This is a genomic window from Plantibacter sp. ME-Dv--P-095, assembly GCF_030209365.1.
Taxonomy (GTDB): domain Bacteria; phylum Actinomycetota; class Actinomycetes; order Actinomycetales; family Microbacteriaceae; genus Plantibacter.
In genome coordinates, this window is record NZ_JARVSB010000003.1 from 110,452 (window position 1) to 168,122 (window position 57,671).

Annotated in this window: 50 protein-coding genes (1 of these 50 running past the window's edge); 24 read left to right on the forward strand and 26 right to left on the reverse strand. The window is 68.6% G+C overall.

All coding sequences use genetic code 11. The features are described 5' to 3' along the window. Together QRN26_RS03065 and QRN26_RS03070 are read left to right on the forward strand one after the other, a co-directional pair. Positions 1–312, forward strand: the end of a protein-coding gene (locus tag QRN26_RS03065) for a SulP family inorganic anion transporter (protein ID WP_056780580.1). Its footprint begins 1,167 nt before the window's first position; the window shows 312 of its 1,479 coding nt (coding positions 1,168–1,479); the start codon falls outside the window, past its left edge; its stop codon occupies positions 310–312. Positions 313–378: 66 nt separating this feature from the next. Further along, positions 379–1,479, forward strand: a complete 1,101-nt coding sequence (locus tag QRN26_RS03070) for an NYN domain-containing protein (protein WP_285035206.1) — start codon at positions 379–381, stop codon at positions 1,477–1,479. 91 nt (positions 1,480–1,570) lie between these two features. On the opposite strand, the gene QRN26_RS03075 is transcribed toward QRN26_RS03070, so the two are convergent. Further along, positions 1,571–2,854 (reverse strand): M18 family aminopeptidase, encoded by a 1,284-nt coding sequence (locus QRN26_RS03075; protein ID WP_285035207.1) that lies wholly within the window; start codon positions 2,852–2,854, stop codon positions 1,571–1,573. Positions 2,855–2,918: 64 nt separating this feature from the next. On the opposite strand from QRN26_RS03075, the gene QRN26_RS03080 reads away from it, so the two are divergent. Both QRN26_RS03080 and QRN26_RS03085 read left to right on the forward strand, forming a co-directional pair. Continuing rightward, positions 2,919–4,280, forward strand: a complete 1,362-nt coding sequence (locus QRN26_RS03080; protein WP_285035208.1) for an LssY C-terminal domain-containing protein — start codon at positions 2,919–2,921, stop codon at positions 4,278–4,280. Continuing rightward, positions 4,277–4,771: a DUF2809 domain-containing protein gene (locus QRN26_RS03085; RefSeq protein ID WP_056010281.1), complete on the forward strand. Its 495-nt coding sequence runs from the start codon at positions 4,277–4,279 to the stop codon at positions 4,769–4,771. The genes QRN26_RS03080 and QRN26_RS03085 overlap by 4 nt, the downstream gene beginning before the upstream one ends. Positions 4,772–4,778: 7 nt before the next feature. On the opposite strand, the gene QRN26_RS03090 is transcribed toward QRN26_RS03085, so the two are convergent. The 3 genes from QRN26_RS03090 to QRN26_RS03100 form a co-directional block, all read right to left on the reverse strand. Beyond that, the gene (locus QRN26_RS03090) at positions 4,779–6,002 is read right to left on the reverse strand and encodes a DUF429 domain-containing protein (RefSeq protein ID WP_285035209.1); all 1,224 of its coding nucleotides are present in this window, start codon (positions 6,000–6,002) and stop codon (positions 4,779–4,781) included. A gap of 122 nt (positions 6,003–6,124) precedes the next feature. Next, on the reverse strand, positions 6,125–7,585 hold the full coding sequence (locus QRN26_RS03095) for a S1C family serine protease (RefSeq protein WP_285035210.1): 1,461 nt from the start codon (positions 7,583–7,585) through the stop codon (positions 6,125–6,127). A gap of 183 nt (positions 7,586–7,768) precedes the next feature. Next, positions 7,769–8,350, reverse strand: coding sequence for a TetR/AcrR family transcriptional regulator (locus QRN26_RS03100; protein WP_285035211.1), 582 nt, complete (start codon positions 8,348–8,350; stop codon positions 7,769–7,771). A gap of 93 nt (positions 8,351–8,443) precedes the next feature. On the opposite strand from QRN26_RS03100, the gene QRN26_RS03105 reads away from it, so the two are divergent. Next, positions 8,444–9,064, forward strand: coding sequence for an NAD(P)H-dependent oxidoreductase (locus QRN26_RS03105; protein ID WP_285035212.1), 621 nt, complete (start codon positions 8,444–8,446; stop codon positions 9,062–9,064). On the opposite strand, the gene QRN26_RS03110 is transcribed toward QRN26_RS03105, so the two are convergent. Further along, entirely contained in the window at positions 9,042–12,575 is a 3,534-nt protein-coding gene (locus QRN26_RS03110) for a TM0106 family RecB-like putative nuclease (protein ID WP_285035214.1), read from the reverse strand. The genes QRN26_RS03105 and QRN26_RS03110 overlap by 23 nt on opposite strands. Positions 12,576–12,796: 221 nt before the next feature. On the opposite strand from QRN26_RS03110, the gene QRN26_RS03115 reads away from it, so the two are divergent. Further along, on the forward strand, positions 12,797–13,189 hold the full coding sequence (locus QRN26_RS03115; protein WP_056010271.1) for a (deoxy)nucleoside triphosphate pyrophosphohydrolase: 393 nt from the start codon (positions 12,797–12,799) through the stop codon (positions 13,187–13,189). A 17-nt stretch (positions 13,190–13,206) separates the two neighbouring features. Here QRN26_RS03115 and QRN26_RS03120 read toward each other — a convergent pair whose 3' ends face one another. From QRN26_RS03120 to QRN26_RS03130, 3 genes are all read right to left on the reverse strand, one after another. Next, complete coding sequence (locus QRN26_RS03120; protein WP_285035215.1) at positions 13,207–14,076, reverse strand: 2'-5' RNA ligase family protein; 870 nt, start codon at positions 14,074–14,076, stop codon at positions 13,207–13,209. Between the two features lie 101 nt (positions 14,077–14,177). Continuing rightward, entirely contained in the window at positions 14,178–15,035 is an 858-nt protein-coding gene (locus QRN26_RS03125; protein WP_285035217.1) for a siderophore-interacting protein, read from the reverse strand. Positions 15,036–15,098: 63 nt separating this feature from the next. Further along, a complete protein-coding gene (locus QRN26_RS03130; RefSeq protein WP_056780551.1) occupies positions 15,099–16,577 on the reverse strand; it encodes an MFS transporter in 1,479 nt (492 codons plus the stop codon). A 137-nt stretch (positions 16,578–16,714) separates the two neighbouring features. Here QRN26_RS03130 and QRN26_RS03135 point away from each other — a divergent pair, with 137 nt between their 5' ends. Both QRN26_RS03135 and QRN26_RS03140 read left to right on the forward strand, forming a co-directional pair. Next, a complete protein-coding gene (locus tag QRN26_RS03135; RefSeq protein WP_082456009.1) occupies positions 16,715–17,350 on the forward strand; it encodes a uracil-DNA glycosylase in 636 nt (211 codons plus the stop codon). 106 nt (positions 17,351–17,456) lie between these two features. Further along, positions 17,457–17,666: a hypothetical protein gene (locus QRN26_RS03140; protein WP_285035219.1), complete on the forward strand. Its 210-nt coding sequence runs from the start codon at positions 17,457–17,459 to the stop codon at positions 17,664–17,666. Positions 17,667–17,741: 75 nt separating this feature from the next. Here the strand turns inward: QRN26_RS03140 and QRN26_RS03145 are convergent, their stop codons facing one another. The 3 genes from QRN26_RS03145 to QRN26_RS03155 form a co-directional block, all read right to left on the reverse strand. After that, positions 17,742–19,199, reverse strand: a complete 1,458-nt coding sequence (locus QRN26_RS03145) for a catalase (RefSeq protein ID WP_056010260.1) — start codon at positions 19,197–19,199, stop codon at positions 17,742–17,744. A 116-nt stretch (positions 19,200–19,315) separates the two neighbouring features. Continuing rightward, positions 19,316–19,762 carry a Fur family transcriptional regulator gene (locus tag QRN26_RS03150; RefSeq protein WP_056010257.1) on the reverse strand — a complete coding sequence of 149 codons (447 nt, stop codon included), beginning with the start codon at positions 19,760–19,762 and terminating at the stop codon, positions 19,316–19,318. A 152-nt stretch (positions 19,763–19,914) separates the two neighbouring features. After that, complete coding sequence (locus QRN26_RS03155) at positions 19,915–20,526, reverse strand: TetR/AcrR family transcriptional regulator (RefSeq protein WP_285035221.1); 612 nt, start codon at positions 20,524–20,526, stop codon at positions 19,915–19,917. A gap of 101 nt (positions 20,527–20,627) precedes the next feature. Here QRN26_RS03155 and QRN26_RS03160 point away from each other — a divergent pair, with 101 nt between their 5' ends. Together QRN26_RS03160 and QRN26_RS03165 are read left to right on the forward strand one after the other, a co-directional pair. Next, the gene (locus QRN26_RS03160) at positions 20,628–21,401 is read left to right on the forward strand and encodes a lysophospholipid acyltransferase family protein (RefSeq protein WP_285035222.1); all 774 of its coding nucleotides are present in this window, start codon (positions 20,628–20,630) and stop codon (positions 21,399–21,401) included. A 135-nt stretch (positions 21,402–21,536) separates the two neighbouring features. Continuing rightward, positions 21,537–22,421 (forward strand): hypothetical protein, encoded by an 885-nt coding sequence (locus QRN26_RS03165; RefSeq protein WP_285035223.1) that lies wholly within the window; start codon positions 21,537–21,539, stop codon positions 22,419–22,421. A 10-nt stretch (positions 22,422–22,431) separates the two neighbouring features. Here the strand turns inward: QRN26_RS03165 and QRN26_RS03170 are convergent, their stop codons facing one another. Next, a complete protein-coding gene (locus tag QRN26_RS03170; RefSeq protein WP_056010250.1) occupies positions 22,432–23,514 on the reverse strand; it encodes an alpha/beta hydrolase in 1,083 nt (360 codons plus the stop codon). A gap of 195 nt (positions 23,515–23,709) precedes the next feature. Between QRN26_RS03170 and QRN26_RS03175 the strand changes: the two genes are divergently transcribed. Both QRN26_RS03175 and QRN26_RS03180 read left to right on the forward strand, forming a co-directional pair. Continuing rightward, on the forward strand, positions 23,710–23,883 hold the full coding sequence (locus tag QRN26_RS03175) for a CsbD family protein (protein ID WP_082456008.1): 174 nt from the start codon (positions 23,710–23,712) through the stop codon (positions 23,881–23,883). Positions 23,884–23,979: 96 nt separating this feature from the next. Continuing rightward, complete coding sequence (locus QRN26_RS03180) at positions 23,980–24,243, forward strand: GlsB/YeaQ/YmgE family stress response membrane protein (protein WP_056010248.1); 264 nt, start codon at positions 23,980–23,982, stop codon at positions 24,241–24,243. Between the two features lie 74 nt (positions 24,244–24,317). Here the strand turns inward: QRN26_RS03180 and QRN26_RS03185 are convergent, their stop codons facing one another. The 6 genes from QRN26_RS03185 to QRN26_RS03210 form a co-directional block, all read right to left on the reverse strand. After that, positions 24,318–24,869 (reverse strand): type 1 glutamine amidotransferase domain-containing protein, encoded by a 552-nt coding sequence (locus tag QRN26_RS03185; RefSeq protein ID WP_056780537.1) that lies wholly within the window; start codon positions 24,867–24,869, stop codon positions 24,318–24,320. Between the two features lie 110 nt (positions 24,870–24,979). Further along, on the reverse strand, positions 24,980–25,939 hold the full coding sequence (locus tag QRN26_RS03190) for a G5 domain-containing protein (protein ID WP_285035224.1): 960 nt from the start codon (positions 25,937–25,939) through the stop codon (positions 24,980–24,982). An 89-nt stretch (positions 25,940–26,028) separates the two neighbouring features. Next, complete coding sequence (locus QRN26_RS03195; RefSeq protein WP_285035225.1) at positions 26,029–26,973, reverse strand: DnaJ domain-containing protein; 945 nt, start codon at positions 26,971–26,973, stop codon at positions 26,029–26,031. A 116-nt stretch (positions 26,974–27,089) separates the two neighbouring features. Next, on the reverse strand, positions 27,090–28,019 hold the full coding sequence (locus QRN26_RS03200) for an NAD-dependent epimerase/dehydratase family protein (RefSeq protein ID WP_285035227.1): 930 nt from the start codon (positions 28,017–28,019) through the stop codon (positions 27,090–27,092). Positions 28,020–28,125: 106 nt separating this feature from the next. Next, positions 28,126–29,658, reverse strand: coding sequence for a DUF7059 domain-containing protein (locus tag QRN26_RS03205; RefSeq protein WP_285035229.1), 1,533 nt, complete (start codon positions 29,656–29,658; stop codon positions 28,126–28,128). A gap of 66 nt (positions 29,659–29,724) precedes the next feature. Continuing rightward, positions 29,725–33,300 carry an efflux RND transporter permease subunit gene (locus tag QRN26_RS03210; RefSeq protein ID WP_285035230.1) on the reverse strand — a complete coding sequence of 1,192 codons (3,576 nt, stop codon included), beginning with the start codon at positions 33,298–33,300 and terminating at the stop codon, positions 29,725–29,727. Between the two features lie 256 nt (positions 33,301–33,556). On the opposite strand from QRN26_RS03210, the gene QRN26_RS03215 reads away from it, so the two are divergent. The 6 genes from QRN26_RS03215 to trxA all read left to right on the forward strand — a co-directional run bounded on the left by QRN26_RS03215 (position 33,557) and on the right by trxA (position 41,324). Continuing rightward, entirely contained in the window at positions 33,557–33,937 is a 381-nt protein-coding gene (locus QRN26_RS03215) for a hypothetical protein (protein WP_285035232.1), read from the forward strand. A 127-nt stretch (positions 33,938–34,064) separates the two neighbouring features. Continuing rightward, positions 34,065–35,723 (forward strand): DHA2 family efflux MFS transporter permease subunit, encoded by a 1,659-nt coding sequence (locus QRN26_RS03220; protein ID WP_285035234.1) that lies wholly within the window; start codon positions 34,065–34,067, stop codon positions 35,721–35,723. Between the two features lie 128 nt (positions 35,724–35,851). Next, on the forward strand, positions 35,852–38,185 hold the full coding sequence (locus QRN26_RS03225; protein ID WP_285035236.1) for a DUF6049 family protein: 2,334 nt from the start codon (positions 35,852–35,854) through the stop codon (positions 38,183–38,185). Continuing rightward, positions 38,178–39,794 (forward strand): murein biosynthesis integral membrane protein MurJ, encoded by a 1,617-nt coding sequence (gene murJ, locus QRN26_RS03230; protein ID WP_285035238.1) that lies wholly within the window; start codon positions 38,178–38,180, stop codon positions 39,792–39,794. Before QRN26_RS03225 ends, murJ begins: the two co-directional genes overlap by 8 nt. 151 nt (positions 39,795–39,945) lie before the next feature. Further along, positions 39,946–40,956, forward strand: a complete 1,011-nt coding sequence (gene trxB, locus QRN26_RS03235; protein ID WP_285035239.1) for a thioredoxin-disulfide reductase — start codon at positions 39,946–39,948, stop codon at positions 40,954–40,956. Positions 40,957–41,003: 47 nt separating this feature from the next. After that, positions 41,004–41,324, forward strand: a complete 321-nt coding sequence (gene trxA, locus QRN26_RS03240; RefSeq protein WP_056010228.1) for a thioredoxin — start codon at positions 41,004–41,006, stop codon at positions 41,322–41,324. Positions 41,325–41,602: 278 nt separating this feature from the next. On the opposite strand, the gene QRN26_RS03245 is transcribed toward trxA, so the two are convergent. The 8 genes from QRN26_RS03245 to rpmH all read right to left on the reverse strand — a co-directional run bounded on the left by QRN26_RS03245 (position 41,603) and on the right by rpmH (position 49,309). After that, positions 41,603–42,649, reverse strand: a complete 1,047-nt coding sequence (locus tag QRN26_RS03245; protein WP_056780518.1) for a ParB/RepB/Spo0J family partition protein — start codon at positions 42,647–42,649, stop codon at positions 41,603–41,605. Further along, positions 42,649–43,629 carry a ParA family protein gene (locus QRN26_RS03250; RefSeq protein WP_157580433.1) on the reverse strand — a complete coding sequence of 327 codons (981 nt, stop codon included), beginning with the start codon at positions 43,627–43,629 and terminating at the stop codon, positions 42,649–42,651. Before QRN26_RS03250 ends, QRN26_RS03245 begins: the two co-directional genes overlap by 1 nt. A 2,683-nt stretch (positions 43,630–46,312) precedes the next feature. Beyond that, entirely contained in the window at positions 46,313–46,960 is a 648-nt protein-coding gene (rsmG, locus tag QRN26_RS03255) for a 16S rRNA (guanine(527)-N(7))-methyltransferase RsmG (RefSeq protein ID WP_056010224.1), read from the reverse strand. A gap of 25 nt (positions 46,961–46,985) precedes the next feature. After that, entirely contained in the window at positions 46,986–47,492 is a 507-nt protein-coding gene (locus tag QRN26_RS03260) for a Jag family protein (RefSeq protein WP_056010222.1), read from the reverse strand. Between the two features lie 8 nt (positions 47,493–47,500). After that, positions 47,501–48,484 carry a membrane protein insertase YidC gene (gene yidC, locus QRN26_RS03265; RefSeq protein WP_056010221.1) on the reverse strand — a complete coding sequence of 328 codons (984 nt, stop codon included), beginning with the start codon at positions 48,482–48,484 and terminating at the stop codon, positions 47,501–47,503. Positions 48,485–48,493: 9 nt separating this feature from the next. Continuing rightward, positions 48,494–48,805 carry a membrane protein insertion efficiency factor YidD gene (gene yidD, locus QRN26_RS03270; protein ID WP_082456005.1) on the reverse strand — a complete coding sequence of 104 codons (312 nt, stop codon included), beginning with the start codon at positions 48,803–48,805 and terminating at the stop codon, positions 48,494–48,496. Next, positions 48,805–49,233 (reverse strand): ribonuclease P protein component, encoded by a 429-nt coding sequence (gene rnpA, locus QRN26_RS03275; protein ID WP_350223903.1) that lies wholly within the window; start codon positions 49,231–49,233, stop codon positions 48,805–48,807. Before rnpA ends, yidD begins: the two co-directional genes overlap by 1 nt. After that, positions 49,172–49,309, reverse strand: a complete 138-nt coding sequence (gene rpmH, locus QRN26_RS03280; RefSeq protein ID WP_056010217.1) for a 50S ribosomal protein L34 — start codon at positions 49,307–49,309, stop codon at positions 49,172–49,174. Before rpmH ends, rnpA begins: the two co-directional genes overlap by 62 nt. A gap of 327 nt (positions 49,310–49,636) precedes the next feature. Between rpmH and dnaA the strand changes: the two genes are divergently transcribed. The 6 genes from dnaA (at position 49,637) to gyrB (ending at position 57,639) form a co-directional block, all read left to right on the forward strand. Continuing rightward, positions 49,637–51,058 carry a chromosomal replication initiator protein DnaA gene (dnaA, locus tag QRN26_RS03285; protein WP_056010215.1) on the forward strand — a complete coding sequence of 474 codons (1,422 nt, stop codon included), beginning with the start codon at positions 49,637–49,639 and terminating at the stop codon, positions 51,056–51,058. Between the two features lie 485 nt (positions 51,059–51,543). Further along, positions 51,544–52,695, forward strand: coding sequence for a DNA polymerase III subunit beta (gene dnaN / locus QRN26_RS03290; RefSeq protein ID WP_056010213.1), 1,152 nt, complete (start codon positions 51,544–51,546; stop codon positions 52,693–52,695). 17 nt (positions 52,696–52,712) lie between these two features. Further along, entirely contained in the window at positions 52,713–53,603 is an 891-nt protein-coding gene (gene gnd / locus QRN26_RS03295; protein ID WP_056010210.1) for a phosphogluconate dehydrogenase (NAD(+)-dependent, decarboxylating), read from the forward strand. Positions 53,604–53,760: 157 nt separating this feature from the next. Beyond that, positions 53,761–54,990: a DNA replication/repair protein RecF gene (recF, locus tag QRN26_RS03300; protein WP_285035247.1), complete on the forward strand. Its 1,230-nt coding sequence runs from the start codon at positions 53,761–53,763 to the stop codon at positions 54,988–54,990. Further along, positions 54,983–55,507, forward strand: a complete 525-nt coding sequence (locus QRN26_RS03305; protein WP_056010208.1) for a DciA family protein — start codon at positions 54,983–54,985, stop codon at positions 55,505–55,507. The genes recF and QRN26_RS03305 overlap by 8 nt, the downstream gene beginning before the upstream one ends. Positions 55,508–55,629: 122 nt before the next feature. Next, on the forward strand, positions 55,630–57,639 hold the full coding sequence (gyrB, locus tag QRN26_RS03310) for a DNA topoisomerase (ATP-hydrolyzing) subunit B (RefSeq protein ID WP_056010206.1): 2,010 nt from the start codon (positions 55,630–55,632) through the stop codon (positions 57,637–57,639). Positions 57,640–57,671: the final 32 nt, after the last annotated feature.

Sequence of the window (57,671 nt, forward strand, 5' to 3'; positions counted from 1 at the left end):
TTCGCCCGTCGGGTCGCCCACGTCATCCGGGTCCGGCGGGTGCCGACGGCGGACGGCGGCTCCGTGCGCTACACCGTCATCGGCCCGCTGTTCTTCGGGAGTAGCAACGACCTCGTCGAGCAGTTCGACTACGCCGCAGACCCCGCGGACGTCGTCGTCGACTTCACCGCCTCCCAGATCTGGGACGCCTCGAGCGTGGCCGTCCTCGACTCCGTGCAGGAGAAGTACGCCGAACACGGCAAACAGGTCGTGTTCACCGGCCTCGACGAGCGCAGCTCGGCCTTCCACGGGAAGCTCACCGGCCACCTCTGAGCCAGGGGGCCCGTCAGGACGGCTCCGGAGTCGCCGATTCGCAGGGCGTCGGAGGATGATGGGGGTATGGCAGAAACCGGAACGCCCAGAGTCGCGGTCTACATCGACTTCGACAACATCGTCATCTCGCGCTACAACCAGCTCTACGGGAAGGCGGCGTTCAGCCGCGATCGCGCACGCTCCCACGTGCCGTCCACCGCACCGGAGGGCGACGAGATCTCCGAGCGTCTCCAGGCGGCCCGCGTCGACGTCGGCGCGATCCTCGACTACACGTCCTCGTTCGGCAACATCGTCATCAGCCGCTCGTACGCCGACTGGTCGGAGCCCGTCAACTCGGCCTACCAGAAGGACCTCGTCGACCGCGCCGTCGACCTCACCCAGATGTTCCCGACGACCAAGGCGATGAAGAACGGCGCGGACATCCGCCTCGCGGTCGACGTCGTCGAGGACCTCTTCCGTCTGCCGGACCTCACGCACATCGTCATCGTCGCGGGTGACTCCGACTACATCTCCCTCGCCCAGCGCTGCCGCCGTCTCGGACGCCACGTGATCGGCATCGGCGTGGCCGGCGCGACGAGCCGGGCGCTCATGGCCGCGTGCGACGAGTTCTCGGACTACGACGACCTGCCAGGCATCGTCCGCCCCGTCGTCAGCAGGACACCGCGCACCCCTGCCGCCGTCGACGCCACGGCGTCCGGCGCCAAGGCGGAGACCTCCGCCGAAGAGACCCCGAAGGCAGCATCGAAGTCCGGTGGGCGTCGACGCGCCTCCTCCGCTGCGGCCACGACGCCCGACGCGCCCGCGACGCAGGCACCGCCTCGGATCGGCGGCCTGTTCACCGAGCCCGTCTTCAGCCACCGCGACGCCGACGAGCTGGACGACGCCGATGAGGAGACGGCCGACCCGTCCGGCCCCGACGCCCAGCGCGCGGCGACCGAACTGCTCGTGCGCGCGCTCCGCCTCGTGCACGCGAAGAACGACGACGAGGACTGGCTGCTGAACGCCGAGGTGAAGAACCAGATGATCCGGATGGATCCGGCGTTCAAGGAGAAGCCGCTCGGCCACCGCTCGTTCAGCGACTTCATCAACTCACGCTCGGACCTCGTCGAGGTCAACCCCGATGCGAGCCCCGACGGGCGACGTCTGCGGTTGCGCGAACTGGGCTGAGCCAGGCTCGGCCCCAGGAGATCAGCCGCGCTGGAGGACCGACCGTCGGGCGGCTTCCTGCTCCCAGGCTGATCTCCTGCGGCGGCGCGGCTCAGGCGCCCCGGAAGAACGCCTGGACCGCGGCGCTCAGCGCGGCCGGATCGTCGATGTGACACAGCTCCCGCGCGGAGTGCATCGACAGCAGCGGCGTCCCGACGTCGACCGTCCGGATGCCGAGCCTGGTCGCGGTGAGCGGGCCGATGGTCGAACCGCACGGGACCGTGTTGTTCGACACGAAGTCCTGTGAGGTCACGCCGGCGGCAGCGCAGCTGCGGGCCCAGAGCGCCGCTCCGAGGGCGTCCGTGGCGTACCGCTGGTTGGCGTTGATCTTGAGGAGCGGCCCACCGCCGGCGATCGGTCGGTTCGTCGGGTCGTGCCGCTCGGGGTAGTTGGGGTGGATCGCGTGGCCGGCGTCGGCCGACAGGCACCACGACCCCGCGTAGGCCTGCAGCCGTTCGGCGGTCGTCGCACCGAGGCCGGCGCCGATGCGGGTGAGGACGTCGTCGAGGAACGGACCGCTGGCGCCGGAGGTCGAGGACGAACCGAGCTCCTCGTGGTCGAAGGCGGCGAAGACCGAGATGTGGTCGGCTTCGTCCGTCGCTCCCCCGTCGCCGGCGGCCAGCAACGCCGCGAGTCCCGCGTGGACCGAGGTCAGGTTGTCCATGCGTCCAGCGGCGAACAGCTGACCGTCGAGACCGAACCGGCGGGGCTCCTGGGTGTCGGCGACGAGGACGTCGTACCCGGCGATCGCGGTGGGGTCGATGCCCGCGATCTTCGCCAGGTGCGCGAGGACGTCGGCGTGGGCGAGCTCTCCGACGCCGTAGACCGGCTGCAGGTGGCGCTGGCGGTCGAGGACCAGGCCGTCGTTGACCGCGCGGTCGAGGTGGACGGCGAGCTGCGGGATCCGCAGGAACGGCCCGGTGCGCACGAGGTGCACGGTCCCGTCGAGGGTGACCAGGCGACCGGCGAGTTCGAGTTCTCGGTCCAGCCATGAGTTGAGGAGCGGCCCGCCGTAGACCTCCACGCCGGCTTGCAGCCACCCGTGAGCGCCGATGGTCGGCTTCGGCTTGAGCTTGAAGCTCGGCGAGTCCGTGTGCGAGCCGAGGATCCGGAACGGGGTCGTCGGGGTGGCGCCCTCCGGCTGCACCCAGGCGATGATCGCGCCCTCGCGTTCGACGAAGAACCGGCCTCCACCGCCATCCCAGGACTCGGTCTCGAGCAGGCGCGTGAACCTGGCCGCCTCCAGCCGCCGCGCACTCTCCGCGACCGCGTGATAGGAGGTCGGCGAGGCGACGATGAAGTCGGCGAGGTCGGTGATGTGGGCGACGGAATCCATGCCCCCATCCTCCCACCAGCCGGTGTGCCGGACGCGGCGAGCCACGAGGCCCTACCCTGGACGGGTGACGAAGACCGGGACGCTCCTCGGGCCCGCCAGCGGCCTGTCCGAGGATCGACGCGGGCGCATCGCACGCATCGTCGACGGCTGGTTCTTCGCCTTCGGTACGGCCGCCGCCGTCTTCCTCGCCTACGTCCTGCTGACGGAGGCCTTCGCCCGAGGGTGGGCCCAGGCCTGGTTCATCCTCGTCATCTACCTCGTCATCGCCTATCTCATCCTGCCGCGGCTGCACACGGTGCTCTCGCGCGTCTACCTGCCCGACTACTTCATCGGACGCACGCGCACCCGAGAGGGCATCCTCGGCGACCCCGTCAACCTCGGGTTCCGCGGCAGCGAGGAGCAGGTGCACACGGCGATGCTGACGGCCGGATGGACCCTCGCCGACGACCTCGGCCTCCGCGCCGACCTGCGGATCGTGTCCTCCACGCTGACACGACGCAGCTATCCGGAGGCGCCGGTCTCCTCGCTGTACCTCTTCGGCCGCCCGCAGGCGTTCTGCTACCAGCAGGAGGTCGACGGCAGCCCGGGCAAGCGACACCACGTCCGGTTCTGGCCGACCCCCGAGGGCTGGCTGCTCCCCGGCGGGTACCAGGCCGACTGGCTGGCGGCCGGCACCTACGACCGCTCGGTCGGCATCAGCGTCTTCACGCTCCAGGTCACCCACCGCATCGCGGACGACGTGGACGACGAACGCGACCACATCGTGGGGTCGATCGAGGCCGCCGGCGTCGGTGCCTCCACCTCCGTGATCGAGAACTTCTCGACGGGGTACCACTCGCGGAACGGGGGCGGTGACGCGATCATGACGGACGGGGACCTTCCGATCGTGGACCTCACCGCCGTCGTCGTCCCGGCGACCGCGACGCTACCGCCGGCCGATGCACCGCCCACCCGATCACTCGTCCGAGCCGGTGAACCACGACCGCTCGACACCACGGTCGGTGTCCTGCTCATGGTCGTCGCGTCGTTGTCGTCCATCCTCTCCGGCGTCCTACTCGTCTCCGACTGGAAGCACGTCATGGCCGAGGTGACCGCGACCGCCACCACGGCGGACGACGCCGTCCTGGTGCCGTGGGTCGTCGGCTTCGTCGTCGGCCTGTCCGCGGCCGTGACGCTGAGCTACCTGGTCCTCGCCTGGCGGGTCCACCTCGGCGGCAACCTGGCACGACTGCTCGCCATGGCCTTCAGTTCCACCTCGATCACCACCCTGACCGCGACGTACCTCGCGGGGGCCGGTGGCCTCACCCTGCAGACCAACCTGATCGGCTTCGCCGTCGACTGCTCCATCATCCTCGCCCTCTCAGGAACCGAGGCCCGCGACTGGGCCCGTGGGCGACAACGACGCACGAGAAGGACCAGAGCATGAGCGACCTCCCGGAGCCGAACCCCGACGGGCCACGGCCGGCGACCTCACTGAAGCGGGCACTCCTGCTCGGTGCCGCCATCGTAACGATCGTCGCCGGGCTGACCGTGCACTGGTCGGTCACCGCCGTCTGGGCCAACCCCGTCACGAACGCCCTCTACACCGTGCTCGTCGCCCTGCTGCTGGCGTTCGCCGCGCCACGGCTCCCGCTCTGGCAGGTCGCCGTCGGAGCGTTCGGGTTCTCCGCGGCGATCGAGTGCTTCCAGGCGACCGGCGTCCCGGCGGCACTGGCGGATCAGTGGGCGCCGTCGGCCCTGCTGCTCGGCACGACCTTCATCCCCACGGACTTCATCTCCTACGCCCTCGGTGCGGCGGCGTTCCTGTTCCTGTCGCTCGCGATCTCCCTGGCGATCCGGTGGATCCGCACCGACCTCCTCGAACGCCGGGCGCGTGCCGAGCGCGAAGCCCGTCGATCGGACCTCGATCCGGTCTGAGGACGCGTCAGCCCCGCGTGGACTCGCCGTACTGCACGGCTTCGAGGTCGAAGACGGCCTCGGCGAGCGCCGAGCGCGCAGCCTCGAAGGCTACATCATCGGCGTCCGCGGTCACCCGGGCGTGTTCGAGGTGCCAGGTGGCGCTGCGGAGCAGTTCCACGGTGGTGGGGGCGGGGGAGGGCGCCCGGGTCGAGCCCGACGGCTGGCCCTCGACGGCCGCCGATCCGGCGGCACCGCCCTCGACGAACTCAATCGCGTCCGCGCCGTTCGTCTCGGTCTCGGTATATGCCTGCTTGTTCATGTGTCCTTCGGGTGTCGTCGGTCGGGGCGGTGGCGGGGCGGCGGTTGCCGGAGTATCCGCGGCACCACCGGGGATTGCCGCGTTCATAGCGTATGCGTCTTGCGGAATACGAGGTGGATGTCGTTGTTCCGGTCTGGCCATTGCGAGGAGTGTCGGCACGCGTCCGCGGTCGTCCGGCGTGTCCGCCGCCCCGAGCACCTGGAACCGCGCCAGACCGTGCTCGGCCCAAGAGGATGCTGTCCAGGCGCAGATCGCGGCGTCGACGAGGTCTTCTCGATGCTTGTGCGCGGTCTCCTTCGTCGGCGAGGGCTCGTCCACGAGGAGCGCCGTCACCGGATGGGAGCGAAGCTGTAACGGCGGCGTCGCGGTGCTGAGGCGATCGAGCCGGGCGATCAGCTCATCGCAGACGTCCGCGCGCCGCTGGCGCCGTTCGGTCAGCGGGAGCGAGGCGTCGAGCTTCTTGTACCGCGGACGCGCCTCGGTGTAGCCGAGTTCCTCAGCGCCGACGAGGGTCGTGTGCGGGTACGCCTCGAAGAAGACGATGTCCTCCTCGGCCGGTGTGCTCAAGCCGTCGAAGTAGTGCAGCCCGGCTGCCTCGAGCGCTCGGAACAGGGCCGCCCCACCGAGTGCCGGAAGGCGCAGATTCGACGGGTAGGCGGACACCTGCCACCGGCCGTAGCGCTGGCCGACCTCCCGCTCGCAGAGCCGCATCCCCGTCGCGTTCTGGACGAGGAGCGGCGCGTCGACCGCGATGACCGATCCGGGTTCGGCGGTCGCGAGGATCCACGAGACCACGGCGTCGATGCCGATGGCCCAGCCCGCGTCGACCACCGTCCCGGTCTCGTCGATGCAGACCACGCCCGACTCGTTCGCCACCCGTCGCTCGGTCCCCTCGCCCCAGGCGAGGTCGACTCCGAGGTAGCGGGTCACGGGTGAGTCCTTCCGGTGGAAGCGGCGGGCACCGCGGACCCGAGCCTACTGGCCGAGCGCTGTCGGCTCCTCCGATCCGACGGCGGGCCGGATCGGAGGAGCCGAGCAGCTGGACGGCCTCGTCAGGCGACGGGGCCCTCGATCAGCGCGATGTCCGCCGTCTGGCTCGTACCAGCGGATGTCGTCCACGTGATGGTGACCGTCTGACCGGGCTCGAGCGAGGCCATGGTCGCGGTGAGGGTCTGCGCGGAGTCGATGGGCGTCCCGTTCAGCCCGGTGATCACATCGCCCGCGGCGAGGCCCACCGAGGCGGCCGGCGTGTTCTCGATCACCGAACCGACGACGGCGCCCGCGCCGGTCTGCGCCGCACCGTCCGCGGCTGAACTCAGGCCGATGCCGATGAAGGCCGGGTAGCCGATCGAGACCGTCTGGGTCTCGACGCCGCTGCGGATCTGACCGACGATCGACAGCGCGTCGTCGATCGGGATCGCGAACCCGTCGATGTCGGTGCCGCCGGAGGACGCCGCGGTGTCGATCCCGATGACTTCACCCTCCGCGTCGTACAGCGGGCCGCCGGAGTCTCCGGCCTGGATGTCCGCGTCGGTCTGGATGAGGCCCGTGAGCTGCTTGCCGCCGCCCGTCGTCTCGTCCTGCACGGTGATGTCCTGGTCGAGCGCGGTGACCGATCCGTCGGCGGCGCTCGGCGTCCCACCCGTCCCGCCCGCGTTGCCGACGCCGGTGACGGCATCGCCGACGGCCGCGCCGCCGTCGTCGTCGATCGTCACGGTGTCGAGTCCCGAGGCGCCGTCGAGTTGCAGGAGCGCGACGTCGTCGGTGGCATCCGTCCCGATGACCCGCGCCGTGTACTGCTGACCCGTGCTGACGACCGTGACGACGATGCTGGTCGCTCCCGCGACGACATGGTTGTTCGTCAGGATCTGTCCGTCGGCCGTGAGGACCATCCCGGTGCCGGCGGCGGCGCCGCCCTGGTAGCCGAGCTCGGTCTCGATGTCCACGACACCGACCGATTCGGCCGCGGTCGCACTCCTGGTGTCCGCGGTGGCGGCATCCGGAGTCGTCTGCTGTTGCGGTGGCGTGAGGCCGCCCGGCGCTCGGAAGCTCTGGCCGTCCCCGTCGGGAACCGTCTCGGCCACCTGGGACGACGCTGCAACGCTGTGGAAGGCGCCCGCGGCCAGGGAGGCGATGCCCAGCCCGCCGGTGACGAGGGAGACGACGGTCGCTGCGGTCGCGGCGGCGATGATCCAGCCGATCGGCTGCTGCTTCGGTGCCGTCGGTGGCTGCGGCGGGGTCTGCGGCGCCTGCAGCGTGGGCTGAGCGACGGATGGGCCGTCGGTGTACTGATGCGGTGCCGTGGCGTAGCCGTACGGCGTCGTCGCCATCCACGGCCGGCCGGGTGCGGCGGCGTTGCCCGGATACCCGGGCGGGGGAGTGACGTCCGTGCCGGGGGCCGGCTGGTACGACCCCGTCGGCTGCTCGTAGGCGGGGGCTGCGGCGGTCGGGTCTGCGGTGGCGGGATCGGTGGCTTCGGGTTCCGGGGTGTCCGGTCCTGTGGTGTTCGTCATGAAGGTTCCTCTCGGCGGCGAGTGCTGAGATCATCTGACTCCTGCAAACCGAGGGAATCGTCACCTGGGGCCAAGAGCCGCCTTTGAGGTTCCCGACCGTTCACCGGGTGTGGTTTGTGTACAGCCTGAGAGACAGGCCCTCGCACCTCCGGAACGGGGCCGGGCGGTCGCCGCGGTGTGCCCTCAGGACCGGGACAGCAAGGCCTCGAGCGCGGGTCGGGCCTCGACCTCCGAGATGTGACCGGCGACGACGAGCTCGGCCAAGCCGTGCACCGTCGCCCACACCGCCGTGGTGAGGGCGGCGACGACCTCGGCCGGCGCATCGGGCGCGAGAGAGGCGGTGGTCTCGGCGAGGATGCCCTCGACGGCGGCGATGAGCGGCGCCATCGCCGCGCTCGGCGCGCCCGGAGCGCAGACGTCCGGGTCGTAGATGACCCGGAACCGTTCGGGATGGTGGGCCGCGTACGCCACGTAGCTCGCGCCGACCCGGATGGCGATCTCCTGCGGCGTGCGCGCGGCCGCGGCCGCCCGCTCGGTGCGCATCGACTCCAGGAGTTCCGACATCGACCGTTCACTCAAACGCTTCAGCAGCGCCGTCCGGTCGCCGAAGTGGTGGTACGGCGCGTTGTGGCTGACGCCGGCGCGGCGGGCGACCTCGCGCAGGCTCAGCGAGACGTGTCCCTGTGTCCGCATGAGGTCGAGCGCAGCGTCTTCCAGCACGGGTCCGAGGTTGCCGTGGTGATAGGCCGTCGTCGATCTTGACACAAGCAACATCGTACCCGTACGGTCGTTCCCGTACCGATGTGGGCAGTGTCTAGATTCTGGACACTGTCAAAACCTACGACCTTTGGAGCACCCATGAGCACCCTCGTCATCGACGGCCATCCCAATCCCGACTCCCTGTGCGCCGCTCTGGCGTCGGCGTATGCGGATGCCCACGGCGACGCGACGGTCCTCGCCGTCCGCGACCTCGCATTCGATCCGAACCTGCGGCTCGGCTACACCCACCGGCAGGAACTGGAGCCCGACCTCGAGCTCGCGTGGCAGCAGATCCTGGCCGCTGACCACCTCGTCGTCGTGGCCCCGGTCTGGTGGGGCTCCGTCCCGGCGCTGCTCAAGGGCTTCTTCGATCGGGTCCTGCTGCCGCGTCGCGCCTACCGGACGAAGGACAACGGGCTTCCCGAGGGACTGCTCACGGGGCGTTCGGGCCGTGTGATCGTCACGACCGACTCGCCATGGTGGTATCTCCCGCTGGTGGGGGACACGACCGTGAAGCAGCTCCGCACCACGACCCTCCGGTTCTGCGGGATCCGGTCCGTCGCAGCGAGCCGGTTCGGCCCGGTCAAGGGCTCGAGCGACGCGCAACGACAGGCGTGGATCGCGAAGGCGGCCCGGCTCGGGAGCGCGGACGCCTCGCGTCGGCCCGCGAGCGACCTGGGCTCGTCGGCAGCGTCGCTCAGTGCCCGTCCACGAGCCTGATGAAGGCACTGAGCTCGGCGACGCCCTCCGGGGTCGTCGGGAGGTACTCGGTGAGCGCGGGGGAGGAGACGAGGTAGGCCGCCCACTGCGCCCGCGAGATGCCGACGTTCAACCGGTTCTTCATCAGGAGGAACGACATCCCGCGCGGTACCTCGGCGGGCGCGGACGCGGCCAGGGTCACGATCGCGATGACCGCCTCCTGGCCTTGGAACTTGTCGACCGTTCCGACCCGGACGGTGCCGAACCCGGCCTGGTCGAGTGCCTCCCGCACCACCGCCACATGTGCGTTGTACGGGCAGACCACGATGATGTCGGCTTGCGTCAAGGGTGAGTCCGAGCGGCGGGAGTCGGGGTCGGTCCAGAGCAGGCCGATGCTCGAGCGGACGAGCTCGACGACGCGTTCGGCCTCCTCGACCGAGCTCGTGGCGTTGCCGACGTGACGGACGTCGACGATGTGGAGGCCTGGCTCGCAGCCGACGAGACGGCGGTTCGCCGTGGCGGCCGCCGACCGCAGCTCACCGCCGTACGACAGGCGCGAGACCGGCTCGGTGACCGCCGCGTCCATCCGCCAGGTCTCGTGGAGGAAGTAGCCGAGTTCCGGTGGCAGGACGTCTCGTCCATCGGCCACGAACCCGAGGGCGGAGGTGTCGATGGGCTCCGGATGCGTCCCCTGGCTCACCTGGGGGAGCTGTTGTGGATCGCCGAGGAGCAGCAGGTTCCGGGCAGCGACGCTCGCCGCGATCGTGTAGGCCAGGGAGAACTGACCCGCTTCGTCGACGACCAGCAGGTCGAGTGACCGGCGTGGGAACCGGTTGGGGTTGCTGAAGTCCCAGGCGGTCCCGCCCACGACGAACCCGCCGGCCTGCTCGTCCGCGTAGGCCGCGTGGCCGTTGGACGGCAGGATCGTGTAGCCGCGGTCGGCGTCCGGGTCGGCACCGGTCCGCAGCGTCTTCGCCACGAGGCCCGGGGCGAGGCCGGCCTTCACGATGCGTTCGAGCAGGTTCTCCACGACGTCGTGCGACTGGGCCACCACGCCGACACGCCACCCGTGCTGCTGCACCAGCGCGGTTATGACGTGCGAAGCGACGTAGGTCTTGCCCGTCCCTGGTGGACCCTGGACGGCGAGCGCTGAGTCGTCGAGGTCGAGCAGGGCGGCGGTGACGTCCGCGATCGTCTCGCGGTCGCCGTGGTGGGGGAGCGGACCACCCGAACCGGTGCGCGGCGGCCGGCGGCGGAGGATGTCGACGACACCGTCGCTCGGCCAGTCGGGCGATGCGTCGACGATGGCCTGCCCCCATTCGGCGATGGCGTCGACCTGCGTCCCAGGCCGGGGCGGGGGAGACGGCGTGAGCGCCACCGGCAGCTCGGTGTAGGGATCCCGGTCGGCCTTCAGCGTCTCCTGGATGAGCACGGAATCGTCGTCGACCTCGAGCACGGTGATCTGCCCGGCTGGACGGGAGCCGGGCTCGGCGCGGGTGACCGTGTACGGGCCCGGGTACTCGTAGACGGCGAAGGGGTCGGCGCCGACCTTCACGCTGCTGCCGGGAGCCCAGCGGCCGAAGAGGCGGACGTGCCGGCGATCGCTCCGCTGCCGCCCCTCCCGGAACCAGTCGCGCTCGACCTCGCCCGCGGTGACCGTGAAGACGTTGCGGGTGTCCTCCCAGTCGTCGCGCGCGGCGATGAGCCGTGAGAAGTGCTCCTGCCAGAACGACTTGTGTTCCCGACGGTGGTAGTCGATCGCGGCTGCAGCCAGGGCATACGCCGCCGCGTCGTCGGAACGTCCGGGGTCGAGCGGGTCGCCGGCCAGGGCAGTCAGGGCGTCGTGCAGGGGCGTCGGGTCGTCGATGAGCGGCTCCGGCGCATCGTTCACGAAGGTGCCGGGGAGCACGCCCCGCTCCTCGCCCAGGGCGAGGAGCCAGTTGCGGAGTCGGCGCGTGGACTCGCAGTCGTACTCGTTGTACTCGGCGATCTCCGCCAGTTTGCGCTCGCCCTCCGCGATGAGCGCCGGGTCGTCGCTGCGGCTGAGCTCGCGGGCGTCGGCGTACTCGGTGATCGACGCGGCCGCATTGGTGACCTCGCTGTCGCGGTGGTCGTCGCCCATGTAGAGGGGTTCGAGCTTCTTGATCGAGTACGACCGGGAGCCGACACGGACCGTCTTGCGGACGAACGGGTAGAGGTCGAAGAGCACGGCCTCCCGCAGGAGGTCGTCGATGACCTGCTCGCCGACGCCGTGTCTGGCGGCCAGGGCGAGCAGGTGCGTCCGTTCGTAGGCCGCGTAGTGGTAGACGTGCATGCCCGGGTACTCCGCCCGGCGGGCGGTGAGGTACTCGAGGAAGTGGATGAACGCGATGCGCTCCTCGTGGAAGTCGTGAGCCCACCAGGATCGGAAGACGCCGTCGGTGTCGACCAGCCCGAACAGGTAGTCGATGCCCCAGCGGGTGCGATCGCCTCGGCGGGCGTCGCCCGGCTCGCCCTCCGTGTACAGCGGGTCTCCCTCGAAGTCGAAGAAGATGTCGCCGGGATCGGGCTGCGGGAGGAGCCCGAGTGCCGCGGCGTCGTGGACGTGGAATGCCGGGACGCCGGGCTCCGAGGTGGGTTCGAGTTGCAGACGGGCTTGATCCCTCAGGGCCGCGAGCGTCGTCTCCGACACCCCGTCGACGGTGCCGCCACCGGTGGCCGGGTGCCCGTGGAACGCGCCGCCGGGGGCCGACCCGGTGAGGGCGAGGGTGGCGAGGTCGTCGATGGTGTGGATCCCGGCGGCCAACAGGCGGTCGCGCTGGGTCAGCCGGAGACCGGCCACCAGCAGGACGTCGCGTGACGCGGTGATCTCCGCGTCGCACCAGGCACAACGTCCGCAAACGCTGTACCGCTGGTCGCCCCACTGCACCGCGTCCGTGTCCTGCAGCCGCTCCGCGACGATCTGCACGAGCCGTGCGCGGCGACGCCGGTAGACCGGGAGGATGTCGGCGACGGCGTGCGTGCTGATCGTCCCGTCGCCCAGGATGAGGTCGACATCGTCGTCGACCGGCACCCCGGCAGCGCTGAGTTGTTCCACGTAGGCCGCGAGCTGCAACAGCGCCGTCACCTTCGGAGAGCGGGCCAGCTTGGTGTCTTGTACCCGGTACCGGCCGTCGGGCCTGCGGACGATGAAGTCGGCGAAGCCGATGAACGAGCCGTCGAAGAACGCGGCCTGGAAGACGATCGGTGCGCCGGCACGGAAGGCTGCGAGCGTCGACGCGACGGCTGCGGCGAGCGCCCCGGCGTCGCGGACGTCGGGGCGTTCGAGCTCGACCACGCCTTCGCCGAACTCCGCCCGGTAGGACTCGAGCACGCGGAGTTCGTGTTGATCGCCCAGCTTCGAGGTGCGCATGAGCATCTCGTCTTCGGGCTCATCGATCGGGTCGATGCGATCGAGCTTCGCGTCGATGGAGCGCAGGAAGGCGAATTCGCAATACGACGCGTTGGAGAGGTCGCTGGCACTCGTGATGGCGGAACCGTCGAGGAGGAACATCGGTGCGGTGGGTGCCTTTCGAGACGACGCTGCGGCGGGGGACCATCGCCCCCGATCGCTGTCAGTCTGGCACGCACCACCGACCCGCGGCCGCCCGTCCGCGACGCCATGAGCGGACGCCGTGCGACGCCTCCCTGGGGAGCACGGTCGCGCCGACCCGAGCGCCGGGTCCCCTACCCTGGAGTCTCCGACGACGACACGAGCGAGGGGGTCGGACCGGTATGGTCACCACGATCGAGGTCGTCGCGGGCGTCGCCTCCCAGGGTGACACCGTCTTCGCGTGCCGGCGCTCCCCTGAGCGGTCCTCGGGCGGCCGGTGGGAGTTCCCCGGAGGCAAGGTCGAGGCCGGCGAACGCCCCGAGGAGGCCCTCGCGCGGGAGCTGCAGGAGGAACTCGGAGCCGATGTCTCCGTCGGTCGTCTCCTCGACCGATCCGTCGTCGCGGTCGGCGCACTGCGGATCGATCTGGCGTGTTACGCCGTCACCTTCCGCGACGGTCCACCGGTGAGCAGCACCGATCACGATGAACTGCGGTGGGTGCCGCGGAACCGCTTGGCCGAGCTGGACTGGGCGTCGCCGGACCTCCCCATGGTCCGGCTGCTTACCGACGGCTGAGTCGACGGTCCGACGTGTCAGGCCCCAGCCCGCAACGGGATCCGGGCCAGGGTGCGGCCGCTGAGCACCAGATCGTCGTGGGTCGAGGTGACCGCCAGTTCGTCGACCGTCCACTCGAACAGGGTCGCGTCCTGCCAGCGTTCCAGGAAGGCCGCGAGCGCAGCCGTCTCCGCCGGGTCGAGCTCGTCCCGGAAGTGGTGCATGCCGACCCCCACGAGCGGGACGGCACGTCCGCCGACCGCCCGCTGGATCGGTTCGAAGGCGTGGGCGGTGGCCGGGAGGTAACAGCGGCCGCGATTGAAGCCGCCGATCACGGGTCCGGCGAGTCTGGCTCGGAACGGTGCGAACGCGCCGACCGCCGATCGGAGACCGGTGAGGAGGTCGTCGGAGGCGTCGACGGAGGCGAGCGTGGCATGCAGCCGGTGGGCGCGACGCAGCTCGATGCCTCGCGCGAGCTTCGCCGCGAACGGCGCGGAGGCGAGGTCCGCCTCGTAGCTCAGGAAGATGGGGTCGACGAACAACCGCTCCACCGGCACGGGCACGACGACGGCGACGCGTGGTTCCACGTAGCGACCGGCCCGGTAGCTGCCATCGGGACTGGCTGCGAGCGCCAGCGGATGGTCGGCGTCGATGAGCGGGAGCTGGGCGTAGCGGTACCGCTCGTCGAAGGTGAGTTCCTCGCCGGGTTGGAACCGCGAGCGGACACCGTCCCAGGTGGCGAGCGGCCCGGGCGATCGCCGTCCGTCCTCGGTGGAGACGGCATCCGTGCGGACATCCTCGACGTCGGCCGTGCTCGAGCGCATCGAGCCCGGCCGCCTGAGCCCTGCGACCGCACCGATCGGCAGCGCGCCGATGGTGTTTCCGGCTGAGCCGGCGGGAGAGGGCATGTCGTGAGGCTAGTCGAGCCTGGCTCCTCCAGCATCGGGGACACCCCGTATTCGGTCGATCAACTGAGTTTTTCCGGAACTCGGACGATCGATGCCGGTGATCAGTGCGCCTTGCCGACCTTCCAATACCCGCAGAACATGACGCGTTCCTTGGGTGTGCCGCTGCGGACCCAGGAGCGACGCACCGCCGCGGCGAGCGCTTGCTCGCCCACGACCCATCCGTACGCCGACGGCCCCGGCGCCTCGAGCGCTTCCGCCGCAGCGAGCGCCCCGCGGCCGGGGACGGCATGCGCATCGTCCCGGACGACCCATCGGACCTCGACCCCGGACGGCGCCTCGAGCGTCTGGACGTCCGCTGCCGACGGCACCTCGACGATCGCGGTCCCGATCGTGTCGGCCGGGAGGTGCGTGAGGATCCCGGCGACGGCGGGCAATCCCGTCTCATCGGCGACGAGCACGATCCGGTCCGTGCCGGGCGGCGGGTTGAACATCCGACCCTCGTCGAGCAGCGCGACCGGGTCTCCCGGTCGGCACGTCTGCGCCCAGCCGGCCGCGGGTCCGGCGGTCCCGTCGGCTGCCGGTCCGGCGGTCCCGTCGGCTGCCGAGCCGTGGATGACGAAGTCGACGTCGAGTTCCGGACCCTCCGGTCCGTCCGCGCGGTAGTCGCGGACGGTGTAGTTGCGCAGCACCGGCCTGACCGACTTCGAGATCGCCAGGTACTTCGCGTAGGCGATCATGTCGAGCTTGGTCGGGAGCCGATCGAGGCCGCCGTCCGAGACGGGGATGAAGAAGCGGAACCACTGGTCGTAGCCGAGGAAGGCGAAGTCGGCGATGTCTCCACCGCCGAGCGTGACCCGGGCGAAGTTCGGGGAGATCGTCGCCCGCCGCAGCACCCGGAGGGTCAACAGGCGCGCCGCCTCGGGCTTGATCCTCGACGCCTCAGCGTTCGTCCGCGCCATCCGGTCTCCTCCGTCCAGCGACCCCGTCAGCCGCTACTGAGGTAACCCTAACTCAGGTGACCCTTACTTCGAAGGTCCTGAGTCGACATCGGCCGCCTTGCGGGACCGCGTGTCGAGCAGCGCGAAGACCAGGGCGATCACGACGAAGCCGATCGTGACGATGGTGCTGTTGCGGTAGGCGTCGTGGTAGACGTCGAGCGAGGCGCCCGAAGCACCGCCGCCGTTCTCCGAGTACACCGTCGCGTAGAAGGTCGCCGTCGCCGCCGCGAGCCCGACCGCGGTGCCGATCCGCTGACCGAGCTGACCGATGGACCCGGCGACACCGCCGGACGCGACCGGGATGTCCGCGAGCATCAGCGTCTGGTTCGGCGAGATCACGGCTCCGCCACCGATACCCGCCAGGAGCATCGCCGCACCCATGGCGTACGGGGTGACCTCCGGGGGAGTGATGAACGCGAGCACCGAGTTCAGGGTGAAGCCGACCACCACCAACACGAGCCCGCCCACGACGAGCGGACGTCCGAGCTTGTCGACGACCCGGCCGCTCAACCAGGAGCTGACCGCCGAGGCGAGCGCGAAGGGGATCGTGATCATGCCCGCGAAGACGGGTTCGAGGCCGAGGCCCTGCTGGACGAACAGCGTGAGGGTGAGGAAGGTGGCCGGCATGGCCGCGAAGTACGTCGTCGAGATGAGGACGCCGTTGCGGTAGCTGCCGAGGGAGAAGAGCGAGAAGTCGACGACGGGCGTCTGTCCGGCGCGCTGGTACCGACCCTCCCACCAGGCGAACAGGCCGGCGAACACGGCGAACCCGAGGAGGAGCCACCAGCGTGCCGGGTCGTCGTCCGGCGAACCCGTCGTCAGCACGAAGGGCAGCATGAGCGACAGCACCGCGAGACCGAGGAGCACGATGCCGACGGGGTCGAGCGAACCGGCCCCGGCCTCACGTGGCTGCTGCTTGGGCAGCAGGCGGGCGGCGATCGGCAGCAGGATGATCGCCAGCGGCACGTTCATCCAGAAGAGCAGGCGCCAACCGTCCTCCGGGCCGCCGACGGCGATGAGCAACCCACCGAGCGTCGGACCGAACGCCGTCGACAGGCCGATGATGGCGCCGAAGAGCCCGAAGGCGCGTCCGCGCTCCTTGCCCACGAAGAGCTGCTGGATGAGCCCGATCACCTGCGGCATGAGGAATCCGGCGGCGACGCCCTGCAGGATCCGCCCGCCGATCAGGATGGCGACGCTCGGGGCGATCGCGCACACGAGGCTCGCAGCACCGAACACGCTCAGGCCGATCATGAACATCTGTCGACGGGAGTGCAAGTCGCCGTAGCGACCGGCGGGCACGAGGATCAGGCCGAACGCCAAGGCGTACCCGGCGACGATCAGCTGCAGTGCGGTCGGGCCGGCGTCGAGGGCCTGCTCGATGGACGGGAGGCCGACGTTCACCTTCGAGAGGTCGAGGATCGTGAGGGCGGCGACGGAGACGCAGACCGCGAAGGCGCGCCACTTGGTCCGGTCGTCGGGGGCGGTGGGCTCGGTGGTCATCCTGGCCAGCCTATGCCCGGCTCGACGGTCCTCACCCCCGGTTGACGAGCACGGATTTCACCGTCCTCGTCGCCGGTTCCGGGGTCGGAACGCCTTCAGACGATGACGAGACTCCCGTCACGGGCTACGCTCGGAAGATGCACATGGACGCCCCGCGAGGGCTGCAGGACCCGGACGAACTGGCCGAACGACACCGCATGCTGGCCGAGTCGCCGGCACTCGCGCCGCTGCGCGACTGGGCGGACGCAATGATGGCCCGCCGGGGACGGCGGCAGAGCGACCTCGTGCTCCCACTCGTCGACCCGGCCGATGCAGCCGTCAACGCGAAGACCCTCATCCTCCTCGACGCCCCGGGCACCCTCGCTCCGGACAGCCTCGACGCACCTGGATCGGGGTTCGCCTCGGTCGACAACGACGACCCGGTCGCCGAGAGTCTCTGGAACCTGCGGAACGACATCGGTTTCGACGACGTCATGGTCTGGAACATCGTCCCGTGGTACCTGAGCGCCGGACGCAAGAAGCCGAACGCCCCCGAGGTCGCCCAGGGTGCCATGGAGTTGCGCGCACTGCTCCCGCTGCTCCGCAACCTCCGCGTCGTGGTCCTCTGCGGTCCGCACGCCCAGGACGGTTGGTGGAAGCACGTCGAGCCGCTGCTCGGGAACACCTACAGCGCGTTCAACGCGCCGCACCCGTCACCGTTGTCGCTGAAGCAGCCTGGTCGTCGCGAGGAGATCGAGAAGGTCTTCGCGCGCGCCAAGCAGGTCGCCGGCTAGCGTCCCGCGCACCGATCCATCCGCAACCCCCTCGCCCCGGTCGGCGAGGGGGTTGCGTCCGTCTGAGCGCTTGCTAGCGTCGAGTGGACGAGGAGAGGAAGAGCACATGGACATCGGAACCATCGCGATCCTGATCGTCATCGCCCTCCTGGCGGTCGGCGCCGTCTGGTACGTCGTGCGGCGCGACCGTGCGGCGCACACCACGGATCAACACCACTCCGCCGAGGGTGAGGCTGAGCACGTCCGCGAGATGGCGAAGGCCCGCGCCCAGTCGACGGGGGTCATCCGTCGGGGCGGCGGGCCCACCGGCGTCTGACATCTCGCCCACAGACGACGACGGTCGCCATCCACGCGGGATGACGACCGTCGTCGCGGGCGTGGAACCCTCGCGCTAGACGAGCGGCGGGAGTCCTGCCGAGACGCGCGCGCCGAGTGTCTGGTCGACGGCGGTCCAGTAGGCGATGACCCGGGCCCGGAGGTCCGGGCGGGTCACCTTGGAGACGTGGCCGATGATGTTGCCGACGAGGCGATCGCGGGCTGCATCGTCGAGCACCTCGCGGACGAGGGTGCCCGCCTGCCCGAAGTCGTCGTCCTCGGCGTGGAGCGTCGCGGCCGCCCGGACGAGCTCGCCGTCGGACTGCCAACCGGAGGACTCGGCCGCGCGGGCCGGGTCGGCGTGGGCTCCGCCGACCGAGTTCGGCGCATACACCGGGGCGTTCGCGTCGTTGAAGGTGTACGTCATCGCCCCTTCCTTCGAGTAGGAGTGCACGGGCGAGTGCGGGGCGTTGACCGGCAGCTGCGCGTGGTTGGTGCCGACGCGGTACCGGTGGGCGTCCGCGTAGCTGAAGATGCGCGCCAGGAGCATCTTGTCGGGGCTCGCCGCGATGCCGGGGACGAAGTTCGACGGCGCGAAGGTCGCCTGCTCGATCTGGGCGAAGTAGTTCTCCGGGTTGCGGTCGAGCGTCATCTTCCCGACCTCGATCAGCGGGTAGTCGCTGTGCGGCCAGACCTTGGTGAGGTCGAACGGGTTGAACCGGTAGTTCGCGGCATCGGCGTACGGCATGACCTGCACGGACAGGGTCCAGCTGGGGTGCTCGCCGCGGGTGATGGCCTCGGAGAGGTCGCGGATGTGGAAGTCGGCGTCCTCACCGGCGATCTGATCGGCCTGGTCCTGCGTGAGGATCTCGATGCCCTGATCGGTCTTGAAGTGGTACTTCACCCAGAAGCGCTCACCGCTCGCGTTGATCCACTGGTAGGTGTGCGAACCGAAGCCGTCCATGTGCCGCCACGAGCCCGGCAGACCCCGGTCGCCCATGAGCCACGTCACCTGGTGGGCACTCTCTGGCGAGAGGGTCCAGAAGTCCCACTGCATGTCGTGGTCGCGGAGGTGCGACCCCGGCAGGCGCTTCTGCGAGCGGATGAAGTCGGGGAACTTGATGCCGTCGCGGATGAAGAAGACGGGCGTGTTGTTGCCCACGAGGTCGTAGTTGCCTTCGCTCGTGTAGAACTTCAGGGCGAACCCGCGGGGGTCGCGCCAGGTGTCCGGGCTGCCCTGCTCGCCGGCGACGGTGGAGAAGCGGGCGAGCATCTCGGTCTCGACGCCCGGCTGGAACAGCGCCGCGCGGGTGTACTGGGAGACGTCTCCGGTCGTGACGAAGCGACCGAAGGCCCCACCACCCTTCGCGTGGACGACGCGCTCCGGCACGCGCTCCCGGTTGAACTGGGCGAGCTTCTCGACCAGGTAGTGGTCGTGGAGTGCGATCGCTCCGTCGGCGCCGACACTCTGGGAGTGCTCGTCGCTGGCGACGGGCGCTCCGCTGTTGGTGGTGGTGTAGCTGGGCTCGGACATGTCTCTCCTCGAGGGGTGGGGCTGGTCGGACGGTCGGTTGGCTTCAGCACTGCCACCATGTCGGTGCCAGCTGACGATCGGCATGGAAGTGCCGTCGAATGATCTGTGGAACGGCGTCAGGACGCATCCGCCTGGCACGCGGGGCACACGCCCCAGAACGTGATCTCGGCGGCGTCGACGACGTATCCCGCCGTGTCGTCGGGGTGGAGGCACGGAGCCGACCCCTTCGTGCAGTCGACGTCGACGACCGCGCCGCACGAGCTGCAGACCAGGTGGTGATGGTTGTCGTCGACGCGCAGCTCGTAGCGACCCGGATGGCCGTCGGGCTCGATGCGACGCACCAGTCCGGCGGCCACGAAGGCGTTGAGGACGCTGTAGACCGCCTGCGGAGACGTCTGCGGAGCGCGAGGCCGGAGGCTCGCCACCACCTGCTCCACGTCGGCGTGCGGTGTCTTGGCGAGGATCTCGAGCACGGCGAGGCGCCCGGTGGTCACGCGCAGACCGGCGGCCCGGATCTTGGCGTTGAAGTCGCTCGCCGCCGACGCCACCACCGATCCGTTCATGCCTCCACCGTATCGAGTTGTTTTGAATTTATCAAAATAAGGCTTCCCCTCAGGTCTTCCCGCAGCCCCCACCACTCTAATATCTGATATTCGATGCAGCGGGCGGGCAAAGAGATTGTGGAGAAGCGCGGAGGCTGTGGAGCGGTGAGCCTCTACAACTCGACGGTGAGCAGCGGGCGCAGCGAGCGGCGCGTCTCCTCAGCCATGTCCACGGCGTCGCGATCGAGCAGCCATTGCAACTGCAGACCGTCCATCATCGCGATGAGCATGCGCGCCGCACTCGCCGGCTCGACACCCGGCGCCAGCTGGCCCTCGCGGGCCATCATCTGGAACGAGAGGGTCATGCCGTCGATCAGCCAGCTGTACCGCCGTACGAAGTGATCGTGTGCCGGGTGATCCGGCGACGTCGCCTCCGCGGAGAGGACGCAGTGGAGTTCGACGAGACCCGGCACGCGCATGTTGTGCTCGACGAGACGCAACAGCCCCCGGATGCCCTCGAGACCGCTGCCGATCTCGATCGCGGACTGCTCACGGTCACGGTCATCGCGGAAGTCGAGGATCGCGGCGAGCAGGTCGTTCTTGGTCGAGAAGTGGTGGAGCAGACCGGCCTGGCTCATGCCGACGCGCTCCGCGACCTCACGGAGGGAACCACTGCGGAAGCCCTGTTCGGCGAAGACGTCCATGCCCGCCTCGAGGATCTCCCGGCGTCTGGCCGCCGTCTTGGCGTAGCTGCCACGGGGGCGGCCGGTCTGCGTTGACGTCATCCCGCGATCGTATCGCCCGGTCGGTCGTCGCGAGACGGACCGGATCTCAGCCTCCGGTCCCACTCCGGCAGTTCCCCAGGTGTCTGTCGTACGGTATCGCCATGAGACGCCCCATCGAGCCCGTATACGACACCGCCGTCGGTGTCGGTCGCTCCCTGTTCGGTGTCTGGCGCCTGCGCCGTCACACCACCGGTATCGAACACCTGCCTGACGACGGCGGGGCAGTGATCGCGATGACCCACTTCGGGTACCTCGAGTTCGCCCTCGTCGAGTGGGCGACCGTGCTCCACAACCGGCGTCGCATCCGCTTCATGGCCAAGCAGGGCGCGTTCGACAAGCCGTTGGTCGGCCGACTCCTGCGAAGCATGCGTCACATCGCCGTCGACATGCGCGCCGGCGGTGCCGCCTATGCGAACGCCGTCGGGGCACTCCGCAGTGGAGAACTCGTCGGGGTCTTCCCGGAGGCGGGCGTCAGCGCCTCGTTCACCGTCCGCGAGCTGAAGTCCGGCGCCGTCCGCCTCGCCCAGGAGGCGGGCGTCCCGATCATCCCCGTCGCCGTCTGGGGTGGCCACCGGCTCCTCACGAAGAACCACAAGGTCGGCTTCCGCGAGCGCTTCGGTGTGCCGGTGCACTTCTCCTTCGGTGAGCCGATCCAGGTCCACCCCGAGGACGACGTCGCCACGAGCACCGAACAGCTGCGCGACCGGCTGCAGAGCATGATCGACGTGCTGCAGCGCGACTACCCGGTCGACGGAACCGGAGCCTGGTGGCAGCCTCGCTCGCTCGGCGGCACGGCACCGACACCCGCCGAAGCCGCCGCGGCCGACCTCGAACGCGAACGTCGACGCGAGGCGCGTCGGCAGTCGGCGAGCTGAGCCCACGTCCGCCGCGGTCTATCCTGTGGAGGTGCCACCTCTGACCTCGCAGACCCTCCCCGTGGAGCACCGTCGCTCCGCCGCCCCATGCCGTGCATGGATGGTGACACCGTGAGTCGCGGGTGGAACGGCTTCGTGGCGAAATCGTCCTGGCTCCCCAAGTCCTGGCGTGAACGAGCCGAACGCGCGCTGAGCGAGGAGTCGACGACGGCACCGTTCGCGGCCGACCCGTCGCCCTCGTCGGAGCCGCAGCCCACCGCCTCCGGACGGACACCCGATGCGGCGACCGGTCCGGCCTCCGCCCCGACGGCACCCGCCGGATCGGCGAATCGGGACGCCACGGAGCACCCGCCGACGCCGGCCCCCACCGCCGACACGGCGTCCGACACCGCCACCGGCCAGCAGTCGGTGGCATTCATGGACCCGGTCGCCCTCCCCGTCACGGCGTCGGCCCCCGTCGTCCCGCTGAGCGTCGCCATCACCGACTTCGAACTCGCCGACGACTCCGTGATCGGGCCCGCCTCGGTCCTCGACAACCTGGAACTCACGAAAGCGGCCGTCACCAGGATCGCAGCAGCGATCCTGTCGACGGAAGGGCCCATCGCCGTCCCACGACTCGTGTCGATCGTCGCCCGCCGCTTCGGCGTGGACCGGCTGGCGGAGGACACCCGGACGGAGCTGTCCGCGCTGGTGACCGAGGCGTTCGTCGTGCAGAACGGGTTCGCCTGGCCCACCGGACTCGACGTCGTCACCTGGCGCGGTGTCCGCCGGGTCGTCCATCGCGACCACCGTGCGGTGACGGACATCAGCCCCGCCGAGATCTGCAACGCCATGGAACTCGTCATCGCCGCGAGCCCCGAGCAGGAGGTGGACCGCGAGCAGCTGCCCATGCAGGCGGCCTCGGTCCTCGGCTACGGCCGCCTCGGTGAGACCGCTCGGCGCTGGCTGGATCTGACGCTCGACCAGGCGGTGCTCCACGGCCGTCTCGTCGAGGACGGCGAGCGCATCCGCCTCCCCTGACCCGGCTTCGTCAGCGGACGGGCGGACCCTGCTGTCCGTAGGGGAGGCTCGTGTCGGTGACGCCGTCGATGAAGGCGTCCATGCGCTGCAGGTTGAACCGCCCCTGGTCGTTGAGCAGGAACTGGTACTCGTGCTCGAGCCCGGGCCGGTAGTCCGGGTTGAAGATCATGGACTGCACGTCGACCCCGAGGCCCTGGAGTCTCTCCTTGAACTCGACCGACTGCGGGTAGAGCGGGTCCCAGTTGCCGACCGTGATGTACGTCGGCGGGTACTTCGCCGTCAGGTAGTCGACGACCGAGGCTGAGGCGACCTCCGGCCGCGTCTTGTAGTCGCGCGCGCCGAAGTAGGACCACAGCACGGTGTCGAGGAACCACCCGAAACTGCCTTCGGCGTTGACCAGGCTGAGGTCGTACGCGCCGCAGGCGAGCACGACGCCGGCTAACTGCTGCGGTTCGATGGGCGACTCGACCTCGATCGAGCTGGCGTACTCGGAGCTCGTCACGACGTTCGCGACCTGGGCGGCGATCTGCGCACCGGCGGAGTCACCGGCGAGGATGAGCTTCGAGGAGTCGACGTTGAGCGCCCGCGCATTGGCGTCGAGGTAGCCGAGGGAGTCGGCGACCTGCTCGATCGGCAGCGGATACTGCCCCTCCGGGGCGATCGTGTACTCCACCGCGATCGCCGTGTACCCCTCGCCGGCGAGCACGCGCATGTAGTTGGAGATGAGTTCCTTGCTGCCGGAGATCCAGGCGCCGCCGTGCACCCAGACGATGGTCGGGAGTGCAGCGCCACTCCCGCGGACACCGTCGGGGGTGTAGACGTCGAGGAGGGCGTCGGCGTCGCCGGAGCGGTACGGGATGTCGCGTCGCACGTCGACACCGTCCGGCACGTACCTCTCGAGGTCCGACTGCACGACCTTCGCCCGCTCGTCGAACGCCATCCGGATGACCATCGACCCCGGCCAGGGCGTCAGTTGCAGCCAGACGAAGATGAGCACGGCGATGGCGAGGATCACGCCGATGATCCAGAACATGGTGTTGCGGACGATGCGCAGGAATCGCGAGAAGCCGGAACGAGGGCGGTCTGTCCTCAAGCGATTCACCTCCTGGCGGGTCTGGACGGCGGCACTGCCTGGCGGAACACGAACATCAAGTGTCGCATCCGTCAGCGCGCCGACGGTGCCGCCGAAGGTTTTCGACGGATTCCGTGACGAATGCGCCCCAGGCTGCGTCCTACTTCATGAACCGGTCATCACCGCCGGTTTCCAACGCAGAAGAAGGAGTACGCCATGAGTGCATCGGACAAGATCCAGAACGCCGCTGAAGACCTCGCGGGCAAGGCGAAGGAAGCCCTCGGCAAGATCACCGGCGACGACAGCAAGGTCGCAGAGGGCAAGGCCGACCAGACCAAGGCCGACGCCAAGAAGGCCGGCGAGAATGTCAAGGACGTCTTCAAGAACTAGTCCTCGCGATACAGTGGCTGGCCCCGCTCACCGGCGGGGGTAGCACCACGATCGGTCGGCACCCCGCTCGATCCAGCAATCACATTTGGAGACATCATGAGTTTTCTCGGCTTCCTGCTGCTCGGCCTCATCGCCGGCGCCATCGCCAAGGCCATCCTTCCGGGTCGTCAGGGCGGCGGCTGGTTGATCACGCTGCTGCTCGGTGTCGTCGGGGCACTGCTCGGTGGTTGGCTCGGCGGCCTCCTCTTCGGCGCGAACCTCCAGGAGTTCTTCTCGCTGCAGACGTGGCTCCTCGCCATCGGCGGTTCCATCGTCGTGCTCCTCATCTACGGCGCACTGACCCGCAACAAGAAGGCGTAACGACAGCCTCACAGCACGCGAACGCCCGGTCCCTCTCGAGGGGCCGGGCGTTCGTCGGTGCTGGGGTCTCGCGCTCAGGCGTGCTGACCCTCGTGCTCCCCTTCACCGATCTCCTCGACCAGCTTCGCGTTGAAGGCCGGGAGGTCGTCGGGCGTCCGGCTCGACACCAGACCCTGGTCGACGACGACCTCCTCGTCCACCCACGAGGCTCCCGCGTTGCGCAGGTCCGTCTTGAGGCTCGCGTAGCTCGTCAGTTCACGGCCGCGGACGACATCGGCCTCGACGAGGATCCATGCACCGTGGCAGATCACCCCGACCGGCTTGCCCTGCTCGAAGAAGGCCTTCGCGAAGGCGATCGAGGCCTCGTCCAGGCGGAGGTCGTCGGCGTTGACGACACCACCCGGAAGCACGAGCGCGTGGTAGTCACCGGAGGACGCCTCGGCGACGGCCACGTCGACCGGCTGGACGTGCCCGTTCTTGCCGGTCACGTCCTGCGTCGCGGGGGAGACCAGTCGGGCCGTCGCGCCTGCAGCGGTGACCGCCTCCCACGGGCTGGTCAGTTCGCTGTCCTCGTAGCCGTCCGTCAGGAGGAAGGCCACCTGCTTGCCGTCGAGTTCTGCACTCATCGTCGCTCCAATCCATCAGCGTCAGGGGCGCCGTCCGGCGACCCGTCAGCGACGATACGCGTAGCCCTGGATCGACGGCCCGACCTTCCGCCGAGCGCGAACGGGCTTGCTCAGGCGTCGCAGGCGATGCCGTCCCCGTCACGGTCGAGGTCGTACACGTCGCTTCCGACGACGTACACCGGTCCCGGCGTGTAGGCCGGTCCGTTCCCACTGCCGCCGGCGCAGTCGACGTCGCTCGCGATCGGGACGCACTGCCCCTCGTAGTTCGGGTCGCAGCCGCCTCCGACCGGGTCGGCGACGGGTGCGGGAGCCACGGGCGCGGGTTGCCGGGTGCCGACCGAGGTCACCTGCGCCACCGGTTGGACCGACACGACCTGGGCGACGAGCTCCCGCGCGATCTCCGCGCCGGCCCGCGTCGTCACACGGTAGGTGTTCGTCTGCTGACCGTCGACCCCGACGGTGGTGACGATGACCTGACCGACGTCGAGGTTCGGGTCCTGCACCTCCGTCGCCGTGAACGGCACCGCGATGACCTCAGTGACCTCGGTCACGATGTCGGTCGGTGTCGGGGTCGCCACCGGGGTCCGCTTCGGAGCGGGGGTGGCCACGTCTTGAGCCGTCAGCAGGGCCGCAGGCAGGTCTGGCGCCGGAAGCGTCGCAGCACTCGCACCGCCACCGACCACGACGAGGCAGAGGGCTGCGGCGACCACGGCGAGCGCGGTACCCCGGTTCCGGATGCCGAGCCGGCTGGCGTGACCGCGGACGAGCGCGACCACGCCGACGACCGCCGCGGCGATGGCGACGAGCGCGAGCAGGGCGCCCCAGAACGCACCGCCGATCGCGCTGAGCAGCACCAGCGCGACGACGAGGCAGATCAGGAGGACGTGCAGGGGCCGGAGTCTGCTCGGACGGTTCTCGACGGGCGACCCGGTCGCAGCGGCGGTGGACGTCGCAGTCGCGGTGTCGGGCATCGTCGCCGGGAATCGCGCCCCACCCCAGGCGAAACCGGTCCACCACCGCTGACCGCCTGGTCGTTCAGGATCGGGATACCAGCCGGATGGAGTGCTCATGCCCTGATGGTGGGGCCTGGCGCCCATCCGCACAAGAACCCCGAGTGGGGCGGTGGGGGGTTTCGCCCACGGGTGTCGTGCTGCGCGGTTCAGACGCCGACGAAACGGACGGTCTGCTGGAGCCTGGTGCGGATGTCGAACAGCTGGTTGCCACCCATGCGCTCGATGCCCGGCAGGCCGGTACGGAGCAGGTCGGCGAGGCGCGATCGCTCCACGAGGACGGTGACGGGATGCTTCCGGCCGATGAACTCGACGGACTCCTCGACGGCGCCGTCGGGTACGACGATGACCGAGGCGGTGAACTTCACGCGGGCCGCCTTCGCGACCGTGCGCGCCGAGCGGACGATCGAACGCACGGGCTCCTCTCGGACGCCGAGCGTCTCGCCGACGACCTCACCACGATGCACGCTCACCGGCCCGCCCCAGTCCTCGGACTTCACCGCGAACAGCCCGGTCGGGCCGAGGACCACGTGATCGATCTTCGCCTCGCCGGGAGCCAGGACGTCGTGCCACACGGTGTACCCGATGCCGAGCGTCGCCACCGTGCGAGCCGTCTGCTCCTCCGCCAGTGCGTTGGCGAGCTGGTGTCGGATCTCGCGCGGGGCGGAGCGGACGAGCTTGGGGTCGTAGGGGTCTTCGAGTGGGACGCCACGGCCGACCCACTCCCTGATGAGCTCGAGATAGGCCTCCCGTGAGTCGCCGCCGGGGTGCCCGTAGGCCCGCGCTCGAGGACGGGAGTCCGCCCGCTGGGTGCCGGAGCGACCGGTGGTGGACGCGGACCAGGTGGGCTCGTCGTCCGCGTCGACGCCGCCGGACGGGACGTTCCGACCGCGGTCGTACGCGGCTCGATCCTCGACCGTGCCGACGCGCTCCCAGGCCAGTTGCACCGCGTTGAACTGCCGCGCGCTGCCGCCGAGGTCGGGATGCGTCTCGCGCATCAGCCGACGATACGCCCGACGGAGCTCGTCCTGCGACGCCGTCGTGCTCACACCGAGCACCTCGTACGGGCTGGCTGAGAGTGGGCTCTCCGGCATCGAGGGTGGTCGCTTTCGTCGGCGGGGTCGGTGTCTCCGACACGGGAGACTATCGCGGTCAGCTGGCAGAGCGCCGAAGTGCCGCTCGCCGACCGTGCCACCCGGGTGCCCTCCGCTCAGCGCCGGACACCGGCACCGGCGGCTCGGACGGTCTCGGCGACGGCATCGGCGATCGGCGTCGGTCGCACGCCGAAGGCGAGCTCGAACGCACTGGAGTCGAACCGGTACGGAGCCGTGTACTGGTAGCTCATCTCGCGCGTCTCGCGCGCACCGGCGTTGAAGAGGGACCCGATCCGCATCATGGCCGCACCCATGACCTTGATCGGGCGGTCATGCCCTCCGGCGAGACGGAGGTAGTCGCGTCCGGTCAGCGCCGGGCCGGTGGGCAGGTGCCAGAGGCGTCCGCGTGCGGCGGTATCCGTGCCGAGGATGGCCAGTCCACGACCGACATCGGGGGTGTAGGTGAGCGAGTGCGGCAGGTCGGCGTCGTACAGCCAGGTGCCCGGCCGTCCTGCGGCGATCGGGTCGATCCCGAAGCTGTTGAACACACTGGTCGATGCACCGGGGCCGAAGAAGTCGGCGCTCCGTCCCACCGTCGAGACCAGACCGTGTTCCGCCACCGCCGCTTCGAGCGCGGCCGCAGCACGAGCACGGACCCGGCCCTTCCGGCTGACGGGTGCCAGCGGAGTCCCCTCCGTCATCGGGCCATCCACCGCGCCGTACGCGTAGACGTTGTCGAGGGAGACGAGGTGCGTCCTGGTCGCCACGGCCGCCTCGATGACGTTCTCGACGATGCGGGGCCAGTGCTGCTCCCAGAGCGCGGCGGAGTAGGGCAGACCAGCGGTGAGGTAGGCGACCTCCGCTCCGTCGAGCGCGGTCCTCACCGCATCTCGATCGAGGAGGTCGGCGATGACCGAGGTGACGCCCGGCACCGTGGACGCCTGGCGACCGACCGAGCCGACGGATGCGCCGGTCGCGAGGAGCGCTTGAGCGGTCTCCCGTCCGATGACGCCGTTGCCGCCGAGGATGACGTGGGTGGTGCTCATGCTGGTCTCGATTCTGAGCGACGCGGTTCGTCGTCCCAGTTGGAGAGTAGCACTATCGGATAGTTTCACTATCCAGTTGGGGATCCGTTCCGCGAACGGTCACCGTTCAGACAGCGGGAAGCAGGATCCCGTCGTCGATGAGCGCACGCACGCGGGGGAGGAGTTCGTCGCCGAGCTCGACGGCGTCGACCTCGACGAGCTGCGCGATCGCGTCGATGATGGCGCCGAGGCCGAGTTCGCCGTCGCACGCACCGACGAGTCCGGCGAGGCCCGTGTCGACGCCGACGGACCTGGCCAGCCCGCCGCCCTGGCGCAAGTGCATCGCCGTCGGGTCCTCGTCGCCCGGCCAGTAGTGGCGTTCCTCGGTGACGTCGCCGGCGAGGACGACGCGCTCACGGAGCAGGGCCTGGTCGTCGAGCGCGACCTGCCAGTCGTGTGCGGCGAGGCAGACGGCGAGGTGGGCTCCGAGCCCCGCCGAGTTGGATCCGGCATGGCCGTGGAGGCGTTCGAACCGGCGCATCGGGGTGGAGGAGTCGGTCCGCCGCAGCAGGACGTACCCGAAGCCGACGCCCGTCACCGACCGTGCCGCGAAGTCGTCGAGCCAGGCTCCTGCCAGGCGCTCGAACTCGGCGGTGCCTGCCCTCGTGCCACCGTCCCGGATCCAGGTCTCGGCGTACTCCGCCGGATCCTGCACCTCCCGTTCGATCACCCAGGCGTCCACCGTCTCCCGGCTGTGCGCCACCCAGTCCGCGACGCGGTCGAGTCCGTCCGTCCGTCCGCGGTACTCCCAGTTGCCGAGGAACTGGGCCACCCCGTCCTCCGCCAGATGCCGGGCCGCCTCGACGAAGACCGACTCGACGAGGGCGTCACCGACGAGCCCGCCGTCGCGGTACTCGTAGTTCGGGACCCCCTCCATCCGTGGCGTGATGACGAACGGCGGGTTCGAGACGATGCGGTCGAACCGCTCGCCCGCCACCGGCTCGAACATGCTGCCGAGGCGGAACTCGATCGAGTCGATCCCGTTGAGCCGCGCGTTGAGCGCTGCGAGCTCGAGCGCCCGCTCCGAGATGTCCGTCGCGACCACGCGGTCGGCGATCCGCGAGAGGTGGAGTGCCTGGATCCCGCACCCCGTGCCGAGATCGAGGGCGGATCCGACCCGCTCCGGCAGGATGATGCCGCTGAGGGTCATCGACGCACCACCGACGCCGAGCACGTGCTCCTCGCCGAGTTCGTGGCCGAGGGCGAGCTCGCCGAGGTCGGAGGCGATCCACCAGGCCCCGCTGCCGTTCGCGTCCACCCAGGCGTACGGGCGGAGGTCGAGGGCGGGTCGGAGACCGCCGTCCTCGCCCCGGCTGAGGAGGCCGAGCTGCACCGCTCCCTCGGAACCGAGCGTCGGCAGCGCTCGGGAGACCGCGTCGACGTCCACCGGCAGCCCGAGGATGAACAGTCTCGCCAACGTCGCGACCGGCTCCACGCCCTCCGTACCCTCCCGGGCGTCGAGCGCTCGGATCGCCACGACGCGGTTCGATCGGTGCAGGGCCGCCTCGGCCATCTCACCCCAGAGGCCGCGCACCCGTTCCACGGTGTATCCGGCGGTCGTGAGGTCGGCACGGAGGAGGTCGATCGGTCGCTGGTCCACGCCCCCAGTGTGCCAGCTGCGGGGCGAGCGGTTCCGCGAAGCGGCCCCACCCACCCCGCAGGCCGATCAGCTGTCCGCCGCCATGATCGACTCCAGGTCCTCGTCCGCGTCCTGATCGGTGGCCGCGGCGGCCTGCTCGGCCTTGGCCGCCCGCTTCCGCTCCCGCTTCGCGAGACGTCGCTCGGTGCGCCGCTCCAGGAGCAGGTAGAGCACCGGCACGAGGATGAGCGTCAGCAACGTCGAGGAGACGAGACCGCCGATCACCACGATCGCGAGCGACTGCGAGATGAAGACGCCGCCGCCGGTGAGGCCGAGGGACATCGGCACCAGGGCGAAGATCGTCGCGCAGGCGGTCATGATGATCGGTCGCAGTCGCAGCCTCGCGCCGTGCAGCACGGCGTCGTCGATCCCGTCACCCCGCGCACGATACGAGTTCACCAGGTCGATCAGCACGATCGCGTTCGTGACGACGATCCCGATCAGCATGAGCAGGCCGATCATCGACGGGATGCCGAGCGGGGTGCCCGTGATGAGCAGCGCGGCGATCGCACCGGTGGCCGCGAACGGCACCGAGACGAGGAGGATGAGCGGTTGGAGCAGGCTCCGGAACGTCGCCACCATCACGATGAAGACGAGGACGATCGCGATGAGCATGGCGAGGCCGAGCTGCGCGAACGACTCCTCCTGATCCTGGGCGACACCGCCGACCGACGCCGTGACACCGCTCGGGAGGTCGAGGCCGTCCAGCCCCTGCCGCACCGCGAGCGTCGTCGCGCTGAGGTCGTCACCGGTCGGGGTCGCCGACACGGTCACGGTCCGCACGCCGTCGATGCGGGTGATCGCTGCGGGGGCCTGCTCCTCCACCACCTGCGCCACCGCGCTCACGGGGATCGGGACGGCGTTGACGTTGGCGAGGTCCTTCTGCGCCTGGGTGAGACGGTCGGCCTCGGCCTGCTGCTCGGCCGCCTCCGCCTCCGCGTCACGCATCGCGGTCAACTGCTCGTCGAGCGTCGTGATGGAACCCTGGAGCTGGGTGATGGCGTCACTGAGCCCCGCGAGCTGCGCGGCACGGGCCTCATAGGCCTGCCGGGCGGCCTCCTCCTCCGGGGTGGTGGGCGTGACCGGCGGGACCTCGACCGGAGCCGCCTGCAGGGCGCTCAACTGCGCTCGGAGCGCGTCGAGCTGCGACGCGGCCGTCGACCGCGCCTCCTGGAGCTCGGACCGTTGCGTCGCCGTCTGGGACGCGGCCTCGTCCTTCGCCCGCTGCGTGGCCTGATCCTGCTCGGCCGTGAGCGCATCGGTCGCGGCCTTCTGAGCTGCGGCCTGCTGCAACGCACTGACCGGGAGCGGGAGTGCCGCGATCTCCGCCGGCGTCGTCCCGACGCGCTGCGAGCGGACGATGATGTCCCGGGAAGCACCCTCGAGGATGACCGAACCCGTCGGCGTGCCGCGGAGTGCGGCGGCGATGGCCTGCCCGACCTGTTCCTGCGTGAAGCCGTAGCGAGCGGCGGCGGCGCGGTCCACGTTCACCTTCAACAGTCCCTGCTCGTCGGCGAGGTCGCTCGTCGCGTCCCGCAGACCGTCGGTCGTGCCGAGCATCTCCTGGACGGTCGAGGCGGCCGTCGCCAGGGCCACGGGGTCCTCGCCCTGGAGCGTCACCTCCATGCCACCGCCGCCACCGGCGAGTCCTGCACCGGCATCACCGACGGTGATCTCACCGACGTCGTCGAGCTTCGCCACGGCGTCGCGGATGGTGTCGGCCACGGCCTCCCGTGAACTCTCCTCGCCCACGGTCACACTGATCTGCGCGGTGTTGCTCGATCCGCTCCCACCGACGGTGGTCAGGTACCCGGACACCCCGGCGGTCTTCGCGAGGACGGCCTCGACGGTCGCCGCCGCATCGCTGGTCACGTCCAGACTCGTCCCCTCGGGGAGCTCCTGGGTGACGGTCACCGTGTTCTCGCCGCCGATGTCTCCGAGGTAGTCGGTCTTCAGGAACCCGGCCGAGACGATCGTCCCCGCGAACACGACGGCCGCGATCAGCAGGGTGACCACCGGCCGCTTGAGCGCGGTGGTGAGGACCGGGAGGTAGGCGCGCTGCAGTTTGGAGTACGCCTCCGATTCGTCCTCCTCGACGGTCGGAGCGGCGTCGGTGGCCGCTGCCGGCGAGGAGGAGCCGCGCATGAACCAGTAGGCGAGGACGGGGACGATCGTGAGCGACACCACGAGCGAGGCGATGAGCGCCACGGAGACGGTGACGGCGAACGGCCGGAACAGCTCACCCACGGTGCCTCCGACGAAGGCGACGGGCAGGAACACCGCGACCGTGGTGATGGTCGAGGCCGTCACCGCACCCGCCACCTCGCGGACCGCGTCGACGACGCTCGAGGCGGTCATGGAACGACCGCTGTGTCGACGCTTGATGTTCTCGATGACCACGATGGAGTCGTCGACCACCCGCCCGACCGCCACCGTCAGGGCGGCGAGGGTGAAGATGTTCAGCGAGTAGTCGCCGATCCACAACCCGATCATCGCGATGAGCAGCGAGAGGGGGATCGAGACGGCGGTGATGATCGTCGAGCGGATCGACAGCAGGAACACGAGGATCACGATGATCGCGAACAGGAGCCCGAGCCCGCCCTCGACGGAGAGGTCGTGGATCGATTGCTCCACCATCGGCGACTGGTCGAACACCACGGTGAACTTGGCGCCGGATCCCAGGTCCTGCTCGAGACCGGGGAGGGCGTCACGGATCGCGTGCGCGAGTTGGACGGCGTTCGCCGACGGGTCCTTGAGGATGGTGAGGGAGAGCGAGGGGAGGCCGTCCGCTCGGGCGATGGAGGTCTCCGCCGCGGGCACGAGCTCGACGTCGGCGACGGCGGAGAGGGCGAACGGCCCGTCCTCGTGCTGGATGGGGAGCGCTTGCAGCTCCTCGAGCGATCCGACCGCCGAGCCGACCTCGATCGACAGTTCCTTGCCGGCGTCGACGCTCGTCCCCGCCGCGGTCACCGCGCCGCTCGCCTGCACCGCAGCCACGACCTGCTCAGCCGTGACCTTCTTGGCGGTGAGGTCGGCCGGGCGCATCGTGATGACGAGCTGGGTGGCGTTCTGTCCGGCCAGGTCGACCTGGCGGACGCCGCTGATGCCGCGGAGGGCGGGGAGGACGGTGCTCTCGACCCTGCCCGCGAACTCCCCGGACTCGTCTTCGGAGGCGATGGCGAGCTGGAGGACCGGGATGTCGTCGCTGCCCCCGGCGAAGACCTCGGTGGTCGTGTCGCTCGGAAGGGTGCTCTTCAGACCCGCGAGCGCGCTCCGGATGTCCCCGACGATCTTCTCGTCGTCCTGCCCGAAGTCCCAGCTCACCTGCAGGGACGTCGAGCCGCCGACGGAGGTGGAGGTCACGCCGGTGACACCCTTGATGCCCTGCACGGCCTGCTCGACGGGCTCGGTCACCTCCCGCTCCACGGACGCGGGCGATGCGCCGGGGTAGGTGGCCGACACGTACGCACCGGGCTGTTGGACGGACGGCAGCAGCTCCTGCTTCAGGGAGCCGACGGCGAAGAGGCCGAACACGACGATGGCGGCGGTGATCAGGCCCACGATCAATCGGTTGGCGAGACTGAGCCTCGTGAGGAATGACATGGGACGGCTGGCCTCTCGGTCGCGGAGTGGGCGCGAGTCGCCCCACTCCACGCTAGGGAGCGTCGTCCGGCGGCACATCCACACGATGACGGACCTGCCGCGGCCCGTCCATCCGCCGATCGGACGACGCCGATGGTCCTGGGGTACCAGGTGCGTCCGTCGGTCCGAGGCCGCCTTGACGGCGAGGTCCACCGATACGAGGCGTACCCTTGATACCCGAGTGCGCGCCGCCGGTGCGCCGGAGTGAGGAGGGTACGTGGATCTGCAGGCGGTCGACCTCCCGAAACTGCGGCGTGATGCGCAACTCGAACGCGACGTCATCATCGAGCATCGTGCCCGAGACGGCGAGGACCCGTGGGACTTCCTGCCGTCGATGCCGACGGTCGACGAGCTCGTCGTCGCCGTGCTCCGGGACGACGCGCTGCACGCGCGAGGGCTCGCCGCCCAGCACGCCATGGCACGGCTCGCGGGGTACTCCTCGTTGGAGGACGCCCAGGATCACCGCGACAATGCGGACCACTTGGAGTACGAGGTGCTCCGGGAGATCGCGCGGGTGCATCCGGAACTGACCCGCGCGGTCTGGCGGATGTCGGGCAAGGTGGCTCGACCCCCGTGGGAGGGCGACGACGCGGAGTGACGCCGTCTGGCTCGACGACACCCGTCGGGCAGTTGTATTCCAGAATGCGAATACGACACATGGTGGGTGACAACCGCTGATCGTGGGCGCATACTCACAATATGCAGCTAGCTGATCGTTTCCGCGCATGACGGAATCCAACCTGTCCGAGACGCCCGGACGAAGCACCGCCGACCGCCGGAAATGGTTCGGACTCGTCGCCATCAGCGTCGCCGTCGCGCTCATCATCGTCGACTCCACCATCGTCAACGTCGCGATCCCGTCGATCGTGGACGACCTCGGCATCTCGTCGACACAGGTCCAGTGGGTCCAGGAGTCCTACACCCTCGTCTTCGCCGCGCTCCTCATCGTCTTCGGGACCCTCGCCGACCGGGTGGGTCGCCGGAGGATGCTCCTCCTCGGGGTCGTCGTCTTCGTCGCCGCCTCGGTGTTCGCAGCACTCGCAGCGACCGGCGAGCTCCTGATCCTCGCGCGGGTCGTCCAGGGCGTCGGCGGGGCGATGATCCTCCCCACCACCCTGTCGATCATCAACGCGACGTTCCGGGGGCGCGACCGGGCGATCGCCTTCGCCGTCTGGGGGTCGACGATCGGCGGCATGGTCGCGGTCGGGCCGCTCCTGGGCGGCTGGCTGACGACCGACTTCTCGTGGCGCTGGGCGTTCGGCATCAACGTGCCGCTCGGTGTCGTCATCGTGATCGGCCTGCTCCTGTTCGTCTCCGAGTCGCGCGACGTGGCGACCGGAGGCATCGACGGTGTCGGCGCTGCGCTGTCGATCGTCACCAGCTCGTCCCTCGTGTTCGGACTGATCGAAGGTCGGAGCCTCGGCTGGTGGACGACCGAGGCACCACTGGTCGTCGGCGACTGGACGTGGCCGTTCACGCTCTCCCCGGTGCCCATCGCGCTCCTGGTGACCGTCATCGGTGCGATCGCGTTCGTGCTGTGGGGCCGCCGGCGCATGCGGCAGGGGCGGAGCACCATCATCGCCTTCTCCCTCTTCTCCCTGCCGTCGTTCCGCAACGGCAACATCGCTGCCCTCATCGTCTCCCTGGGCGAGTTCGGCATCATCCTGTCGCTCCCGATCTGGCTGCAGAACGTCCTCGGATACAGCGCGCTGCAGACGGGCGTGGTCCTCCTCGCCCTGGCGATCGGATCGTTCGTCGCCAGCGGCTTCGCCGGTGCCTTCGGGAACCGCGTCGCGCCGGTGACGATCGTGCGGGTGGGCATCCTCGCGGAGGTCGCCGGTGTCATCGGTATCGGGTTCGCGGTCGGAACCGACACCCCGTGGTTCGCGATCGCCGTGTCCCTCTTCGTCTACGGGTTCGGTGTCGGGCTCGCGACCGCACAGCTGACCGGCGTCGTCCTGAAGGACGTCCCGATCGAGCAGAGCGGGCAGGGCTCGGGGACGCAGAGCACGGCGCGGCAGATCGGATCGGCCCTCGGCATCGCCGTCCTCGGCACCGTGCTGTTCGTCAGCACTGCTTCCGTGCTCGACGCACGACTCGACGACGCCGGGATCCCGGTGGCACAGCGCGACGCCCTGGTCTCGAGCGTGGTCGACAGCGCCGGGGCGTCCATCGCCGGACTCGCCGCAGACCCCTCGACGGCCGCGGTCGCCGAGGACGCCAAGGTCGCGCTCTCGGACGGCACGCGATACGCGGCCTTCGCTGCCGCGGCGTTCCTCGTCGTCGGCTTCCTCGCGACCCTCTCGCTCGGTCACGGCCGGCGGGAGGACGAGGGTGTGCCGGACGATGGCGACGCCGATCGCATCGCGTCAGACGGGTCCTAGCCCGACGCTCGGTGGCGCTCCCGGCGGAAGCCGTGACCTCCCGGTGCACCAGCACCCAGGTTCGTTTGGGGCGCCACCGTAGAATCGTGAGCGGACCACTCCGCCTGAGCGACGTGGTCCATCAGCCCATGACACGACCAAGCCGCCTCCCACGCCTCCTCAGCGCCCTCGCAGCAGCCGCGCTGTCGTTCGCCGTCGTGTCCTCCGGGCTCTTCTCGCCAGGGTCCCTCGCCGCTGCCGCGCCCCTACAGGCCGCTCATTCCGCTGCGACATCGGACGGCCTCGTGTCGGTCGAGGTGAGTCCGAGTGACGGGGGAGCGGTCGAGCAGTCCTCGATCACCTCCTTCGGCATCACGCTGACGAACGGCACCGACGACGACCTGCCGGCCGGCTCCCTCTCCCTGGCGGTCACCACCGCGCGCATCACCGGGACGGCAGCGCTCGACACGTGGCTCGACACCTCCGGTGCCGACGCGGCGACGACACCGACCGGGACGACCGTGGTGCGGACCATCGACATCCCGGAACTCATCGCCGGCCAGCAGTACGTCGTGAGCGGCCTCGACTTCACCCCGCCTGCGCTCGGGTTCGACGATGCGGACGCCTGGGGCTCCTACGGTGTCTCCGCCGGCTACACGGCCGGGGACACGGCCGCCGGAGGGCGGACGGCGTTGGTCTGGCGATCCCAGGGACAGCCCACCGCGGCCTCCGTGGCCCTCGTGGCCCCACTCACCGTCCCGATCAGCTACGGCGGGCTCCTCGACGTCGACGAGCTCACCGAACTCACCGAGGACGACGGCGCCCTCACCACCCAGCTCGACGCGTATTTCGGCGAGCAGATCGCCCTCGGCATCGATCCCCGGATCATCGCCTCCATCAGAGCGCTCGGCACCCGTGCACCCCAGGGCGCCGTGGCCTGGCTCGCCCGACTCGAGGCCGCACCGAACGAGACGTTCGCCCTTCAGTACGGCGACGCGGAACCCGCTGTCCAAGCCGAGGCCGGGCTCGGACAGCTGATGGCACCGACCTCGTTCGACTTCGCCCTGGACGTCGCGGACTTCCCTGCAGTGCAGCCCACCGACACCCCGACGCCGACCGACACACCGACCACCGACCCCGACGGCGTCCAGCCGAGCCCGCAGACCGTGCCGTCACCGGCGACGGCGACCGACGGCGCGTCCCCGACCGCCACGCCGTCCGACGGATCCACCCCGACACCGTCGCCCTCCGAGACACCCGCTCAACCTGTCCCGACCGTTCCGACGATGGCCGAGCTGCTCGAGTGGAGCTACACCCTCCCGAGCATCGTCTGGGCGGGCGGCGCGGTGTCCGACGCCGACCTCTCCGTCTTCACCGCGTCCGGTGGCGCGGTCGCGATGATCGACTCCGACAACACCTCCACGAGCGGCCAGACGCTCCGCGCGTCGACGACGGCCGGAACCACACCGACCCTCCTGGTCGACCACGGCCTCGCCGACTCCTTGAGCGCCGCCGCCTCGGCGACGACGGACAGTGCGTTCCAGAACGCCATCGCGGACGTGAACGCCCGGGCCGCCGCCATCGGGACCGAGGGGTCGACGGGCGGAACGGTCGTCGCCGTCCTCCCGCGCGCCGTCGACGCTGCCCTCCCAGCCCTGGGCGACACGGTCAACGCACTCCGCTCGTTGCCGGCCACCTCCCGGACGTCCCTCGCGAGCACCCTCACGGAGCCGCCGACCGCGGTCACCCTCGGTGCGATGGCCCCGAACGACGACCGGGTGTCTGATGTCCGGGTCCTCCTCGACGACGAACGACTCGTCACCGAGTTCTCCTCCGTGTTGAACGACCCCGAGCTGTTGACCGGGCGTGAGCGCGCCACGCTGCTCTCCAGCCTCGCGGCCGGGTGGCTCCCCACGGCGGAGGGGTGGGGCGCCGCGGTCACCGCTCAACAGGAACGCACGGACACCGTCCTCGCATCGGTCCGCGTGACGGACAGCAGTCGCATCAACATGGTGGGCGGCGAGGTGTCGTTGCCGTTCGCGGTCCGGAACGACCTGCCGTACCCCGTCACCGTCGTGATGCAGGCGTCGCCGAGCAACGGTCGCCTCAGCATCTCCGGGTCCGTCACGCAGGAGATCGCCGCGGATTCACGGGCCACCGTCCTCGTCCCCGTCCAGGCGCAGATCGGGAACGGTGACGCCACCCTCCGACTGCAACTGTTCAGCACGGGTGGTCAGGCCATCGGCGAGCAGTCGTTCGTCGGGGTGAACGTCCGCGCCGACTGGGAGGGCATCGGCGCCATCGTCCTCGCGCTGCTCGTCGCCCTGCTGTTCGTCAGCGGGGTGATCCGCATGGTGCTCAGCCGGCGGGCGAAGCGTCGTGCTCTCGCCGCTTCCGCGGGCGTCGCTCCGGACGACGATGAGCGTGCGGACGGAGAGCCCCCGGTAGAGTCGTCACCCGGACGACGGGAGACGAATGGCTGACGGCATCGGCAGGGCGAGCGCCCTCCTCGCCTCGGGGACGCTGGTCTCCCGGCTCCTCGGCTTCGTCAAGGCCATCCTGGTGGCACAGGCGATCGGTGTCGTCGTCATCGGTGACACCTTCGCCATCGCGAACCAGTTGCCGAACACCATCTACGTGATCATCGGCGGCGGTGTCCTGAGCGCCGTGCTCGTGCCGCAGATCGTCCGAGCCGGGATTCACGCCGACGGTGGCAACGCGTACATCAACAAGCTCGTGACGATCACCCTGGTGTTCATCGGCGGAGCCACGGCGGTGATCACGCTCCTGGCACCGGTCTTCGTGTTCATCGTCGCCGCCGCCCTGCCGCCGGAGCAGTTCGCGCTCGCGACGGCGTTCGCCTACTGGTGTCTCCCGCAGATCCTGTTCTACGCGCTGTACACCGTGCTCGGTGAGGTCCTCAACGCCCGCAAGATGTTCGGGCCGTTCACCTGGGCGCCCGTGCTCAACAACGTCATCGCGATCGCCGGCCTGATCGCCTTCATCGGCCTGTACGGCAGCGGCGATCTCGCCGTCCGCGAGTGGACCGACGGCCGGACCGTCCTGCTCGCCGGGTCCGCCACGCTCGGCGTCGTGGTCCAAGCCGCGTTCCTCATGCTCTTCTGGCGGAAGGCCGGGCTGCGCTTCCGGCCCGACTTCCAGTGGCGGGGCGTGGGACTCCGTGCCACCGGCCGGATCGCCAGCTGGACCTTCGGCATGCTGCTGCTGACGACCGGTGCGGGGATCATCGAGACCCAGATCGTCGCCTCCGTCAGTAACCAGGGGCCGTCCGTCGCGATCCTCAACTACGCGTGGCTGATCTTCATGCTCCCGCACTCGATCATCACCGTCTCCATCGCGACGGCGTACTTCACCCGCATGAGCGAGCACGCGCAGGGGACACGGGAGCACGGACGGGACATCCCTCGGCTCCAGGCCGACATCTCGGCCGCGATCCGCGTGGTGAGCGTCCTCATCGTCCTCGCAGCCGCCGTCATCATGGTCGTCGCCGTCCCCTTCGGCAGCGTGTTCGCCGAGACCTTCGAACAGGCGCAGGCCATGGGCGGCATCGTCATCGCCTTCGTCATCGGGCTCGTCCCGTTCTGCATCCTCTTCGTCCTGCAGCGCGCCTTCTACGCCCTCGGCGACACGAAGACCCCCTTCTTCTTCACCCTCTTCCAGACGCTGCTCTTCGTGCTGCTCGCGATCATCGTCATCCTCGTCCTCCCGGCTCACCTGGTCGGTGCCGGTGTCGCGCTCGCCATCACGATCGCGTGCGTCGCGCAGACCGTGGTCGCCGCACTGTTGCTCCGTCGTCGACTGGGCGGCCTCGACACCAAGCGGATCCTCCTCAGCCTGCTCCGGTACGTCGCGGCCGCCGTGCCGGCCGCAGCGGTCGGTGTCGTCGTCCTGCTGCTGTTGGGCGGCATCGGCGAGGAGGGGTTCACCACCGCGACGATCCCCGGGGCCATCATCACGATGGCCGTCGTCGGAGCCGTCATGGCCGCGGTCTACCTGGCCGTCCTGGCCCTGCTGCGGACGCCGGAACTGCAGGCCGCTCTGGCGCCCGTCCTGGCCCGCCTCGGCCGCTGATCACCGGGCAGGCGGGTCGGACTCATCACGCCCACCTGAGAGCTGTCCGAGGCCCCGCAGGACCGGAATAGGCGCCGGTTAGGATGTGTTACACCACTCGGAAGCCCGGAACCCACCTGGTCCGGGAGTCCACGAACCACTGAGGAGCATCGTGCGTCAGGTCATCATCGTCGGATCAGGACCCGCCGGCTACACGGCGGCGATCTACGCTGCGCGCGCCTCGTTGCAGCCGTTGCTCGTCGCGTCGTCGGTCGAGGCGGGCGGCGAACTCATGAACACCACCGAGATCGAGAACTTCCCGGGCTTCCCCGACGGCATCCAGGGCCCTGAGCTCATGATGAAGTTGCAGGAGCAGGCCGAGCGGTTCGGCACCGAGGTGCTCTACGACGACGTCACCGACCTCAAGCTCGATGGTGACGTGAAGACCGTCACCCTCGGCAACGGTCAGGTCCACGAGGCACACACCGTCATCTTCGCCACCGGTTCCGCGTACCGCAAGCTCGGACTGGCCGACGAGGAGCGACTCTCCGGCCACGGCGTCTCATGGTGCGCGACCTGCGACGGGTTCTTCTTCAAGGAGAAGACCATCGCGGTCATCGGTGGCGGCGACAGCGCGATGGAGGAGGCCACCTTCCTCACGCGCTTCGCGTCGAAGGTCTACGTCATCCACCGCAAGGACACGCTCCGCGCGTCGAAGATCATGCAGGACCGCGCTTTCGCGAACGACAAGATCGAGTTCATCTGGAACAGCGAGGTCGCAGGGATCACCGGCGCCGACGCGGTCGACGGCGTGACGCTGCGATCCACCACCGACGGCACCGAGACCCACCTGCCGCTCGGCGGCTTGTTCATCGCGATCGGCAACGACCCACGGACGCACCTCATCCACGGTCAGCTGGACCTCGCTCCCGAGGGCACCATCGCGGTCAAGGGTCGCTCGTCGAAGACCAACCTGCCCGGCGTCTTCGCCGCCGGCGACGTCATCGACCCCACCTACCGTCAGGCGATCACCGCTGCCGGCAGTGGCACCATCGCGGCCCTCGACGCGGAGCACTACCTCGCCGACCGCGAGCAGGCCGCAGGCGAGTTGTCCGCTATCGGCGAGGCTCAGACCGCTGGTCGCCCGCAGCCGTCCGACCCGGTCCTCGCCACCACCGTTTGATCGACCGCGCGCCCATCTCGACGCGCGCACCACGAAGGAGAACACTCATGTCAGATGCAGTCACCGAAGCAACGTTCGACGAGCTGGTCATCAACAGCGACAAGCCCGTCCTGGTCGACTTCTGGGCCGCCTGGTGCGGTCCGTGTCGCGCCGTCGGCCCGATCCTCGACACCATCGGCTCTGAGAACAGTGACAAGATCACCGTGCTCAAGCTGAACGTCGACGAGAACCCGAACCTCGCGATGAAGTACCAGATCACCTCCATCCCGGCCATGAAGGTCTTCAAGGGTGGCGAGGTCGTTCAGACCGTCATCGGCGCGAAGCCGAAGGCCGCCCTCGAGAAGGACCTCGCAGCTTTCATCGGCTGACCAGGAGATCCTTCTCGTCCAGAACCGCCCGACTCTCCGGAGTCGGGCGGTTCCTCGTTGGTGGGGGCCTCTTGGGTCGATTCTGACGAGACACAGCTGCAGCCGGAGGTTTCACGTGAAACCTCGATGTCGCACCACGTTTCATGCCGTTGACCAGGTGTTTGTCCCGATAGTCGACGCAGGGTGAAACGAGAGCAGTGGTGTGTCGACATCTCGTCTCATCCACGAACACGGGGACCGGTCGACTGACCGGTCCCCGTGTTTCACGTGAAACCTACTTAGGAGGACTGGCCGAATCCGGACTCGCCGAGCTCGCTGAGGATGCGGTTGAGGTCCGCGATCGTCGCGAACTCGACCACCATCTGGCCCTTCTTCGCGCCGAGCGTAACCTTCACCCGAGTGTTCAGTCGGTCGCCGAGTCGGTCCGCGATCTCGTCGAGCTGGCCTCGGCGGGACCCGGCGATCGGCCGCGGCTTCTTCGCCTGGACGCCCTGAGCTGCGGCAGCTTCCGCCGCGCGAACGGAGAGGTCTTCGTTGACGATCTTGTCGGCGAGACGCTGCTGTGCTTCAGGGTCCGTCAGAGAGAGGATGGCCCGTGCGTGGCCGGCGCTCAGGACGCCCGCTGCGACGCGCTGCTGGACCGCTGCTGGCAGCTTGAGGAGACGGATGGTGTTGCTGATCTGCGGGCGTGAGCGGCCGATCCGGTTCGCGAGCTCGTCCTGGGTGATCCCGAAGTCCGCGAGGAGCTGCTGGTACGCAGAGGCTTCCTCCAGCGGGTTCAGTTCGGAGCGGTGAAGGTTCTCGAGGAGCGCATCACGGAGCATGTCCTCGTCCGCGGTGTCCTTGATGATCGCGGGGATCCGGTCGAGTCCGACCTCTTTCGAGGCCCGGAGGCGCCGCTCACCCATGATGAGCTCGTACTGCTCGTCGTCGCCGGGGATGGGGCGGACGACGATCGGCTGGAGTACACCGACCTCGCGGATGCTGGTCACGAGTTCGGCGAGGTGGTCCTCGTCGAACACGGTGCGCGGCTGGTTCGCGTTCGGGACGATGAGCGCGGGGGAGAGGTAGGCGAGCCGCGCGCCGGGGACGGCGACGAGCTGTGGGCCATCGGACGGGGTCGCCTCCGATGACGGTGCCTGAGGCTCGGCGGCCGCAGCAGCAGCGTCGGCAGCGGCGGTAGCGGCGTCCTTCGCGGCCTTCCGAGCCGTCCCCTGGTTGTCGGGGAAGAACACGTCGACGGGACGGTTCGCCTGAGTATCGGAGCTCGTGGTCGGAATGAGGGCACCGATTCCGCGGCCGAGTCCGGTTCGTTTCGTTGCCATCAGTGACTGACTCCCTCAGGGTGGTTCGTATCGGGTGATGCGTGCTGCTGTGCGGCCCAGCGATTCGCTATCTCGGCAGCGGCCTCGAGGTAGGACACCGCACCAAGCGACGTCGGGTCGTAGCTGATGACGCTCTGTCCGAAGCTGGGCGCCTCCGAGATGCGCACGGCGCGGGGGATGATGGACTCCAGGACCTGACCGGTGAAGTGGTCGCGGACATCCTGTGCGACCTGCTGCGCGAGGTTGGTGCGGCCGTCGTACATCGTGAGCAAGATGGTGCTCACAGCCAGACCAGGATTCAGATGGCGCTGGATCAATTGGATGCTGCTCAACAGCTGGCTGAGCCCCTCCAGCGCGTAGTACTCGCACTGGATCGGGATGAGCACCTCCTTCGCCGCGACGAACGCGTTGATCGTGAGGAGGCCGAGCGACGGCGGGCAGTCGATGAGGACGTAGTGGAACGGCTCCTCGGCGTCCTGGATGAACTGCTCGAGGGCGGTACGCAGCCGGTGTTCACGTGCCACCTGGGAAACGAGCTCGATCTCGGCACCGGCCAGGTGGATGGTGGAGGGGGCACAGAAGAGGGTGGGGAACTCGGGGCTCTGCTGCACCACGTCGGCGAGCGGGAAGTCGTCGATCAGGACGTCGTACACGCTGGGCACGTCCGAGTGGTGCTCCACACCCAGCGCCGTGGACGCATTCCCCTGCGGATCGAGGTCGATGACGAGCACCCGGGCCCCTGAGCGGGCGAGAGCCGCACCGATGTTGACCGTCGTTGTCGTCTTGCCGACTCCGCCCTTCTGATTGGAAACCGTGAACACCCGGGTGTGGTCTGGAGTCGGCAGCGTCGCAGTAGCCAAGGCTTTGCGCCTCTCAGTCAGATGGTGGAGTTCGCGAGCCAGGGGAGTCGATGCATCGAAGGCGCTACCAACGGAGTCGCGCGCGGATGCTGCGGAATGCGTTGGTTCGGGTTGTTTCACGTGAAACCTTCTCGCTCGAAACGTGTTCTTCAACCGTACCAGCGCAGGCTGACGCGGGAGACGGGGATCTGCCACGAGCGCGACGGATCCGAGGGTGTCGGGCGCTGGACTTCGGGCACATTCTCCGCCGTGGGCTCTCCGAGGGATCGATACCGCCGGCACCGGCGCACGTCAGGGCGTGAGTTGTGCACACACTTATCCACAGGCGCTCCCGAGGCTTGACAGCATTCTGGCGTTCACTGAATCTCGGCCGCTGTCGCTCCGACGACACCGGACCGATCGCCTTGCTCGGCGACCGCCCGAGCTGGGTGGCTCCTCGCTCGCGGGACGAGTGCTCGATGGATCCGCGGAAACATGCGGATTTTCGTGCCGTACGGCTGGTTCTGGACGAGCACCGACACTCGACCACCCCCGGCAGACAGTGCCCTCATCGACGACCCGCCAATGGATGCGCGAGCAGAAACGGGAGATGAAGGCCGACGAACCGTGCCAGCTGCCGCAAACTGTCCACAGAGTTATCCACAGAGAGCAGCCGCTCGAGTCGGCAGTGGATCATTGCGAACGGCGCGTGCGTTCCGCGCCAGTGTTTCACGTGGAACATCGCGATGTCCTGCCAACCCAAGCGCACTCAGAACGTCCCCCGCGACACCGGTGGCCGCCCGGACCCGGCCGGATGCCCCCCTCCGAACGGACGCCGTCCCGCACTCCTCGCGAGTCGCGAGGAGGCGCAGTTGTGGCGGCGCCAAGAGTACAGCCAGCGTGGTGTAGACCTACCGAGGCCTATCCGACGCGGCGTACCTCAGCACCGCACCATGGTTTCACGTGAAACACGACGCGCCTCGCGAACCTGTTCATCGACGGGCCGCAGTCCGCCTACGCCGGAGGTCTGTTCCGCGGCATGGCGGATCCTCTCCATGGCCAGACATCCACTGGCGGCGGTCCTCTTCTCATCGCTGCGCAGACCGCACGCCTCATGCGCAGGCGGGAAGTTCAGCGGCTAGTCGTGCTGCGTCTACGGCGCCGTCCGCTGGAGTCGAGACACGCCGCTCATCAACGCATTGGAGCAACGCCACCGTCCGGCGTTGTCACAGTACCGACGGCAGCATATCCACGCGGGGCGATGGTGTTTCACGTGAAACACCAACTCCGCGCACGGGCTGATGCCCATACCCCTGAATACCAATGGTGTTCGCGGATGAGCGACGCTCGGCCTGGCGCGGTGCAAGCCGGTGCCGAGTGGGGGAGCGGGCTCGGTTCCTCCAGGACTGCGAGAACCGCGAGTCGTCAGCGGTTGGCTCCCTCAGCGACCTCGGCTGTTCCGGAGCCGGCATTCGCGCAGTGGGGTCCGCCACGCGCGCTTCCGTCCAGGCGCCGCCCGTAGGTGGGTCGGAGACCGGTCTGTGGTGTCCACTGGCTCTGTTCACCGCATGGTGTCTCGCACCGGAGTCTCAGTTGGATCAAGACGGACCCATCCGGCGCATTCCGCCGTGCGCACGACACGTCGTTCCACGTGAAACATGCCTCAGACTCACCTGTGCGAACGAGACCCGTGTTCGACGTGATCAACGTGCCGTGCTTGACCGCGTTTCACGTGAAACCCGCCGCGGTCCGGCTCTTCAGCCGCTCGTACAACGAGTTGGGGCATCCTCTCGTGCTGCGGACGACCGCTCCTGGCTCCGTCGGCGGACGCTCGCGCGTGTGAACATGCCGGTGAAGCAGCTGATGTGCCACGGCAGGCTGTTGCGCGCATGCACTCACGGGTTGCTGGTTGCGGTCAATACACTCCGGTATCAGCATTCCCACCTCCCAGCTCACGCGATGCACCGCAGGGATTCGACCGCCCCCGAGCACCTGCCCGGCGCTTCGCAACGCGTGGCCTCCGCGGTGAGGGACGGCGTCAGCGGGCCGCGAGATGCACCGCACCCGCAGCCCGCCCATGACGACGAATCGCGGCCGCGTGGTCAACCGAACCGGCCCTCGATGAGTGTCTAGGGTGACACATCGGGCCTCGTGGAGCTGGGAGAGCCCGCCCTCCGCCGGCCGCCGACAGCCGACATCGACCGGCGCTGTCGGTTGGAACCACGTACGTCACCAGCTCTCGCCGTGGCGAACTCCGATGCTGACATGGATCGCCTGCTCGCGACTCGCTCCCGGGGAGTGGTCTCGACCCGCCCACCGATTGATCCCGCGAGAACCAGAGCGCGATCACCCGAGGAGAACGTCGTCAGACGGGCACACACATTCGAGGAAGGGGCGACGTAGACCTACAGCCGCTCGCCGCGCGTGCGGACAGGAACACGAATCGTGATCACCGACGGTGAGGGTCGCGGTTGAGCTCCTACGTCCCATCACCGTCGGATCATGACGTCCTCGCCAGGACAAGCGGCTGCTCGGTATCTGGCCAGAGCACATCGCACAAAACGGCCGCGGCTCGATCTGAAATCCTTTATATCAGCACCAACGGGTGCCGAATCGCCTCAAAACAGGGTGTCATCAGTCGCCGAAACCGAGGAGATCGGTGCCTGATTCGACCGGAGAATCGCTCCTGACGAACTCAGGCGCCCCAATCGGCACCCGCCGGCAGGTGGCGTTCGTCAGGAACGATTCTCCTGGGGAACCCACATCGGCTCGATTGCGGCGCCGTGAGGTGTTGCCGGAGGATTCGTCCCCTTGGCAGACCAATTCAGCCGCGGACGGTGCCCAGGATCACTCGTGTCGGCTCGGCCAGTACACCCTCGCCGAGCGTGCGTACTTCGACGCCCGACACCTTGTACTTGCGCAGCTCCTTCGCCGACGCATCGACCTCGGCTTGTGCGCCGGCGCCCTTCATCAGCACGAGCTCGCCGCCGTCGCGAAGCAGAGGAGCGGTGAGCGGCAACAACTTGCGGAGCGCGCTGACCGCGCGAGCCGTCACCTGGTCGAGCTGCTGCGTGAGTCGGACCTCTTCAGCCCTCGCACGCACGACCTCGACGTTGCGCAATCCGAGCGCCCCCACCTGATCGTTCAACCAGGCGACGCGACGCTCCATCGGCTCGATGAGGACGAAGTCGACATCAGGTCGTGCGATCGCCAGGACCAGTCCGGGAAGCCCGGCGCCTGTGCCGACATCGCCGACTCGTCCGGGACGAAGCAACGGTGCAACGATCACGCTGTTCAGAATGTGTCTCGTCCACAACCGGGGAAGCTCGAGCGGCCCGATGAGTCCGAGCGGCTCGCCGTGGGTCGCGAGGTTCGCCGCGAACGAGCGGCCGACCTCGATCTGGTCGCCGAACAGGAGCGCGGCCTCGGCAGGTTCTGGCTCGAGGCCGGCAGCGTCGTGTGCGTCAGTCATCGGAGTTTCACGTGAAACGCGAGCGTCAGCCGCGCGTGATGACGGTGTGGCGATCGCGTCCCTCGCCGTGCGATTCGGACACGAACCCACGAGCAGAGACGATGTCGTGCACCAGCTTGCGCTCGTAGCTCGACATCGGAGGAAGTGCCGCCTCGGTCGATCCGGCTTCGATCCGCTCGACAGCCCGCTCGACGAGAGCACCGAGCTCCTGCTGACGTGCCTCGCGTGACCCACCGATGTCGAGGATGAGGCGTGAGAACCCACCCGTGCGGTTCTGCACAGCGAGACGCGTCAGCTCCTGCAACGCGTTCACGGTGTCGGGGCGGGAGAGCAGACGGAGGTTGCTCTCGGTGGGGGAGTCGATCGACACGTAGGCGCGACCGTTCCGGGCATCGATGTCGATGTCACCGTCGATGTCGCAGATGTCGAGGAACTCCTCGATGTAGTCCGCCGCAACGTCGCCCTCTTCTTCGAGCTGGCTGATCGTGGGGGCGTCTTCGTCCTGGGCTACGGCCAGTTCCTGGTCAGTCACCGATACTCCTACTTGTCTCGTCCGTCGGACTGCTGCTTCTTGGCGCGTGCCTTGCCCATGGGCTGCTGACGCTGCGCCGGGACCTTCTTCTCCGGCACGGGGGCCTCGGAGATCGAGATGACGTCACCGTTCGGCGTCATCAGCTTGCCCTTGCGGGCGAGGCGTTCCTCGCGAGCCTTCGCCGCGTCGGATCCGGGCGTCGGCATGTTCCGGATGACGAGGAACTGCTGCACCATCGTCCAGGCGTTCGAGGTCAGCCAGTAGAACATGACGCCGAGCGGGAACGCGAAACCGGAGAAGAGGAAGACGAACGGGAGGATGTAGAGGAGGATGCGCTGCTGCTTGAACTGCGGGCTGGCCTTCGTCTCGGCGGACATGTTCTTCGAGACGATCTGCAGCTGGGTGATGAACTGCGAGGCGCACATCAGGATGACCATGACCGCGGCGATGATGACGACAGCCCAGTTGACCGGGTTGCCCGCCAGGGCGGCCTGCATGCTGGTGTGCAGGGGAGCGATGCCGAAGAGGTTCGCGTCGCCGAACTGCACGGCGAGCGTCTCGTTCAGTGGACCGACACCGGCCTTGCTCTTCTGGGCGTCGTTCAGCACCGAGAACAGCGCGAAGAAGATCGGCATCTGGACCAGGAGGGGCAGGCATCCGCTCACGGGGGAGGTGCCGTGCTTCTTGTAGAGCTCCATGGTCTCGCGGGACATGGCCTCACGGCTGGCCTGGTCGCGCTTGCCCTTGTACTTCTCCTGCACCTTCTTCATCTGCGGTGCGATCTCGAGCATCTTGCGCTGGCTCTTGATCTGCTTGATGAACAGGGGGATGAGCGCCGCACGGACGACGAGGACGAGGCCGACGATCGAGAGGACCCAGGTCAGGCCGGCTGCCGGGTCGAGTCCGATGGCCGTCCACAGCAGGTGCCAACCCACGAGAAGCAGCTCGACCGCCCACTTGAGCGGCCAGAGAATTGTGCCGATGATGTCCATAGGTGCGGGTCAGCCCTTTCCGTGGCTCGGTTGCACTACAAATCCGTGAGGCGTGACGCTGTAGCGGAAGTTCTTCTTGGGAGGGACCTCGTCGAAGCGCGGTGCCGCCCACGGGTGGCAGCGCGCGATCCGCGCTGCGGCCAGACCTGCGCCGACGACGACGCCGTGCTGTTGCACCGCTCCCAGAGCGTACGCGGAGCAGCTGGGGTAATACCGGCAGACGTCGCCGTAGAGCGGCGACACGGTGGCTCGATACCCGCGAAGCGCCAGCACCGCGGCATTGCGGGGCGCGAGACAGGCAGCAGCGAGAACACCGTTCATCAGCGTGCATCCGTCGGAAGCGGGGTGACGCCTCGCTTGGCGAACGCGCGGTCGAGCTCGTCGTGGAGCGCGGCGAAGGGCGCGGTCGCGGCCGACGGCAGTGCGCGGATGACGACGTCGCTCCCGCGGGCAGCGGAATCGACGCTGTCGTGGCAGATGGCCTTGAGGCGCCGTCTAACGAGATTGCGTGTCACTGCGTTTCCGACCGTTTTCGCAACGATGAACCCGAAGCGCGGCTGTCCGCCCTTCGGGTTCATGCGTACGTAGGTGACCGTGTGCTCGCCGACGAACCGGGATCCGCGACGGACTACCCCTCGGTAGTCGTCACCGGAGGTGATCCGGCTCGCACGCTCGAGCACGACGGCTCTACGCGGAGAGTTCGGTGCGGCCCTTGGCGCGACGAGCCGACAGGATGCCACGGCCGGCACGCGTGCGCATGCGCAGACGGAAGCCGTGCTTCTTGGCGCGACGGCGGTTGTTCGGCTGGAAGGTTCTCTTGCTCATAATTACGATCTCCGGATCATGACCAACCACTGCACAGGTGGCAGCAGGGTACGGAAGGGTGCCCGTGGGCAGAAGTCAACTGATTCAAACTACGGGGTCGACGGTCGAAGGTCAAACCAGGTGCAGCCAAACGACTGATTATCCACAGGATTCCCAGAAATTGTAGCAGTGACACGCAGGCCCGCCGTACAGTGATTTGGGCCTGGGGCGACGTGTTGTTAGCGTGAGTCCCCGGGTTATGCACAGCGTGTGGATAGCACCGTGTTCAGCCCCGCATACTCAGGGGAGAGCCTGTGGATGAACCTGTGAGTATGTGTGGGGAGAACTATGTCGGACGCCGACGATGCGATCGCTGAGACCTGGCAGTCGGTGCTCGGGATCCTCTCCGTCGACGACCGCATCACCCCGCCGCTGCGAGGATTCCTGAACCTCATCGTGCCCAAGGGCATCATGGGCGGCACCTTCTACCTCGAGGTCCCGAACGAGTTCACGATGGGGATGCTGAACCAGCGCATGCGCGCGCCTATCCTCGCCGCACTCGGTTCCATCGTCGACGGCGGCCCGGTCAGCAACTACGCGATCGTCGTCAACCCCGACATCGTCGAGGAGCGCTACGAGCAGGCCGGCTTCCAGCACATCGATCCGGCGCCACTGGAGTCGCCGCAGCCTCAGCTGACCCCGACACCGACCCTGCCCGCGCGGGAGAACGACACCCGGCTCAACCCGAAGTACAGCTTCGACAACTTCGTCATCGGTCAGTCCAACCGGTTCGCGCACGCGGCCGCCGTCGCGGTGGCCGAGGCACCGGCGAAGGCCTACAACCCGCTCTTCGTCTACGGCGACTCCGGCCTCGGCAAGACGCACCTCCTCCACGCCATCGGCCATTACGCGATGAACCTGTACGCCGGCATCCGAGTGCGGTACGTCTCGAGCGAGGAGTTCACGAACGACTTCATCAACTCGATCGCGAACAACCGCGGATCCTTCTTCCAGTCGCGGTATCGGGACATCGACATCCTCCTGATCGACGACATCCAGTTCCTCCAGGGCAAGGCGGAGACGCAGGAGGCGTTCTTCCACACCTTCAACACCCTGCACGACCACAACAAGCAGGTCGTCATCACGAGCGACCTGCCGCCCAAGGCGCTGACCGGATTCGAGGAGCGCATGCGGTCGCGCTTCGAGTGGGGTCTCATCACCGACGTCCAGGCGCCCGACCTCGAGACGCGTATCGCCATCCTGCGCAAGAAGGCGCAGAACGAGAAGCTGCACATCCCGGACGAGGTGCTCGAGTTCATCGCGACGAAGGTGTCGAGCAACATCCGCGAGCTCGAGGGCACCCTGATCCGTGTGGTCGCCTTCGCGAGCCTGAACCGGACGGCGGTCGACATGACGCTGGCCCAGACGGTCCTGAAGGACGTCATCAGCCTCGACGACGACAACGTCATCTCGCCGATCGACATCATCAACACGACCGCGGACTACTTCAAGCTCTCGGTCGACGACCTGTACGGCTCGAGTCGTTCGCAGGCCGTCGCGACGGCACGCCAGATCGCGATGTACCTGTGCCGCGAGTTGACCAACCTGTCCCTGCCCAAGATCGGCCAGCTGTTCGGCAACCGCGACCACACGACGGTCATGTACGCCAACCGGAAGATCACGGACCTCATGCAGGAGAAGCGCTCGATCTACAACCAGGTCACCGAGCTCACGAGCCGCATCAAGCAGAACCTCCGCTACGGCTCCTGAATCCCGCATCCGTCCTGACGCGTCCTGATGAACGTTTCCGGCCTCTCGACACCCATGACGGGCTCGAGGGGCCGTTTTCGTTCACCAGGCGTTGACGAGCACGACTCCGGAGCTCGGATCGTCATCGGATCTGTCCACATTCCGCCTTCCCAGCCCTGTGGATAACCTGTGGAGAGATGTGGAAGCATCGGACCACCTTGTGAGTGAACAGCATTCACCGGCGCTCGAGTCCCACACACCCGGGGAGCTCTCTCCACAGGCCGCCACCAAGTTACACACATGTAGTTCCCTGTGTTCGAGCGGGTTCGGACGACTTATCCACAGTTTCCACACCGGTTAAGACTGTTAACCGTTAATTCAATGATCTCTCCGCCAAACAACCTTTCCCCAGGCTCGCTTCTCCACAGCGGCGACGCCACTCGACGCCGGAGGCCGACCCACTAGCATTGGTGACGTCATCGAGAACCAGAGACAGGGGACTTGTCGTGCGATTCAGCGTCAACCGGGATGTATTCAGCGAAGCCGTCTCGTTCGCAGTGAAGCTGCTCCCGCAGCGCCCGACGCTGCCGATCCTCAACGGCATCCTCATCGAAGCCGGCGACGACGGTCTCATCCTCTCCTCGTTCGACTACGAGGTCTCGAGCCAGACCGGCATCGCAGCCGAGGTCGAGGAGTCCGGTACCGCGCTCGTCAACGGACGCCTGCTCTCCGAGATCGCCAGCCGACTCCCCAACGCGCCGGTCCGGTTCAGCAAGGTCGAGAACCGCATCGAGGTCACCTGCGGTTCCGCTCGGTTCACGCTCGGTTCGATGCCCGTCGAGGAGTATCCGACGATCCCGCAGGTCGACGCGGAGTTCGGGCTCGTCCCCGCCGACGAGTTCGCGACCGCAGTGAGCCAGGTCGCCGTCGCGGCGAGCCGCGACGACGTCACCCCGGTCATCACCGGCGTGCAGCTGGAGGTCTCGAAGACGAGCCTCAGCCTCGTCGCCACCGACCGGTACCGGGTCGCGGTCCGCGAGATCGACTGGGACTCCGGCCAGGGCGACGGATCCAGCGAGACGGTCACGGCGCTCGTGCCCGCCCGCACCCTGCAGGAGGTCGGCAAGACCTTCGGGCACAGCGGCAACATCAACGTCGCGATCACGAATCGCGACGACCGCGAGCTCATCGCGTTCCGGGCCGACCGCAAGACGGTCACCTCGCTCCTGATCAAGGGCAACTTCCCGCCGGTCAAGCGACTCTTCCCCGAGACGACGGACAACTACGCGATCATCAACACCGCGGAACTCATCGAGGCGACCCGACGCATGTCGCTGGTCCTCGAGCGCGAAGCGGCCCTCCGCTTCACCTTCACCATCGACGGGCTCACGCTCGAGGCCGTCGGATCCGAGCAGGCGCAGGCATCGGAAGGCATCGACGCCCTCCTCACCGGCGACGACATCGTGCTCTCCCTGAAGCCGCAGTTCCTGATCGACGGTCTGACCGCGGTCCGGAGCGAGTACGTGCGCTTCTCGTTCACCAAGACGGAGAACACGAACAAGCCGGGACCCATGCTCATCACGAGCCAATCCTCCAAGGATCAGCCGGGTGCCGACAGCTACAAGTACCTGCTGCAGCCGAACCTGCTGCTGCGCTGACACGCAAAGGATTTACCATGCACATCGGTCTCGTCGGTCTCGGCAAGATGGGCAACAACATGCGCACGCGTCTGCGTGCGAACGGCATCGAGGTCACCGGTTTCGACCGGAACCCGGATGTCACGGATGTCGCGACCATCAGCGACCTCGTCGCTGCACTCCCGGCACCTCGCACGGTCTGGGTGATGGTTCCCGCGGGAGCGATCACCGACTCGGTCGTCGAGGAACTCAACGGTCTGCTGGAAGCCGGCGACCTCGTCATCGACGGCGGCAACAGCCGGTTCACCGATGACTTCAAGCACGCCGAGCTGCTCTCCGCCAAGGGCATCGACTACATCGATGCCGGCGTCTCGGGCGGTGTCTGGGGTGTCGACAACGGATACGGCCTCATGGTCGGCGGCTCCAAGGAGCAGGTCGAGCGGGTCATGCCGGTCTTCGACGCGCTTCGCCCTGAGGGCCCGCGCGACGAGGGCTTCGTCCACGTCGGCGAGGTCGGCGCAGGCCACTACGCCAAGATGGTCCACAACGGCATCGAGTACGCCCTCATGCAGGCGTACGCCGAGGGGTTCGAGCTCCTCGACAAGCGCGAGGACATCATCAAGGACGTCCCGGGCACCTTCAAGGCCTGGCAGCGCGGCACCGTCGTGCGGTCCTGGCTGCTCGAGCTCCTCGTCCGCGCCCTCGAGGAGGACCCGGACTTCGAGCAGATCGAAGGGTACGTCGAGGACTCCGGTGAGGGTCGCTGGACGATCGAGGAGGCCATCGCCAACGCGGTGCCCGTCCCGACGATCTCCGCGTCGATCTTCGCGCGGTTCGTCTCGCGCCAGGAGGACTCACCGGCGATGAAGGCCGTCGCGGCACTCCGCAACCAGTTCGGCGGACACGCGGTCAAGAAGGCCGACGACTGATTCACGTCGCCTCCTGGCGAACGAAACGACCCTCCCGCGGCTGTGTGCTCGCCGGGAGGGTCGTTTTCGTTCACCGTGCGCCGTTCAGTCGGCGGTGCCGCCGGTGTCGTCGAGCGCGCAGGAGGCCGGCGTCGGGGCGAGACGGTAGGGTGACGTGGTGATCGTGCGGCACTTGAATCTCACCGACTACCGCAACTACGCGGTGGTCGATGTGGCGCTCGAACCCGGTCCCAATCTGTTCGTCGGGCGGAACGGTCAGGGCAAGACCAACCTCGTCGAGGCGATCGGCTACCTGAGCAGTCTCGGTTCGCACCGGGTCTCCTCCGAACAGGCGCTCATCAGACACGGCGCTGATGCGGCGATCATCAGGGCTCGGATCGTGCACGACGGTCGCGAGCTCCTCGCGGAGGTGCAGCTCAACCGCGGTTCGGCGAACCGGGCCCAGGTCAACCGCTCGCAGATCAAGCCACGCGAGCTGCCGCGCTACGTCTCGACGGTCCTGTTCGCACCGGAAGACCTGCTGATCGTCCGCGGCGACCCGTCCGCGCGACGACGGTTCATCGACCAGTTGCTCGTCCAGCGCATCCCGCGGCTCGCCGGCGTCATGGCCGACTACGACCGGTCGCTGAAACAGCGCAACTCGCTCTTGAAATCGGCGCGCGCACGGGGCCTGAAATCCGGTCCGTTGGCGACGCTCGACCTGTGGGACGACCGACTCGTGCAGTACGGCACCGAGATCATCGCGGAACGGTTGCAGCTCATCGCCATGCTCGGTGGCCCGCTCCGAGCTGCGTATCGAGCCGTCGCCGGCGACGATCACCGGCCCGTCCTGTTGCCGGTCCTCAGCATCTCCGGGACGGACGCCGAAGACGAGTCCGTCGTGGCGGATCCGACGGAGACCCCGGAACCGGGTGCGCCGGTCGACTCGGCCCTCATCGCTGAACGGTTCCGAGCGGCCTTGACGAGCCGTCGTTCCGCCGAGCTCGAGCGCGGCCTGACACTCGTCGGGCCCCACCGCGACGACGTCTTCTTCGGCCTCAACGGGCTGCCGGTGAAGGGTTATGCCAGTCACGGCGAGTCCTGGTCGTTCGCGCTCGCGGCGAAACTGGCCTCCGCGGAGCTGCTCCGAGCGGACTCCTCCCTCGGCGATCCGGTGCTGATCCTCGACGACGTCTTCGCGGAACTCGATTCGCGTCGTCGCGAACGGTTGGCGGCGGCCGTGGCCGAGTACGACCAGGTGATCATCACGGCGGCGGTCTTCGACGACGTCCCGGAACGGTTCACCGCCCACGTGGTGCGCATCGAGGCCGGTCGGATCGTCGACGACACCGAGGATGCGACGTCACCGGCGGTCGTGTCACCGGTTCCGGAGTCGACCCATGACTGAGCCGAGACGACTCGGTCGCGACGCCGATCCGGCCGGAGACCTGTCCGCGGCGGTCTACCTCCGGTTCAAGGAGATCTTCGGCGGTGAGCGGGTGTCGCGCGACCGCAAACGGCGAGAACGCTCGGCGGCCAGCCCGCAGGACTCCGTCCCCTACGGCGTCGGACGCGACCCGAAAGGGCTCGGCTCGGTCATCGATTCGCTGACCGCCGGCCTCGGCTGGAACTCCCCACTCGCACAGCACGACCTCCTCGGCAACTGGGCGGAGCTGTGCGGCGAGGACACCGCCAGGTACTCCGAACCGGTGTCGATCTCCGACGGCGTGCTGCTCGTGCAGTGCCAGTCGACGGCCTGGGCGACGCAGTTGCGCCACATGCGTCACGAGATCCTCGTCCGCATCGCCGAACGGTATCCGGAGGCCGGGGTCGACACGATCCGTTTTCAAGGCCCCGGAGCACCCTCCTGGAAAAGAGGCCCCAGGTCGATTCCAGGGCGTGGTCCACGCGATACTTACGGCTAGGGAGGCAAATACGCCCTCCAGGCTCGGAAACCTGTCTCAAACGGGCGTTTTCTCGCGGCCTGACGAGCTCTGTTTGGTAGGATGGAACGGTCGAATCTCGACGGTTTGGAGCTCTCTTTTCAATGACATCAGAACCGAATACGCACGCCGACGAGTCTGACTACGGCGCAAGTGCCATCCAGGTTCTCGAAGGTCTCGAAGCCGTCCGGAAGCGGCCCGGTATGTACATCGGGTCCACCGGTCCACGTGGTCTGCACCACCTGGTCTACGAGATCGTCGACAACTCCGTGGACGAAGCCCTCGCCGGCTACTGCGACACGATCCTCGTGACCATCCTCGAGGACGGTGGCGTCCGCGTCGTCGACAACGGTCGAGGCATCCCGGTGGACATCCACCCGGTCGAGAAGAAGTCCACGGTCGAGGTCGTCCTCACGATCCTCCACGCCGGCGGCAAGTTCGGCGGCAGCGGCTACGCGGTCTCCGGCGGTCTGCACGGTGTCGGTTCGTCCGTCGTGAACGCACTGTCCACCCGCCTCTCGGTCGAGGTCCGCCGACAGGGGTCGGTCTGGCGTCAGAGCTTCCAGCACGGTGTGCCGGACGCGCCGCTCGAGCAAGGCGAGCCCTCCTCGGAGACCGGCACCACGATCACCTTCTGGCCGAGCCCGGACACGTTCGAGACCACCGAGTTCGACTACGAGACGCTCCGCACGCGTTTCCAGCAGATGGCCTTCCTCAACAAGGGTCTCCGCATCGAACTCGCCGACGAGCGACCCTTGCGCGACGCGATCGAGGCCGAGGACGCCGACGACAACTCGGCTGCGCACTCACAGCGGAAGGACGTCTTCTTCTACGAGCGCGGTCTCGAGGACTACGTCGAGTACCTGAACAAGGCGAAGCGTGCCGAGCTCGTCCACGACGAGATCATCTCCTTCGAGTCGGAGAACACCGAGCGCAAGATCGCGCTCGAGGTCGCGATGCAGTGGACCACGGCGTACAACGAGAGCGTCCACACCTACGCGAACACGATCAACACGCACGAGGGTGGGACGCACGAGGAGGGCTTCCGCGCGGCGCTCACCACGCTCGTGAACCGCTATGCCCGCGAGAAGGGCATACTCAAGGAGAAGGACGACAACCTCTCCGGCGACGACGTCCGCGAGGGTCTCACCGCGGTCATCTCCGTCAAGCTGTCCGAGCCGCAGTTCGAGGGCCAGACGAAGACGAAGCTCGGCAACACCGAGGCGAAGGCCTTCGTGCAGAAGGTCGTGAGCGAGCAGCTCAACGACTGGTTCGACCGCAACCCGAACCAGGCGAAGGAGATCATCCGGAAGGCGCTCCAGGCGGCGACCGCCCGCCTCGCGGCTCGCAAGGCCCGGGAGACGGCCCGACGCAAGGGACTCCTCGAGGGCGGCGGCATGCCCGGCAAGCTCAAGGACTGCCAGTCGAAGGACCCCTCGCTCTCCGAGATCTTCATCGTCGAGGGTGACTCCGCAGGCGGCTCCGCTGTCCAAGGTCGCAACCCCGAGACGCAGGCGATCCTCCCGCTCCGCGGCAAGATCCTGAACGTCGAGAAGGCGCGCCTCGACCGCGCACTGGCGAACAACGAGGTCCAGGCGATGATCACGGCGTTCGGCGCCGGCATCGGCGAGGACTTCAACCCCGACAAGGTGCGGTACCACAAGATCGTGCTCATGGCCGATGCCGACGTCGACGGCCAGCACATCACCACCCTGCTGCTGACCCTGCTGTTCCGGTACATGCGACCGCTGGTCGACCTCGGGTACGTGTACCTCGCGCAGCCGCCGCTCTACCGCCTGAAGTGGTCGAACGCCGATCACCAGTACGTGTACAGCGACCGCGAACGCGACGCCCTCCTCACCGACGGGGTCGCCTCCGGCAAGCGCATCCCGAAGGAGAACGGGATCCAGCGCTACAAGGGTCTCGGCGAGATGAACTACAAGGAGCTGTGGGAGACCACGATGGACCCGCAGACGCGGACGCTCCTCCAGGTCACGCTCGACGACGCCGCGGCTGCCGACGAGATCTTCTCCACCCTCATGGGTGAAGACGTCGAGTCCCGCCGTACCTTCATCCAGAAGAACGCGAAAGACGTCCGCTTCCTCGACATCTAGACCCTTCGACAGGCTCAGGGACCGCCCTTCGG

Bases quoted from the DNA above. Each gene is read 5' to 3' on its own strand.
- QRN26_RS03070 (WP_285035206.1), top strand. From the start codon at position 379: ATGGCAGAAACCGGAACGCCCAGAGTCGCGGTCTACATCGACTTCGAC.
- QRN26_RS03075 (WP_285035207.1), bottom strand. From the start codon at position 2,854: ATGGATTCCGTCGCCCACATCACCGACCTCGCCGACTTCATCGTCGCC.
- QRN26_RS03085 (WP_056010281.1), top strand. From the start codon at position 4,277: ATGAGCGACCTCCCGGAGCCGAACCCCGACGGGCCACGGCCGGCGACC.
- QRN26_RS03095 (WP_285035210.1), bottom strand. From the start codon at position 7,585: ATGACGAACACCACAGGACCGGACACCCCGGAACCCGAAGCCACCGAT.
- QRN26_RS03105 (WP_285035212.1), top strand. From the start codon at position 8,444: ATGAGCACCCTCGTCATCGACGGCCATCCCAATCCCGACTCCCTGTGC.
- QRN26_RS03110 (WP_285035214.1), bottom strand. From the start codon at position 12,575: ATGTTCCTCCTCGACGGTTCCGCCATCACGAGTGCCAGCGACCTCTCC.
- QRN26_RS03115 (WP_056010271.1), top strand. From the start codon at position 12,797: ATGGTCACCACGATCGAGGTCGTCGCGGGCGTCGCCTCCCAGGGTGAC.
- QRN26_RS03120 (WP_285035215.1), bottom strand. From the start codon at position 14,076: ATGCCCTCTCCCGCCGGCTCAGCCGGAAACACCATCGGCGCGCTGCCG.
- QRN26_RS03125 (WP_285035217.1), bottom strand. From the start codon at position 15,035: ATGGCGCGGACGAACGCTGAGGCGTCGAGGATCAAGCCCGAGGCGGCG.
- QRN26_RS03130 (WP_056780551.1), bottom strand. From the start codon at position 16,577: ATGACCACCGAGCCCACCGCCCCCGACGACCGGACCAAGTGGCGCGCC.
- QRN26_RS03135 (WP_082456009.1), top strand. From the start codon at position 16,715: ATGCACATGGACGCCCCGCGAGGGCTGCAGGACCCGGACGAACTGGCC.
- QRN26_RS03140 (WP_285035219.1), top strand. From the start codon at position 17,457: ATGGACATCGGAACCATCGCGATCCTGATCGTCATCGCCCTCCTGGCG.
- QRN26_RS03145 (WP_056010260.1), bottom strand. From the start codon at position 19,199: ATGTCCGAGCCCAGCTACACCACCACCAACAGCGGAGCGCCCGTCGCC.
- QRN26_RS03150 (WP_056010257.1), bottom strand. From the start codon at position 19,762: ATGAACGGATCGGTGGTGGCGTCGGCGGCGAGCGACTTCAACGCCAAG.
- QRN26_RS03155 (WP_285035221.1), bottom strand. From the start codon at position 20,526: ATGACGTCAACGCAGACCGGCCGCCCCCGTGGCAGCTACGCCAAGACG.
- QRN26_RS03160 (WP_285035222.1), top strand. From the start codon at position 20,628: ATGAGACGCCCCATCGAGCCCGTATACGACACCGCCGTCGGTGTCGGT.
- QRN26_RS03175 (WP_082456008.1), top strand. From the start codon at position 23,710: ATGAGTGCATCGGACAAGATCCAGAACGCCGCTGAAGACCTCGCGGGC.
- QRN26_RS03180 (WP_056010248.1), top strand. From the start codon at position 23,980: ATGAGTTTTCTCGGCTTCCTGCTGCTCGGCCTCATCGCCGGCGCCATC.
- QRN26_RS03185 (WP_056780537.1), bottom strand. From the start codon at position 24,869: ATGAGTGCAGAACTCGACGGCAAGCAGGTGGCCTTCCTCCTGACGGAC.
- QRN26_RS03190 (WP_285035224.1), bottom strand. From the start codon at position 25,939: ATGAGCACTCCATCCGGCTGGTATCCCGATCCTGAACGACCAGGCGGT.
- QRN26_RS03195 (WP_285035225.1), bottom strand. From the start codon at position 26,973: ATGCCGGAGAGCCCACTCTCAGCCAGCCCGTACGAGGTGCTCGGTGTG.
- QRN26_RS03200 (WP_285035227.1), bottom strand. From the start codon at position 28,019: ATGAGCACCACCCACGTCATCCTCGGCGGCAACGGCGTCATCGGACGG.
- QRN26_RS03210 (WP_285035230.1), bottom strand. From the start codon at position 33,300: ATGTCATTCCTCACGAGGCTCAGTCTCGCCAACCGATTGATCGTGGGC.
- QRN26_RS03220 (WP_285035234.1), top strand. From the start codon at position 34,065: ATGACGGAATCCAACCTGTCCGAGACGCCCGGACGAAGCACCGCCGAC.
- QRN26_RS03225 (WP_285035236.1), top strand. From the start codon at position 35,852: ATGACACGACCAAGCCGCCTCCCACGCCTCCTCAGCGCCCTCGCAGCA.
- murJ (WP_285035238.1), top strand. From the start codon at position 38,178: ATGGCTGACGGCATCGGCAGGGCGAGCGCCCTCCTCGCCTCGGGGACG.
- trxA (WP_056010228.1), top strand. From the start codon at position 41,004: ATGTCAGATGCAGTCACCGAAGCAACGTTCGACGAGCTGGTCATCAAC.
- QRN26_RS03245 (WP_056780518.1), bottom strand. From the start codon at position 42,649: ATGGCAACGAAACGAACCGGACTCGGCCGCGGAATCGGTGCCCTCATT.
- rsmG (WP_056010224.1), bottom strand. From the start codon at position 46,960: ATGACTGACGCACACGACGCTGCCGGCCTCGAGCCAGAACCTGCCGAG.
- yidC (WP_056010221.1), bottom strand. From the start codon at position 48,484: ATGGACATCATCGGCACAATTCTCTGGCCGCTCAAGTGGGCGGTCGAG.
- yidD (WP_082456005.1), bottom strand. From the start codon at position 48,805: ATGAACGGTGTTCTCGCTGCTGCCTGTCTCGCGCCCCGCAATGCCGCG.
- rpmH (WP_056010217.1), bottom strand. From the start codon at position 49,309: ATGAGCAAGAGAACCTTCCAGCCGAACAACCGCCGTCGCGCCAAGAAG.
- dnaA (WP_056010215.1), top strand. From the start codon at position 49,637: ATGTCGGACGCCGACGATGCGATCGCTGAGACCTGGCAGTCGGTGCTC.
- gnd (WP_056010210.1), top strand. From the start codon at position 52,713: ATGCACATCGGTCTCGTCGGTCTCGGCAAGATGGGCAACAACATGCGC.
- QRN26_RS03305 (WP_056010208.1), top strand. From the start codon at position 54,983: ATGACTGAGCCGAGACGACTCGGTCGCGACGCCGATCCGGCCGGAGAC.
- gyrB (WP_056010206.1), top strand. From the start codon at position 55,630: ATGACATCAGAACCGAATACGCACGCCGACGAGTCTGACTACGGCGCA.